Origin of the sequence: Kitasatospora sp. NPDC051914 (assembly GCF_040680995.1) — a bacterium.
GTDB lineage: Bacteria > Actinomycetota > Actinomycetes > Streptomycetales > Streptomycetaceae > Kitasatospora.
Window position 1 is genome coordinate 1 of the sequence record NZ_JBFAXX010000055.1, and the last position, 57,003, is coordinate 57,003.

The window sequence follows — 57,003 nt, forward strand, 5'->3', positions numbered from 1 at the left end:
ACCCGCGAGACGATCCGCTCGATGTTCTCGGCCTCGTTGTAGGTCGGGATGATCACCAGCACCTCGCCCAGATCGGCGAAGGTGGTCTCCTCAGCGGCAGTCACGGCACAGCCTTTCGCATCGGCGTCGGGCCGCTCTGGCCCGACGCGGCCACCGCCGGCACCTCGCGGCGCCCCGGCGGCAGCACGGTCGGCCCGGGGACACACCGGGCCTCGGCCGGGACGAACGCCGCCGCAGGGCCCGGGCCGGCGGCCGGGAGCCCCTCGTACGGATCGTCGCCCGTGCCGATGGTAACGACCTGGACGCGCCTCCCGTCACCGCCGCAGCTCCTGCCGCAGGCACACCCCTTCCCCGCAGCACCGCGCTCCGCGAGCCGGCACCGCTTCCCGTACACGATCGCCCGGCGCCGGATCCGCTAGTCTGTCTGCCGTCGGCCGAACACCGCCCGCCACCGCGCAGGCACTTCGGCAGGCCCCCGCCTCAGTAGCTCAGGGGATAGAGCACGGCTCTCCTAAAGCCGGTGTCGCAGGTTCGAATCCTGCCTGGGGCACGCTCTGCTGCAGGGCCGGCTCACGAGGACGAACCTCGGGTGCCGGCCCTTCGTGCTGTCCGTGGCACGGCCGTGCCGGATCGGGCGGTGCGCGAGGGACCGAGCAGGAGGAGCGGCCGGCGGTGCTTCGTCGGCGGAGGGGCCGTGCGGGGAGCGGATGGTGTGTGCGATACCTCGTGGCGGGGCGTCAGGGGGGTGTGGCATGATCCGCACGCGGTCCGTTCGAGCAGCTGTTCCAGCGCTCCGGGCTTGCCCCCACTCTCTCTTGAGCCCATGGGGGGCATCATCAGAACTCGACTCGGCGTCCTGACGGGCGCCGCCATCATCGGCGCGGCCGGACTCCCGGCAATCGGCGTCACGGGTGCCGCGGCCGCTGCCGGCATCCTCTACGTCAACAACGCGTCCGACGCGCACTGCTCGAACGCGGGCCAGGGCACCGCCGCCCAGCCCTTCTGCACCGTCGCCGCGGCCGCCGCGAAGGTCCAGCCGGGCCAGACCGTGAGCATCGCCAAGGGCCAGTACCCGGAGCACGTCACGCTGACGCGGTCGGGTACGGCCGAGGCTCCCATCACCTTCGTCGGGGCCGGGGGCGTGGGCGCGTACTACGACCAGCGGACGAGGATCGGCGAGTCGTTCGGGCAGCTGCCCCACGCCTTCACGCTCTCCGGCGTCCAGCACATCCGGTTCGAGAACCTGGATCTGTCCGGCAGCGCCGGTGCCGTGCTGGTGAACGGCGGGGGCGACATCGCCGTCTCCGGGAGTTCGTTGAGCGGCAACCCGATCCCGGGCAACCCGGCCGTCCGGATCGCCGGCGCCCCCACCGGGGTTACGCTGGTGCACAACTACGTTCCGGGCCTCAACGGCCTGGTTGCGGTCGAGCCCGGCGCCAAGGGCACCGTGATCTCCACCAACTACGTCCACTCGAGCGCCAATCCGGCCATCACCGTGGACGGCGCCCCCGGCACCGTGATCGTCAACAACACGCTCTCGCCGCGCTGCCAGGACGCTCTCCAACTGCTCGGCGCCTCGACCGGCGCGATCGTCGAGAACAACGTCCTGTCGACGAACGACGTGGACAACCACTCCAACCCGAACTGCGCCGACGCGTCCAAGTACGTCGGCCTGCGGGTGGCAGCCGAGGCCGCCGAGGGGACCAAGGTCGCGTACAACGCCTTCGACTCCCAGGACGGCAGCCCCGCCTACGACTGGAAGGGCACCGTCCACGACGACGTGCAGGCGTTCGCCGCGGCCTCCGGGCAGGGCGACCACGACCTCATCGGCGTGGTGGAGGTGCAGCGCTGGATGGGCGACTCGGGCCAGCTGAAGTCGCCGATCGTCGACTCGGCCGACGAGTCTGCACCGGGCCTGCAGGAGACCGACCTCTGGGGCGCGCGCGCCGCCGACGACCCGTGGGTGTCCGACACCGGCACCGGTTCGGGCCGCCGCGACCGCGGTGCGAGCGAGCTGGTGAACTTCGGCACCCGGTACACCCCGACCGGCCCCGTCCGGCTGCTCGACACCCGCAAGGCGGTCGGTGTCGGCACCACGACGGCCGTCGCGCCCGGCGCCACGGTGGAGCTCCCGGTCACCGGCGTGCACGGCGTCCCGGCGAACGGCGTCACCGCGGTGACCCTGAACGTCACCGTCACCGAGCCGTCCGACCGCGGCTTCCTGACGGTCTACCCGCACGGCGACGAGCGCCCGACTGCCTCCAGCCTCAACTGGACACCAGGCCTGACGGCCGCGAACCTGGTGACCGTTCAGGCCAGGGACGGCAAGGCCGCCTTCTACAACGGCAGCGGCGGCACCGTGCACGTCGTCGCCGACCTGTTCGGCTACTTCTCCACCGTGGGTGCCGGCTTCACCCCGAAGAGCCCGAGCCGCATCCTGGACACCCGCTACGCGACGGGTGCCCCGAAGGCGCCGCTGGCGGCCAACCAGACGCTGGACCTGGCCGTTCCCGGCCTTCCCGCCGACGTCCGCGCGGTGACGCTCAACGTCACCGTCACCAAGCCCACCGACCGCGGTTACCTCACGGTCTACCCGCACGGTGATGAGCGCCCGACCGCCTCCAGCCTCAACCGGACGGCGGGCCAGACCGTTCCCAACCTGGTCACCGTGCCGGTGAAGGACGGGAAGGTCTCGCTGTTCAGTGGCGGCGGCGGTGGCACGGCCGAGGTGATCGCCGACCTGGCCGGCTACTACACGGCCTCCGGCGGCGACATGTTCCACGCGCTGGCGCCCAGCCGGGTGATCGACACCCGCAAGCCCTGGTTCGCCTCCGGCGTGGGCGAGTGGCAGCCGGCCGCTCCCATCGGCGGCAACCAGACGCTGCACCTGCGGGCGATCGAGCACGGCACCGCGGTCTCGATGAACCTCACCGTCACCAACACGGTGGCGGCGGGCTTCCTGACCGCCTACCCCAACGGCACCGCGCGGCCCGTGGTCTCCAACCTGAACTGGGTCAAGGACCAGACCGTCCCGAACGCCGCGGTGGTGGCGACCGACGACGCCGGCCAGGTGGAGTTCTTCAACGGCAGCTGGGCGAACGTGGACGTGATCGTCGACGTGAACGGCTACTACGACCACTGACCGGGCAGATCGAAAGGCCGTGGCCCGGCCCCCTGCTGTGGGGGCCGGGCCACGGCCTTCGTGCTGTCCGGTCCGCCGCGTCAGCCGGTGTAGTAGCCGGTGATGTCGGCGACCAGGTCGACGTTGCCGTACCGGTTGTAGAACGACACCTTGCCGTCCTTCACCGGGACGACGACCAGGTTGGGGATCACCTGGCCCGCGGTGAAGTTGAGGTTGGAGACGCCGGGGCGCTCGGTGCCCGCCGGGAAGACGGTCACGAAGCCGCCCGCCGTCGGCTGTACGGCGGTGACGTTCAGGACGACCGCGGTCACCCCGGTGGTCGGCAGGCCGGCGCGGCCGGAGACCGTGAGGGTCAGCGTGCCGTCGGGGCCCAGGCGGGTGGGCTTGCCGGTGGGGGTGCCCGTCCCGTAGCGGGTGTCCAGCAGGCGGCTCGGGCCGGCGCTGGTGAACTTCGCGGTGCCGGCCGGCGAGTAGTAGCCGGTGATGTCGGCGATCAGGTCGACGCTGCCCGCCTTGTTGTACAGGTCCACCTTGCCGTCGGATATCGGCACGATGACCTGGTTCGGGATCGTCTGCCCGGCCCGGAAGTTCAGGTTGGACACCACGGGCAGCGTGCTGCCGTGCGGGTACACGGTGACGAAGCTGTCGGCGGTGGGGCCGGTCGCCGTCACGTTGAGCACCACACCGGTGGCGTCCGCCGGGACGCCGGCCAGGTCCAGGGTGAGCGTGCCCGCCGGGCCGACCTTGCCCTGTGGGGCGCCGGTGCCGTACCGGGTGTCGAGCAGGCGGGTCGGCGTCATCGTGGTGAGCTTCGCGCTGCCGTCCGGAGCGTAGTAACCGGCCACGTCGGCCAGCAGGTCGACGCTGCCGTACTGGTTGTACAGGTTCACCCGGCCGTTGACGACCGGCACCACCACGAGGTTGGGGATCGTCTGCCCGGCGGTGAAGTTGAGGTTGGACGCGACCGGCCGCGGCTGGCCGTCCGGGTACACCGTGACGAAGCTGCCGGCGCTCGGCGCGACCGCCGTCACGTTGAGGATCACCGCGGTGGCGTTCGCCGGGACGCCGGTGGCGCCGCCGGTGACCTGGAGCCCGACGGTGCCGCCCGGGCCGACCTTCGCCTTGGGGGCGCCGGTGCCGTACCGGGTGTCGAGCAGGCGGGTCGGCGTCACCGGGGCGTAGCCGCTCGGCGCGGGGGTGGCCGCGGTGACCGCGTCCACGTCGGTCGACTTCAGGAACGCGAGCCGGTGGTTGTACCGGATCGGGTAGTAGGTGTCGTTGCCGACGACCAGGGTGCGGTCGTTCGGTGCGTCACCGTTGATGTTCTGCGCGTAGTAGTAGTCGCCGTACACCGGCTGGTCGCCGCCCGCGACGTACGCCTGCCCGGCCGGGATCGTCGCCGTGTAGGCGGCCGGCGCGAGGTTGGCCGAGTCGTAGATCGCGTCGATGGCCGGGTACGGCTGGTAGGCGGCGCGCTCGGGGTAGGAACGCCCGTACACCGGGATGGAGGCCCGGCCGGCCTTGGGGACGAGCACGGTCTGGCCGGTGCGGTTGTCGGCGGCGGCGCTCTGGCCGTTCGGGTTGTAGAACCAGCCCTTCACGCTGCCGTACCAGATGGCCGTCCAGTCGCCCTGCTGGTCCGCGACCACGTAGCTCGTCCCGGCGACCGCCTTGGCCTTCCAGTTGGCGGCCTGGGTGGTGCCGCCGCTGATCAGCGAGGCGCTCGCGCTCGGGGAGGTGCGCAGGTAGACGAAGTTCTCCGGGCGGGCGGCCGTGTTGTCCACCGGAGGCATGTTGGTGGAGTCGAAGGCAGGGGCGATGGTGACCTTGCCGCCGACCAGGATCGGACCGCCGGTGCTGGCCCGGACCGGGGCGCCGACCAGGTCCATGTAGTGGTTCCAGTCCCAGAACGTGCCCGGGTCCCAGTGCATGCCGGCGATGTCCTGCTGGCGCGGGCCGGGGACGTCGTCGTGGCCGATGATGTGCTGGCGGTCCAGCGGGACGCCGAAGCGGTCGGCCAGGTAGCGGGTCAGCGAGGCGGAGGACTGGTACAGCTGCTCCGAGTACCAGGTCGCGTTGTTCGCCGGGAAGGCGTAGCCCTCGTGCTCGATGCCGATGCTGTGCATGTTGACGGTCTTGTTGCCGGCCTGCCACGCGACGTTCTTGGTGTTCACCAGCTGGGAGACGTGGCCGTCGGAGGACCGCACGATGTAGTGCGCGCTGGCCTGGGCGGCCGGGTTCTGGAACAGCCGGACGGAGCTGTCGAAGCCGCCCTCGGTGTCGTGGATGACGATGTAGTCGATCCGCTGGCCGTCGGCCGGCCGGTTCGCGATCGTGTAGTTGCCGTAGTCGTCCGGACCGGAGGTCGCGGTCCTCGGCGCGTACGCGGCGGCCCTGAAGTCGCAGCCGAGGCCGGTGGGGCACTCGACCGGGCCGGGAGCGTCGGCGGTCAGCGCGCCGGTGGCCGGCACGCCCGAGGTCTGCACGCCGCTGTACGACGCCTGCAGGGCGGTGCGCGCACCCGTGGTGGCGGCGCGGGACGCGGTGCCCGACGTGCCGGCCCCGGTCTTGGTGCCCTTCGTGGTGGTCTTGCCCGGCTTGGCCGGCTTGCCCGAGGGGCGCTTCGGCACCGGGGGAGCGACCGGGACGGAGGTCTGCTTGTCGGCGGAGCTCAGCCGCAGCGCCGCCGAGTCGCCCGCGGTGACGGCCGGGGCCGCGGCGAGCGTCACCAGCTGGCCGTCGGCGGTCACGCGGCTCGCACCGGCGCGGACGGTGCCGAGCACGCGGTCGGCGAAGTCGTCGCCGCCCTCCCCGGCCGGGGACTCGCTGAACCGGGACACCGCGGTGAACCAGGCGGCCGGGTCGTTCGACAGCGGCTTGCCGGCCTCCTTCTGGTACTTCACCAGCAGGGCAGCGGCACCGCGGATGCTCTGCGCCGGGTCGGTCTTCAGCTTGTCCGCCGGCTTGTCGATCAGCTTGGCGGCCTTGTCCAGCGTGTGCAGCTCCGGGCCGTCCTCGACCTGCACCGGAGGCGCGTCCTTGCGGACGGGGGCGTCGTCGCCGCGGCCGTCCACCTCGGGGCCGGGACCGGCGTCGATGGCCTTGGCGACCGCCGCCGGGTCGACCTGGGTCAGACCCATCACGTTGTAGTTGCCGGTGGTGCTCGGCTCGCCGTGGTGCGACTCCCAGCGGCTCTGCTGGTAGGAGAGCGCCAGCAGGATGCTCTCCGGCACCTTGAACTCGGACGCGGCGGCGGCGAACTGGCGCTGCAGTGCGTCCGCACCGGGAGTCGCTGCGGCGGGCGTCGTGTCGGCCCCTGCGAAGAGCGCGAAACCGGTGGCGGAGGCGGCGACCGCCGCGGTGATCGCCAGCGGTATTCGCAGCTTGTGCTTGCGGCGGTGCGCGGCCCCGGCGGGGCCGCGCTCGGCTCTGTGTTCTGCAGTCAACGGAGTCTGCGGACCTTCCGTACCCGACCGGCCGTGGGGGCCGGACCCATGTGGAGCCCGCCGCGGGGGCACTCGGCCGGGGTGCGGCCGGTGCGCCTGTCGCACGGAGGGCGACGCGAACGTAGCACTCGGTCGGACGCCCACCATCCACCGGGGTCCGCGCTGCCCGAGCGGCCCCGTGGGCGCACTGAAGTACCGCAGGCCGGAGGGGAGTTGCGGTCGGCCTGCGCCCGGAGCCGTTGGCGATTCCTAGCGGCGGTGCTTGCCGTTGCCCGTGGCGGGGGCCGGCTCCGGGTAGGGGATGCGGAGCTTGCGGGCGAGCGGGGCCACTGCGGCGCCTGCACCGAACGGGCGGGCCAGGGCGAACAGCGAGAGCAGGACGGCCAGCGAGCCCGCTGCCAGGCCCACCGTGTTGCCGACCAGGCCGCCACCGACGGCGTCGGTGATCCGGCCCGCGATCCACACCGCGGCCGCCGCGCCCGGCAGGCAGGCCGCCGTGATGGCCAGGTGCAGGGCGATGACCGAACCGCCGTCGAGCCCGCTGCGCTGCTTGCCGCGGCGCAGGCCGAGCACCATGGTCGCGTCCGGCCCGGCCGGAGCCGCCGGCGCCGCGGCCTGCGGCACGGGCTTGCGCAGCCGTCGGCTGAGGGCCCAGCCGGTGATGCCGACGCCGACCAGGCAGGCGATGCTCTGGGCGAGGGCCATGCCGATGATGATCCAGCGCGGGTCCAGCAGCCAGTAGGCGACGGCGGACAGCCCGGAGTTGACCGTCGTGGAGACGACGGTCAGCCAGAACGGCGTCTTGGCGTCGCCCATCGCGTAGAAGCCGCGGGCCAGGGCGTACTGGGCGCAGAAGGCGGGCAGGCCGATCGCGAAGGCGATCAGCGCCTGGGCGATGACCCAGGAGCTGGCCGGGGTGACCTTGCCGTGCTCGTAGGCGATCGCGGCGATCTGCGGGGCCAGCGCGATGAACAGCACCGTGGCGGTGACGATCATCGCGGCGGAGGAGCGCAGCATGCCGGCCAGGTCGGAGCCGATCTTGGTCAGATCGCCGCGGGTGGCGGCGCGGGACATGCCGGGCAGCAGCGCGGTCACCAGCGAGATGGTGATGACGCCCTGCGGGACGACGAAGAGCTGGTAGGCGTTGGTGTACGCGAAGTTGCCGAGGCCCATCGTCAGCCCGGCGTCCTCGGCGCGGACGCCGGCACCGGTGCTCAGCCGGCTGATCACGGCGAACGAGAGCTGGGTGACCACGACGAGCAGCAGCGCCCACGTCGCGGCGCGGATCGGCTTGGTGAGGCCGGCGCCGCGCCAGTCGAACCGCGGCGTCCAGCGGAAACCGGAGGAGCGCAGCGAGGGCAGCAGGCCGACGGCCTGGACGACGATGCCGAGCGTGCTGCCGAGGCCGAGCAGCATGGTCTGGCCGGCGGTCATCTGTTCGGCCTTCTCCGCGCCGTTGCCGACCAGGATGTAGATGCCGAAGACCGCGATCGCCACGACGTTGTTCAGCACCGGCGTCCACATCATCGCGCCGAACCTGTCGCGCGAGTTGAGCACCTGGCCGAGCAGGGTGAAGACGCCGTAGAAGAAGATCTGGGGCAGGCAGTACCGGGCGAAGGCGATGGTCAGGTCGCGCTGTGCGCCGTCGAAGTTCGAGTAGATGTCGACGATGGTCGGCGCGAGGATCCAGGCGCCGACGGTCAGCACGACCAGGATGACGCCGCACAGGGTCAGCAGCCGGTCGGTGTAGGCGACGCCGCCGTCCTCGTGGGTCTGCGCGGCGTGCACCAGTTCGGGGACGAAGACCGAGGCCAGCACGCCGCCCATGAGCATCATGTAGACGACGTTGGGCAGCGAGTTGGCGACGTTGAAGGAGTCGCCGAGTCCGGCGGCGCCGAGCGCGGCGACGATCATGGCGCTGCGGACGAAGCCGAGGGCGCGCGAGGAGAGCGTGCCGATCGCCATGATCAGCCCGCTGCGGCCGGCCGAGGGCGCCGGAGCGGCCGGGGCCTCGCCCTGGCGCTGCGACGGCACGGTGGCGGGTGCCTGCGGGGGCTGGGCCGGCTGCTGCGGCACGCCCGGGTGGACCGGGGCGCCGGGCTGGGCGGGGACGGAGGGCTGGGGCGGGACGCCGGGCTGCGCGGCGGCGCCGGCGTGGCCGGCCTCCGGCTGCTGCGGCGGGATCGGACGCAGCGCCATGGTCGGCGGGTCCGGGTACGCGTACGAGTCGGGGGACTCACCCGTGGTGTGCATGGTCATCGGACCCCCGTCACTCGGTGCCTGGGCGGTGGGGCTGTGGGGCTTCCGCACAGGTGCACCCAGCCGGAGCAGTCTGCCAAACCGCGGCACTCCCTGGGGAGTCCGGTGCCCCGGGCGGCAGCCCTGCGTCCACGGAGGATATCGGGGCTCCGGAGGTGGCGATGGCGCGAAGGGTGGTGGATTGCGACGCTATGTCCGGTTATGTCGCTACAGGTGGCGGGCCGTTCGGGGTGATCGGTTGTCATCCGTGTCCCTCCACCGCCGGGCCGCCGCCCGATCGTGTGACCTTTCTCACTGCATGTCAGCTGTGGCGGTGGTGGACACGGGACACGTCCACCGCGCCGGGCCCCGGAGCCGTCCGGGTCCGGTCGGCCCGGCCGGCCCGCGGGCTCCCGTCGCCGTCCACGTCGGAGCCCCTGTCCGGGTCACTGCCGGAGCCCCCGCCGGAGTCGTCGGCCTCCTCCTCGCCCGAGCCGTCCTCGTCGGCGCCCTCCTCGGTGGAGTCCGGCGCCGTGCCGCGGACGAGGACGCGCTGCACGCGCGGCCCGGTGTGCCGGTCCACCCGGCGGAAGTCCCGCGCCAGGGCGCCCGGACGCCAGAGTTCCACCGCGACCGTCACCCAGCCCAGCAGCGCGGCCGCCGCCAGCCATCCGCCGAGGACGTCGCTCGGCCAGTGCACGCCGAGCGCGATCCGGCTCCAGCCGACCGCGAGCACCGTGACCGCCGCCGCGCCGCAGGCCCAGATCCGGCCCGCCCGCCCGGTCAGCGGCCAGGCCAGCGCCACCAGCGCTGCGCAGGTGAGCGCCGAGGCGGTGGCGTGCCCGGAGGGGAAGGCCGGGCCCTCGGCGTGCGACACCGCGTCCGCGAAGTGCGGGCGGGCCCGGCCGATTGCCGCCTGGAGGCCCACCGCCGCGGCCCAGCCGAGCAGCGCCTGCGCCGCGGCCCAGGCGGCGAGGACGCGCGCCCTGATGGCCCACAGCCAGACCGCCGCACCGAGCAGCACCACGCGCATGGTCGCCGTGCCGGCGATGTCGCTGAGCGTCTGCATCGAGGCCGTCCACGCGGTGTGCCGACGGGCGTAGCCCTGCAGTGCCGCGACCCAGTGCTGGTCCAGTCGTGCCAGCGGGGCCCAGCCGCTCGCCACCAGCCCCAGCAGCAGGCCGAACAGCAGCGTGCCACCGAGCGCCCACAGGGCGTGTCGGGCGACGGGCCGGTGAACGGCGGGAAGCGCGGACGGGTGCATGGCTGTCACCTTCCCAGCGCCGGTGTGCGGAGCGGACCCGACGGGATAGCGATTCGGCATCTTTTGTGCGGAGAAGGTGCGATCGGGCGGTGTCGTTCGTTGGAAGAGTCGGCACACCTGCCGACGTTGGACCTGATGCCGCCGGGTCGTTGCGGGGAGCGCCGGGGCGGAGGCCGGGCGATTGCGCCGGGTGCGCGTGCGGTGACGGAGCGTCAACAATCGGGGTGAAATTCGACAGGATACTGCATGAGGCGCGAAAATCTGAGTGAGTTGGGAATGTTGTCCCATTTCTGTGCGTTGGATCGTTACGTGTGAGCCTCCAGGAGGCCCGCACTTGTATGAGCAGCGCAGCCCCGCGCGGGCGTCGCCGCCAGACCCGGCAATCCAGCAAGGGAGCAAGCATGGCCACTCGTGCCGTCGTTCGCGACAGGGCCGACCGGACTCGCTCGGCCCGGCCGACCAACCTTGAGGCCGACCGCGACCTCGTCGGCATGTACCTCGACGAGATCGCCAGGACGCCGCTGCTCGACGCCGCCGAGGAGGTCCAGCTCTCCCTGCGCATCGAGGCCGGTGTGTACGCCCAGCACCTGCTGGACGAGGGCGCCCTGCCCGAGGGTGTGACGCGCGAGGAGCTGGAGGCGATAGCCGAGGACGCGGAGCGCGCCAAGGACGTGTTCATCAGGTCCAACCTCCGGTTGGTGGTCGCGGTGGCCCGCCGGTACCCGCGCAGCGGCCTGCCCCTGCTGGACCTCATCCAGGAGGGCAATGCGGGCCTCGTCCGGGCGGTCGAGAAGTTCGACTACGCCAAGGGCTTCAAGTTCTCCACGTACGCGACGTGGTGGATCAGGCAGGCGATCACTCGGTCGATCGCCGACCAGTCGCGCACCATCCGGCTGCCCGTCCACCTGGTGGAGGAGCTCGGGCGCATCCGGCGGGTGCAGCGCGAGAAGTCCAAGGAGCTGGGCCGTGAGGCCGACCCGGCCGAGATCGCGGCCGAGCTGGACACCACGGAGGAGCGGATCAAGGACGTGCTGGACTGGGCGCGCGACCCGGTCAGCCTCAACATGTCGGTCGACGACGAGGGCGAGACGCAGTTCGGCGACCTGGTGGAGGACACCGGCGCGGTCTCCCCGGAGGACGCCGTCATGGTGATGCTCCGCCGCGAGGAGCTCGACGACCTGATCGGGCGGCTCGACGACCGCACGGCCTCGATCATCCGCTCCCGCTACGGCATGGAGGACGGCCGCGAGCGGACGCTCACCGAGGTCGGCAAGCAGCACGGGCTGACCCGCGAGCGCATCCGCCAGATCGAGAAGCACGCACTGGCCGAGCTGAAGAAGATCGCCGACCACGCCGGGTTCGAAGCGGCCTGACCGGTCGGCACCGGGGGCGCCGACTCCTCGGGCCCCGGTCCGGGCACTGCCCGGGACCGGGGCCGTGCGGTGTCCGGCCCGCCGTGGGACACGCCCTAGGCTGGTGGGCGAGAGAGCTGGAGGCGGGACGATGGGCGAGCAGGACGGCGGCGGCGACGAGCGGGGCACCGACCGGGACAGGCGTCCCGGCAAGGACGCGGTCACCGGCGGGAGCGCGGCGGCCCGGCCCGCGAAGCCGGCCCCGAAGCTGGTGTTCGGCGACCCGCTGGACCGGCAGAGCAGCGACGACACCGACCGCGGCTGGGGTGAGCGCCCCGGCGAGGGCGGCGCGTCCCGCGGGCTCGACTGGTACCTGAGCCAGCGGCCGCCGCACCACGGCGAGTAGCGGTCGGCTGCGCCGCGGCCCGGAGCACCACTGCCCGGGCGGGGCCCGCCCGCCGGACCCGTGGGCCGGTCAGCTGCGCTGCACCAGGGTGTCGCGGATCTCGGTCAGCAGGACGACCTCCTTCGCCTCCGCCTCCAGGACCTCCTCCTCCCTGGTCTTCCGCTTCGCCATGAGGTGCAGCATCGGCAGGATGAAGACGAAGTAGACCACCGCGGCGGTGATCACGAACTGCACGACGGCGCTGAGCACCTCGCCCCACAGGATGAAGATGCCGGACGAGACCGTGCCGTCGGGCGCCAGTCGGCAGGGGCCCTTGAGGCAGGACCGGTAGGACGCGAGGTCCTTGGTGCCGAACAGGCCGACGATCGGATTGATGCCGCCCTTCACGAACGCATTGATGATGTTCGTGAATGCCGCGCCGATCACGACGGCGACCGCGAGATCGACGACGTTTCAGCGGAACAGGAATTCCCTGAAGCCCTTCGTTCCGCAACGACACCACAGCGTGCGGGCGGCGTCGGAATTCGGCACGCCGGTGGGCCCGGGGCGCCGTCGGTTCAGTCCACCGGAGGGGCGGTGCCGGTACAGCGGGGCGCGGAGGCCGGCTCGGCGGCGGTCGTCGCTGCGGCGGCCGGGGCGTGCGGGCCGGGCCGCAGCGGCCCGGCGGCGAGCGCGGTGGCCGCGGCGAGCAGCCCGGCCGCGAGCACGCTCGGGCGGTGCCGCACGGCCTGCTGCAGCCGGTGGCGCCCGCCGGAGCCGCGCCGGATGGGCGGGAAGTCCGGCACCTCCCGGCGGGGCGGTACGGCGAAGGGGAGCGGGAGCGGGGAAGCCGGGTGGGTGGTCACAGCGGTCATCCGCCTTCGGTCGGTCCTGTACGGACCCGGCCGGGCCCGCGGGAACCAGAATGCGGCGGGCACAACGGCCCCGGAATTCCCCAGCCCATTCCTGTGGAAAACCCGGGCCTGTGGAAAACTCCGCCACCCGGACGGCGGAATGTCCCACCCGACGGAACAGCGACGGAACAGCGGCGGGACGGACTGCACCGGACAGCGGCAGGACGGGCCGCACCCGGGCCCGGACATGCGGAGAGCCCGGTGCCGCCTGCCCCGAGGGGCGGTGGTACCGGGCTCTGCCGTGCGCCGTGGCCGAAGGCTCAGCTCGCGGCCGGAGCCGACGCCGTCGACCCGGAGGACGCGGCGGCCGGCGCGGAGGACGTCGAGGAGCCGGACGAGGCCGAGGACGACCCCGAGCCCACCGAGCTGCTGGAGGAGGAGCGGCTGTCGGTGCGGTAGAAGCCCGAGCCCTTGAACACGACGCCCACGGCCGAGAAGACCTTGCGGAGCTTCCCCTGGCAGTCGGGGCACGTGGTCAGCGCCTCGTCGGTGAACTTCTGCACCGCCTCCAGGCCGTTGCCGCACTCGGTGCACTGGTACTGGTACGTGGGCACTTGCTTCCTCCTGGCACTCTCGCCTGATGAGTGCTAACGATCGTCCATGATGCGGCATTCCGCTGGAACAGTCCAGCGATGCCGGGTGTGAGATGGACCGGGCCGCCCGGCCGCGCCGCCGCCGGCCTGCCGTCAGGCCCGCCCGGCGCCGACCAGTTCCCGCGTGCCCGCACCGCCGGCACCGCCCGCCGCGGCCGGTTCGAAGGCGGCGGCGACCGCGGACCGCGGCTCCCCGCCGACGGCCTCCGCGGGTGCGACCAGCAGCCCGCGCAGCGCGACCAGGGCGATCAGGCCGAGGCCCGCGCCGACCACCGGCACCAGGAAGCCCGTGGAGGGCCCGCCCGCGTCGATCAGCAGTCCGGCGACGGTCGAGCCGGCCGCGAGGCCGAGCCCGATGGCGCCGGTGAGCCAGGTGAACGCCTCGGTCTTGGCGCCGTCCGCGACGAGCGTCTCGACCAGGGTGTAGCCGGTGATCAGGGTGGGCGCGATGGCGAGGCCGCAGAAGAGGCCGGCCACGGCCAGCGCGGTCAGGTTGGGCATGGCCCACAGCGTCGAGCAGCCGAGGACCAGCAGGGCGTAGCAGCCGAGCATCCGCTGCCGGGCGGGCCGGCGCCAGGCGACCAGGCCGTACAGCACGCCGGCGAGCATCGAGCCGCCGGCGAAGATGCCGTACACGGTGCCGTTGGCGCCGCCGCGGCCGACCGACTCGGCGAAGGCGGTCACCGAGACCTGCATGGCGCCGAAGACGCTGCCGACCCCGAGGAACGAGGCGGCCAGCAGCCGGACACCGGGGGAGGACAGCGCGGACGGGCCGCGGCCGCCGGCGGTGCGCGGGTGGCGGGCCGGGGCGGTGCCGCGCTGGGCGGCGAAGGCCAGGCCGCCGGCGACGGTCAGCGCCGCCTCGGCGATCAGCGCGGCGGACGGGGTGACGGTGGTGGCGATGGCGGTGGCCAGCACCGGGCCGACCACGAAGGTGAACTCGTCGGTGACCGACTCGAAGGCGAAGGCCGTGTTCAGGGTGGCCGGGGAGTCCGACAGCCGGGCGACCCAGCGGGCCCGGACCATGGCGCCGATCTGCGGCACCGAGGCACCGGCCGGGGCGGCGGCCGCGAACAGCGCCCACGCCGGGGCGTGGCCGAGGGCCAGGGCGATCAGTGCGCCCACCGACAGGGCGTGCACCGCGACGCTGGGCAGCAGCACGGCGGCCTGGCCGTAGCGGTCGGCGAGCCGGCCGGTCTGCGGGCCGATCACGGCCTGGGCGACGGCGGAGACGGCCGCCACGGCACCGGCCGTGCCGTACGAGCCGTGGGTGTCCAGGACGAGCAGCACGATGCCCAGGCTGAGCATGGCGTACGGCAGTCGGGCGGCGAAGGCGGGGGCCAGGAAAGTCCAGGCGCCGGGGGTGCGGAGCAGTGCCGCGTATCCGACCCGGGCGGGCGCGGCGGGCGCGGGCGTGCCGGGGGACAGGGGGTCTTCGACCGTTCGGCGGGCCGTCACGGTCGGTCCTTCCTGCTGCCTGGTAGCGCGCCGGGGAACGGGTGGGCCCCGACGGCGCCGAGAGTCGTCCTCTCGCGCGTCGACCGGGGTAGATACCGGGTCCGGCCGGCTGCGGGGTGTGCGCTCGCCGACGTCAGGCTGTGTGCTGCGGACCGCGGCCGCCGAGCGGTCGCGCCAACTCTGCATCAGGCAGATGTTGCGGGTTTTCTAGGTGTAGATCTTCCGTATCGATCGATTATATGGCAGCGGGGCCTGTGCAGGCTTGCGATGCAAGGCATCTCACACCCCGCGCGCCGGTGGTGAGCCCCGGGCTCACCGTCCGCGCAGCCAGCCCGCGAGTTTGCCGCCCTGGTCCACCGCGCGCAGCCGGCGCTCGGCGGCCTCGCCGACCTCCTCGGTGGTGACCACCAGCAGCTCGTCGCCGGCCCGCAGGATGGTGGTGCGCTCGGGCACGAAGCTGCTGCCCTCCCGGACGACCAGGGTGACCGCCGCGCCCTTGGGCAGCCGCAGCTCGCCGATCTCGACGCCGGACATCTTCGACTCGGGCGAGAGCGAGACCGACAGCAGGTGTCCGTGCAGCTTCTCCAGCGGCGCGGACTCGATGCCGAGGTCCTGGCCGAGGTCGCCCTCGCCGATCCTCAGCCCGCGGGCCACCATCGGCAGGGTCGGCCCCTGGACCAGGGTGAACACCACGACCAGCACGAAGACGATGTTGAAGACCTCCTGCGCCCGGGGCGCGGCCGCCACCATCGGGATGGTGGCGAGCACGATGGGCACCGCGCCGCGCAGGCCGGCCCAGCTGAGCAGCGCCTGCTCCCGCCAGGGCAGCCGGAAGGGCGTGAGCGAGAGCAGGACGGAGGCCGGGCGGGCGAGGAAGACCAGGACCGCACCGCTGACCAGGGCCGGGGCGAGCGCCGAGCCCATCTCGCTGGGGGTCACCAGCAGGCCGAGCAGGACGAACATGCCGATCTGCCCGATCCATGCGAGACCGTCCGCGAAACCGCGGACGGCTGGGCCGTGCGGGAGCTTGGAGTTCCCGAGGATCACCGCTGCGGTGTAGACGGCGAGGAAGCCGGAGCCGTGCAGCAGCGAGCCCCCCGCGTAGGCCAGCACGGTCAGTGCCATCACGGCGATGGGGTAGAGGCCCGAGGACGGCAGGGCGACGTGCTTGATGCCGAAGGCGCCGAGCCGGCCGACCGCGTAGCCGACCGCGGCGCCGACGGCGAGCTCGCCGATGATGGTGCCGACCAGCACGTACCAGGGGTCGGCCGGGCCTGCGGTGGCGAAGGCGACGACCAGGATGACCACCGGCGCGTCGTTCAGACCGGACTCCGCCTCCAGCAGGCCGGTGAGCCGGCGCGGCAGCGGCACCATCCGCAGCACCGAGAAGACCGCGGCGGCGTCGGTGGAGGAGACGATCGCGCCGAGCAGCAGGGCGGTGCGCCAGTCCAGGCCGATCAGCCAGTGGGCGCCGGCGGCGGTCACGAAGACGCTGACGGCCACGCCGAACGTGGCCAGGACGGTGGCGGCGGGCATCACCGGTCTGATCGCCCGCCAGCTGGTCTTCAGGCCGCCCTCCGCCAGGATGACCACCAGCGCCGCGTAGCCCAGGACCTGGGCGAGGGCGACGTTGTCGAAGACCAGGCCGAGGCCGTTGTGGCCGAGGGCGACGCCGATGCCCAGGTAGATCAGCAGGCTGGGCAGCCCGGAGCGGGTGGAGATGCGCACGGCGACCACCGCGACCAGGAGGATCGCGGAGAACTCGAGCAGGAACGCGTTCAGGCGGTCGACGGTCACGCAGGGGCACCTCGGTGGGCAGGAGGGGCTGATGAGTCGTTACTCAGTCTAACATTTTACTTGATCTTTGAATGAGGCCCCTCGGCCTTCCCTCCCGGTCGCCCGGCCGGGGTATCGTCCCCTCTGTTCCAACCGTGGGCGTCCCCGGTGCACGTCCGCCACCTGAGCCGACCTAATGTGGTGAGCTGTCACCGCCGCCACGACCCCAGTCAAGGACCCAGATGCCCCGCTCGAAGAAGTTCCGGCGCGCCCGTCTGATCGTGATCGTGCTGGCCGTGGTGCTGATCGCCGGGCTGGGCGGGGGCGGATACTGGGCGGTCCACACCGTGCGGGCGTCCTTCCCGGAGCTGACCGGCACCGTCCGGGTCTCCGGCATGGCCGCCCCGGTCGACGTGAAGCGCGACGACAAGGGCGTGCCGCAGCTCTACGCGGACACCTCCGAGGACCTCTTCCGCGCCCAGGGCTACGTGCAGGCCCAGGACCGCTTCTGGGAGATGGACGTCCGACGGCACATCACCGCCGGCCGGCTGTCCGAAATGTTCGGTTCCGGCCAGGTCGAGAAGGACGCCTTCCTGCGCACCATGGGCTGGCGCCAGGTCGCGCAGCAGGAGTACGACACCGTCCTGTCCGCCGAGACCAAGAAGTACCTGCAGGCCTACGCGGACGGCGTGAACGCCTGGCTCGCCGAGCACCCCGGCGGGGCCGGCGCCTCCCTCGAGTACGCCTTGCTCGGCGCGGTGACCAGCGGCTACAAGCCGGAGAAGTGGACCCCGGTCGACTCGGTGGCCTGGCTGAAGGCGATGGCCTGGAACCTCTCCGGCAACCTCACCGAGGAGGTCGACCGCTCGCTGCTGGCGCAGAACTTCCAGCAGGAGGAGATCGAGCAGCTCTACCCGGCGTACCCGTTCGACCGCAACGGCACCATCGTCAAGGCCGGCAGCCTCGCCGCCGACGGCACCTACCGTCCGGCCGGCGACACCGCCTCCGCGGGCGCCACCACGACGGGCACCACCGGCACCGCCGGAAGCGGCGGCAACAGCACCGCCGGCACCACCCAGAGCCGCACCGCCACCCAGGCCGCGCTCAAGGGCATCGCCGACAAGAGCGCCTCCCTGCCGCTGCTGCTCGGCCCGGACGGCCAGGGCATCGGCTCCAACTCCTGGGTCGTCTCCGGCAGCCACACCACCACCGGCAAGCCGCTGCTCGCCAACGACCCGCACCTCGGCCCGGGCATGCCGTCCGTCTGGTACCAGATGGGCCTGCACTGCCGCACCGTCGGCCCCAAGTGCGGCTTCGACGTCGCCGGCTTCACCTTCGCCGGCACCCCCGGCGTGGTCATCGGCCACAACAAGGACATCGCCTGGGGCTTCACCAACCTCGGCGCCGACGTCACCGACCTCTACCTGGAGAAGGTCACCGGCCCGGACACCTACCTGCGCGACGGCAAGGAGGTGAAGTTCCAGACCCGCAAGGAGACCATCAAGGTCGCCGGCGGCGAGGACCGCACCATCACCGTCCGCACCACGGTCAACGGCCCGCTGATCTCCGACCAGTCCTCCGAGCAGCAGAAGGTCGGCACCTACGCCCCGGCCGGCAACGCCGCCCCGGACCGCGCCAGCGGCTACGGCGTCGCCCTCCAGTGGACGGCCCTCACCCCGGGCAGGACCATGGACGCCGTCTTCGAGCTCGACCGCGCCGCCGACTGGAAGGACTTCCAGAAGGCCGCCGCCGACTTCGCCGTCCCCGCCCAGAACCTGATCTACGCCGACACCAAGGGCAACATCGGCTACCAGACCCCGGGCGTCATCCCCGTCCGCGGCAAGGGCGACGGCCGCTACCCCGCCCCGGGCTGGGACTCGGCCTACGACTGGAAGAAGGAGCCGATCCCCTTCAAGTCGCTGCCCTACAGCCTCAACCCGGCCGCCGGCTACATCGTCACCGCCAACCAGGCCGTGGCCGGCAGCGGCTACCCGTACACCCTCACCACCGACTGGGAGTACGGCACCCGCGCCAAGGAGGTCACCGACCAGATCGAGGGCAAGCTCAAGAACGGCGGCAAGATCTCCCCGGACGACATGCAGGCCATGCAGCTGGACAACACCAGCGTGATGGCCAGGACCCTCGTCCCGCTGCTGCTCAAGGTGAAGATCAGCGACCCGTACGTCCGCGAGGCCCAGGACCTGCTCAAGGACTGGAACTACCACCAGGACGCCGACTCGGCGGCCGCCGCCTACTACAACGGCGTCTGGCGGGCCCTGCTCACCCTCGCCTTCGGCCAGAAGCTCCCGGCCTCGCTGCGCGCCGAGGGCGACTGCCTGCTGGTCCGTCAGAAGTCCAACTCGACGCTGCCCGACGACGCGGTCAACGGCGAGGTGAAGCCCGTCACCGAGTGCGGCACCCGCAAGCCCGACCAGGCCCAGCCGGACGGCGGCGACCGCTGGACGGAGGTCGTGCGGACCCAGCTCGCGCAGCCCGACAGCAAGTGGTGGAACTACATCGACTCCGACCACCTGCCGCAGCACGGCCTGAACAACCTGCTCGCCCAGGCGATGAAGAACGCCCGCCAGGACCTCACCGCCTACCTCGGCAAGTCCATCTCCACCTGGAGCTGGGGCCGCCTGCACACCCTGACGCTCAAGGAGAACACGCTCGGCAGCGACGACTCCTCGATCGCCTCCGGCTTCGTGCACCGGCTGCTCAACCGCGGCCCCTACCGCCTCTCCGGCGGCAGCGCCGCGGTGAACGCCGCCGGCTGGAACGCCGCCGCCGGGTACCAGGTCGACTGGATCCCCTCGATGCGGATGGTCGTGGACCTCAGCGACTTCGACGCCTCCCGCTGGATCAACGTCGGCGGCGCCTCCGGCCACGCCTTCCACAGCAACTACAACGACCAGACCGAGCTGTGGGCCAAGGGTGAACTGCTGCCCTGGGCCTACTCCGCGGACGCCGTCACCAAGGCCACCGAGCACACCATGACGCTCACCAGCGGCTGACCCACCGCGGGGGCGCCGCTCAGCCGGCGCCCCCGCGGAAGCGGTGCACGCCGGACGGCGTCACCACCGCGTCCACCGGCAGGTCGTGCTCCTCGCCCGGCACCTGCTCCAGCAGCTCCTCCTCGTACAGCAGCGTCGCCAGCAGCGGCCGCGCCCCGGCCGCCGCCAGCCGGGCCAGCACCCGGTCGTAGCTGCCGCCGCCCCGGCCCAGCCGCACGCCCCGGCGGTCCACCGCCAGACCGGGCAGCAGCACCAGCCGCGCCCCGCACACCGCGTCCGGCCCCAGCCGCGGGCCGGTCGGCTCCAGCAGCCCCCGGGAGGCCGGGGCCAGCGCCCGGCGCCCCTCGTACCGCGCCCAGTCCAGGTCGTTGTCGGGCAGCAGCACCGGCAGCAGCACCTGCACCCCCCGGGCCGCCAGCGCGTCCAGCAGCGGCCCGGTGCCCGGCTCGCCGCCGACCGACACGTACGCCGCCACCGTCCACCCCGGCTCGGCCAGCCCGGCCGCCCGCGCGGCCAGCCCTTCCGCCGCCGATGCCCGCCGAGTGGGTGACAGCTCACGACGTCCTGCCAGCAGGCGTGACCTCAGAGCGGCCTTGTCGTTGTGCAATGGATTGGCAGTCAAGGGTTCCCCACAGCTCGGCACCGATCGGTGCCCAGAGCCTGACATGCGGAAGGCCCCACATGTCCACTCCGCTCCTGGTCCAGGCCCTCGCCGGGCTGAGCGCCCCCGCCCTGGCCGGGGCCGGCCTGCTCGGCCTGCGCCTGCGCCGCAGCGCCGCCGCGGCCGCCGAGCGCGAGGCCGCCCTGCAGGGCCGGGTCGCCGAGCTCCGCAGGGAGCGGGACGAACTCCAGCGCACCGCCTCCTGCGACCCGCTCACCGGCGTGTGGAACTACCGCCACCTGCAGATCACCCTGGACAAGGAGATCGAGCGCGCCCGCCGGGCCGAGGCCGCCGACGAACGCCGCCCGCTCGCCCTGCTGATGCTGGAGATCGCGGGCTTCGACGCGGTCGTCGCCGAGCACGGCCGCAGCCGGGCCGGTGCCGTGCTGCGCGACCTCGCCCAGCGGCTCGCCGTCGAGATCCGCCGCTCCGACACCCTCGGCCGCTACGGCGGCGAGGAGTTCCTGGTGCTGCTGCCCGACACCGGCGCCGAGGGGGCCGTCCAGGTCGCCGAGCGGCTCTGCTGGACGGTCCGCCGGCACCGGCTGCTGGACTGGTCCGCGAACGGCTCCGCCCGCGGGGCCGGCGCCCGGTCGGAAGATCCGGCCACGGCAACCGCGACCGCCCGCGGGAACGGCCTCACCGCCTCCGTCGGCATCGCCGTCCTGCCCCGCGACGGCTCGCACGCCGCCCTGCTGCTGCGCGCCGCCGACCGGGCCCTGGGCGAGGCCCGGCGGGCCGGCGGCGACTGCTGGCGCGGCGCCCCGGTCGAGAGCGTGCCGGCGGTGCCCGCGGCCCCGGCCGCCGCCGCGTGGTCCAGGAGGAGGGCGGAGGGACTCGCAGGGGCCGCGGAAATCCCGGGTAGTGTGTCCGCTTGTGCCGGCGAGGAGGCCACCTTCACCTCCGTCGGCCAGGCCCGCACCGCTGCGGCCGCTGCCGCCACGGCCGCTGCTCGGGACGGGGTTTAAGACCCGACTCACCTCGCTCTCAGAGGGCACCGAAACGCCTCAGTAAGGTCGACGCATGACGAAGACGCACGCCCGCACCCCAGTCACCAAGGCCGTCGTGCCCGCTGCCGGCCTGGGGACCCGCTTCCTGCCCGCGACCAAGGCGACACCCAAGGAGATGCTGCCGGTCGTCGACAAGCCGGCGATCCAGTACGTCGTCGAGGAGGCCGCGGCAGCCGGCCTGTCCGACATACTGATGGTGACGGGCCGCAACAAGCGGGCCCTGGAGGACCACTTCGACCGCGCCTACGAGCTCGAGGAGCTGCTCGCCCGCAAGGGCGACCACGACCGGCTCCGCCGCGTCCAGGAGTCCGTCCAGCTCGCCAACATGCACTACGTCCGCCAGGGCGACCCCAAGGGCCTCGGCCACGCCGTCCTCGTCGCCGAGCAGCACGTCGCCGGCCAGCCCTTCGCCGTCCTCCTCGGCGACGACCTGATCGACCCGCGCGACCCGCTGCTCTCCCGCATGATCGAGGTCCAGCAGGAGCTCGGCGGCTCCGTCGTCGCCCTCATGGAGGTCGACCCCTCGCAGATCCACCTCTACGGCTGCGCCGCCGTCAAGCCGAACGGCCTCGGCGACGACGTCTTCCGGATCACCGACCTGGTCGAGAAGCCCGACACCGCGGACGCCCCGTCCAACTACGCGGTGATCGGCCGCTACATCCTCGACCCCACGGTCTTCGAGGTGCTCAGCAAGACCCCGCCCGGCCGCGGCGGCGAGATCCAGCTGACCGACGCGCTGCGCGAGCTGGCCGGCCGCGGCGAGGCCGACGGCGGCCCCGTCCACGGCGTGCTCTTCAAGGGCCGCCGCTACGACACCGGCGACCGCGCCGACTACCTTCGCGCTATCGTCCGACTGGCGTGCGAGCGCGAGGACCTCGGCCCCGAGTTCCGGGACTTCCTCCGGCAGTTCGTCGCCACCGAGATGAACGGCTGACCCACCAGGAAGCGAGTGAGGCGATGACCGCGGGCCCCGCGCACGGCAGCAACGACCCCTGCTGCGAGGACGCCGGGGCCCCGGCACCGCCCAGGACGTGGAGCGTCGACGAGCACCTCGCCGACGTCCTCACCGGGATCGCACCCCTGCCGCCCGTCGAGCTCGACCTGCTCGACGCCCAGGGCTGCCGGCTCGCCGCCGACGTCACCGCCGCCGTCGACCTGCCGCCCTTCGACAACAGCTCGATGGACGGCTACGCCGTGCGCGCCTCCGACGGCGCCCCGGCCGTGCTCGCCGTGGTCGGCGACATCGCGGCCGGCGCCGGCGAGCTCCCCGAGGTCGGCCCGGGCCGGGCGGCCCGCATCATGACCGGTGCGCCCGTGCCGCCCGGGGCCGACGCGGTCGCCCCGGTCGAGTGGACCGACGGCGGCACCGGCACCGGCACCCCGGCCGACGCCATGACCGCGCCCGTCGCCGACGAGCGGGTCGAACTGCTCCGCCCGGTCGCCCCCGGCGCCCACATCCGGCGCCGCGGCAGCGACATCTCCGCCGGTACCACCGTGCTCACCGCCGGCACCCTGCTCGGCCCCACCCAGGTCGGCCTGCTCGCCGCGATCGGCCGCGGCACCGCCGCCGTCCACCCCCGCCCGCGCGTCGCCGTGCTCTCCACCGGCAGCGAACTCGTCCAGCCCGGCGAGTCGATCGGCCCCGGCCGGATCTCCGACTCCAACAGCTTCACCCTCACCGCGGCCGCCCGCGCCGCCGGTGCCGAGGTGACCCGGATCGGCGGCGTCCCCGACGACCCGGCCGTGCTCCGCCGGGTGCTCCAGGAGCAGTTCGGCCGCGCCGACCTGATCGTCACCAGCGGCGGCGTCAGCGTCGGCGCGTACGACGTGGTCAAGGAGGCCCTGCAGCCGCTGCACGGCGGGGAGGACCTCGGCGGCGTCGACTTCCGGCGGCTGCGCATGCAGCCCGGCAAGCCGCAGGGCTTCGGCCGGATCGGCAAGGACGGCGTCCCGCTGCTCGCCCTGCCCGGTAACCCGGTCAGCGCCTACATCTCCTTCGAGCTGTTCGTCCGGCCGCTGATCCGCACCATGCTCGGCGCCCCCGACGTGCACCGCACCGTCGTCCGGGCGGTCTGCACCGCGGACCTCGCGTCACCCGCCGGGCGGCGGCAGTTCCTGCGCGGCCGGTACGGCGCGGACGGCACCGTCACCCCGGTCGGCGGCGCGGGATCGCACCTGGTCGGCGCCCTCGCGCTGGCCGACTGCCTGATCACCGTCCCCGAGGACACCACCGTCCTGCCGGCCGGCAGCGGCGTGGACGTGGTCCTTCTCACGGACTGACGCCGCAGGGGTTGTACGGTAGCGCGGTATTCGACCCGCGCCACTGGAGCACCCCGTGACCGAGACACCACCCGGCGACCGCCTCACGCACGTCGACGACACCGGCGCCGCCCGCATGGTCGACGTCTCCGAGAAGGCCACCACCGTCCGCACCGCGGTCGCCGCCGGACGGGTCACCGTCGCCCCCAAGGTGGTCGAACTGCTCCGCGGCGAGGGCGTGCCCAAGGGGGACGCCCTCGCCGTCGCCCGGATCGCCGGGATCATGGGCGCCAAGAAGACCCCGGAGCTGATCCCGCTCTGCCACCCGATCGCCATCTCCGGCGTCACGGTGGACCTGGCCGTCACCGACGACGCCGTCGAGATCACCGCCACGGTGCGGACCGCCGACCGCACCGGCGTCGAGATGGAGGCGCTCACCGCCGTCGCCGTCGCCGGACTGACCGTCATCGACATGGTCAAGGCGGTCGACAAGGCCGCCGCGATCCAGGACGTCCGGGTGCTCACCAAGACCGGCGGCAAGAGCGGCGACTGGGCCCGCGAGGACGCCCGGTGACCGCCCCCGCCGGGCGCGCGCTCGCCGTCACCGTCTCCAACCGCGCCTCGGCCGGCGTGTACGAGGACAAGGGCGGCCCGCTGCTCGTCGAGGGGCTGCGCCGGATGGGCTTCACCGCCGACGGCCCGCGCGTGGTGCCGGACGGCGACCCCGTCGAGGCGGCGCTCCGCGAGGCCGTCGCGGCCGGCTACGACGTCGTCCTCACCACCGGCGGCACCGGCATCTCCCCGATGGACCTCACCCCGGAGGCGACCGCCCGGGTGATCGACCGGCAGATCCCCGGCATCGCCGAGGCGATCCGCGCCCGGGGCCGGGACAAGGTGCCCACCGCGGCGCTCTCCCGCGGCCTCGCCGGCCTCGCCGGACGGACCCTGATCGTCAACCTCCCGGGCTCCACCGGCGGCGTCAGGGACGGCCTGGCCGTCCTGGAGCCGCTCCTCGCGCACGCCGTCGACCAGCTCCGCGGCGGCGACCACCCGCGGCCCGACGCCACCGCGCGGAGCGAGAGCTGAGCGCCGGCTGGCCGGTCGAGCTGACCGAGGGCGACGTGGTGCTGCGCCCGATCCGGGCCCGCGACCAGCGGGCCTGGCAGGAGGTCAGCCGCCGCAACCGGGACTGGCTGCGGCGCTGGGAGGCGACCGTGCCCCCGCCACCGGCCGGCCGCGGCGGGGTCGCCCGGCCGAGCTACCGGCAGATGGTCCGCTACCTGCGGGGCGAGGCCTCGGCGGGGCGGATGCTGCCCTTTGTGGTGCTGTTCCGGGGCCGACTGGTCGGCCAGCTCACCGTCGGCGGCATCACCTGGGGCTCGATGTGCTCCGCCAACGTCGGCTACTGGATCGACGAGGAGGTCGCCGGCCACGGCATCATGCCGACCGCCGTCGCCCTCGCCGTCGACCACTGTTTCCGCACGCTCGGACTGCACCGCATCGAGGTGTGCATTCGGCCGGAGAACCGGCCGAGCCGCCGGGTCGTCGAGAAACTCGGCTTCCGCGAGGAGGGAATGCGCCCCCGCTATCTCCACATCGACGGCGACTGGCGCGACCACCTGGTGTACGCGCTGACCGCGGAGGAGGTGCCGGAGGGCATGCTGGCGCGCTGGCGTTCCGTCAGGAGTGCACCTCCGAGAACTAATTGAATATTTGTTCGAAATAGATATCGATATGGCATCGGGCCGCGGGTCGAGTGGTGGCAAACACCGGCAAAATAGTCGGAGAATCAGCTTGATCACACGACACGCCGCGCCAAATTGCTGCCAGGCCTCAGCATGCCCCCGTACCGTGTGAATCGTGAGCAGTAGCGGCCTTATCTACGCGGTCATCGTGGGAGCCTGGGCCGCCTATCTGGTGCCGATGTGGCTCCGCAGGCAGGACGAGCTCAACGAGTCGCGTCCGACGGAACGCTTCAGTACCGCGATCCGCCTGCTGGCCGGCCGGTCGGCGCTGGAGCGGCGTGCATCGAGGTCCCTCTCCGACGACTCCGCCGACGGCGGGACCGGCGCGGACGGCACCACCGGTGCCGACGACGCGCCGGCCTCCGGCATGTCCGAACCGTCCGGGGTGCCGGAGGCGTCCGACGGGCCGTCGGACGGTCCCACCGCCTCCCGTCCGGTGGAGCCGCAGGCCGCCGACGGTCCGCGCCCGCCGGAGGTGCAGGTCACGGGCGTCGAGGCGCACGCCGACCGCCCCGTGCACCGCCACGCCCCGGAGCGCCGCGCCCAGCTGCTCGCCCGCCGCCGCCGCATGGTCACCGCGCTCTTCCTGGCCTTCGCCCTGGGCGCAGTGGTCGCGGCCGTCGCCGGCATCGCCTTCATCTGGGTGCCCGCACTGCCCGCCGTCCTGCTCACCCTCTACATCGGCCACCTCCGCCGCCTGGAGCGCCAGCGCTACGAGGTGAAGCTGGACCGCGTCCGCGCCGCCCAGGCCGCCGAACGGCTGCGCGCCCGCGAGCGGGAGCGCGAGCCGGAGCCCGTTGCCGAGCCGGAGCCGGCCCGCCCGGCCGCGGTGCACGAGGCGGCGCACGCCGCCGACGGGCCCGGCCGCCCGCACCTGCGGCTGGCCGGCGACGCCCCGGTGCACGGCACGCCCGCCGCCTCGCCGGCCACCGCCGTCGCCGAGGCCACCGACCACGAGGAGTGGGTCGACGGCATGCGGGAGCGCGGCCCGGCCGGCGCCGACTCCTGGAAGCCGGTGCCCGTCCCGCTGCCGACCTACGTCACCGCGCCGGTCGCCCCCCGGGTCACCCGCGGCCTCGACCTCGCCGCACCCGGGGTCCGCGACTCCGGCCGCCCGGCCGAGGCCCGGCGCACCCCGCTGTTCGACCAGTACGCCGAGGCGGCCGCACCCCCGCCGGAGGCGGACTGCGCTCCGAGGGCCCGAGCCGCCAACGAATGACCCCGGCGCCCCGCCTCCGCCCCTGCGGACGGCGGGGCGCCGCGCCTCGCGGCGCTGGTCACGAGCCGGTCCGCAGAGGTGATAGAGTTCTTTCTCGTTGGGGCTGTGGCGCAGTCCGGTAGCGCACCTCGTTCGCATCGAGGGGGTCAGGGGTTCGAATCCCCTCAGCTCCACCCAATGTCAAAGGCCCTTCCGGGATTGCCCGGAAGGGCCTTTGAGCGTTCGTACGGCAGGGAAGCACGGCAACTGCCCCGGGAGCGCTGGCGCTTCGGCGGCGATGTGCCGGCCGGGCTTCCCCGGGGGCGGCGGGGCGGTCAGTGGGCGTCGTCGAGCCGGGCCCGCTGGTCGGCTGTCAGGGTGAGGTCGACGGCGGCCAGGCTCTCGTCCAGCTGGGCCACCGAGGAGGCGCCGACCAGCGGGACGACCGGGATCTCGCCGCCGATCAGCCAGGCCAGCACCACCTGGTTGGCGGCGGCTCCGGTCTCGGCCGCCACCTCGGTCAGCACGGCCCGCCGGGCGCGGGTGCCCGCGTGGTCGAAGGCCGGGCCGAGCGGCTTGTCCGCCCGGACGTAGCCGCCGCCGAGCAGCGGCGAGTACGCCACCAGCGCGAGCGAGGGGTTCTCCCGGACGTAGCCGAGCAGGTCGCCCGCGACCGCGCCCGGGTCGCCGTCGGTGGTGAGCGCGCCCGGCAGGTCGGCCCGGCGGCGGAAGTAGCTGTGGCTGTACTGGAGCACTTCGTACCCGGGCACTCCGGCCGCCGCCGCGAGGTTGCGGGCCCGTTCGACCCGCCAGGTCCAGTGGTTGCTGACGCCCAGCAGGCCCACGGCCCCCTCGTTCACCAGTGCGCCGAAGGCCCCGACCGTCTCGGCCAACGGCACCCCGGCGTCCTCGACGTGCGCGTACAGCAGGTCGAGCTTCTCGACGCCTAGCCGCTGCCGACTCCGCTCGGACTGCTCCCGGATCGTCCCGGCCGACAGGCCCTCGCCGTTCTCCACGTAACCGGTGCCGGGGGCGAGCGGCCGGGCGCCGAGCTTGGTGGCGATCACCACCTCGTCGGTGATGCCCCGGCTGCGGCGCCAGCGGCCGATGAGTTCCTCGCTCGTGCCGCCCTGACTGTCGTCGATCCAGTAGGCGTAGTTGTTGGCGGTGTCGATGAAGGTGCCGCCGGCCTTGACGTAGCGGTCCAGTACGGCGAACGAGGTGGCCTCGTCGGTCAGCGTTCCCATCAGCATGGCCCCGAGGCTGAGCACACTGACCTCGCGGTTGGTCCTCGGGTCGGTGCCGATCGTGCGGTACTGCATGCCGTCTCCTTCCGCGGGCCGCCAACTGCGTTCCGCGGGCAGCAGTTTGGACGCTGGAGTGCACTCGAAGTCAACTGGTCCAGACCGCTGGCCCGGTGTCACCGGACGCCGGCTGCCGAACGGTCCTCGGCGGGCGAGCCCCGGCAGTGTTGCCGAGGGGACCGAACATCCGGCCGCGCACGCCTCAGGGGTGCCGCCGTCGAACGGCGGCACCCCTGAGGGAGGGTCAGGCGAGCCGGGCCTCGGCCGCGGCCGAGACGGCGAAGCCGTGGTCCTGCCCGGGTGCGCCGCCGCCGATGCCTAGCGCACCGACCAGTCGGCCGTCGCGGTGCAGCGGGATGCCGCCGGCGATGAACAGCAGCGGCCGGTCGAGGGCGGTCGGCAGGGTGTGGAAGGGGGCGCCCGGCTTGACGGCGTCGACCAGGTCGGCCGTGGGCGTGTCCAGCTGCAGTGCCGTGTAGGCCTTGCGGGTGCTGGTCTCGCCGGCGATCAGGACGGCCCGGTCGTCGCGGCGGAAGGCCAGCAGGTGGCCTCCGGCGTCCAGGACGGTCGCGGAGATCCGGACGCCCTGCGTTTCGGCGGCACGGTGGGCGGCGGAGATCAGGAGGTCGGCGTCGGCGGTGGTGAGGGGGCTCATGAGGTGCTCCGGTGATGCTGGTCGGTTGTGCGGGTGGTCGGTGCGGGCGGGTCGGTCAGTGGCTGACGGGGACGCGCTGCTGGGCAGAGGCGGGGGCGGAGGCCGGGGTGGGGACGGCGGCAGCGGTTCCACGGGCCGGTCGGCGCTCCAGCGCGGCCGAGAGGAGGGCCAGGGCGAGGGCGGCGGCGGCCATCAGGGCGCCGACCCAGTTGGGGGCGGTGGCACCGAGGCCGGCCGTCAGGACGGCGCCGCCGAGCCAGGCGGCGAGGGCGTTGCCGAGGTTGAAGGCGCCGATGTTCACGGCGGAGGCGAGGGTCGGGGCGTCGCCGGTCTGGTCGAGGACGCGCTTCTGCAGCGGCGGGACGGTGGCGAAGCCGAGCGCCCCGATCAGCGGCACGGTGACGGCGGCCAGCACCTTGTCGTGGGCGGTGAAGGAGAACAGCGCCAGGACGACGGCGAGTGCGCCGAGCGTGGTGAACAGCATCGGCATCAGCCGCCGGTCCGCGTACCGGCCGCCGACCAGGTTGCCGGCCACCATCCCGAGCCCGAAGAGGACGAGCAGCCAGGTGACGGAGGACTCCGCGTAGCCGGCGGCCTCGGTCATCATCGGCGCGATGTAGGTGATCGCGGCGAAGACACCGCCGAAGCCGAGCACGGTCATCAGCATGGCCAGTACGACCTGGACGTTGCGGAAGGCGGCCAGCTCGCGCCGCAGCCCGCCGCCGCTGCCCGAGCCGGAGCCGGAGCGGTGGTCGGCCGGGACGAGCGCGGCGATGCCGGCCAGTCCGGCCACGCCGAGCGCGGCGACCAGCAGGAAGGTGACCCGCCAGCCGATCTGCTGGCCGACCAGGGTGCCGAGCGGGACGCCGATCACGTTGGCCACCGTCAGGCCGGTGAACATCATGGCGATCGCGCCGGCCTTGCGCTGCGGCGCCACCAGGTCGGCCGCGACGATCGAACCGATGCCGAAGAACGCGCCGTGGGCGAGCGAGGCGGTGATCCGCCCGGCGAGGACCAGGCCGAACGCGGGGGCGAGGGCGGTCAGCAGGTTGCCGGCGATGAACAGCCCCATCAGCAGCATCAGCATCCGCTTGCGGGTGATCCGGGTGCCGAGGACGGCGAGCAGCGGGGCGCCGACCACGACGCCGAGGGCGTAGCCGGTGGTGAGCAGGCCGGCGGTGGGGACGGAGACGCCGAAGTCCCCGGCCACCTGCGGCAGCAGCCCCATGATCACGAATTCCGTGGTGCCGATGCCGAAGGCGCCGATGGCCAGCGCCAGGAGTGCGAGAGGCATGGAGGGCCTTCCGATGGTTGCGTGCAGGGCTTACGGGCTCCGACATTAATTGCAGGCGCCGATAGTTGCAAACGCGGGATATTGCGGAACCGGTCTATCCTGGAGGGACACCGCAGCGAAGGGAACAGTGGTCCCCATGACGCGACCCGAACCGGGCCTGGCCCACGGCTGGTGCGCGCTCTCCGCCCTGCACGGCCGGATCGAGGCGCACATCGAGCGCGCCCTCCAGGCGGAGCACGGCCTGAGCGTGCGCGAGTTCTCCGTCCTCGACGTGCTCAGCGCGCAGCACGACGGCGACGGCGGGCACTTCCGGATGGCCCAGCTCGCGGACGCCGTCGTCCTCAGCCAGAGCGCCACCACCCGGCTGGTCACCCGCCTGGAGGACCGCGGCCTGCTGGCCCGGTACCTCTGCCCGACCGACCGCCGCGGCATCTACACCAACGTCACCGGGGCCGGCCTCGATCTGCTGGAGCAGGCCCGGCCCACCAACGACCACGCCCTGCGCGAGGCGCTGGACGCGGCCGGCCGCCGCCCGGAACTCGCCCCGCTGGTCGCCGCCGTCCGCACGCTCGGCCCGTCCGCGCCCGCCCCGGCGGCCGAGCCGGAGCCCGCCCCGGACGCCGGGCCCGTGCCCGCCGCGGTCGGCTGACCCGGCGGACGCCGGCCCCGGGACGATCCGGGGCCGCCCAACACGAAAGGGCCCGGCCGGAGCGACGGAACGTCGCCCCGGCCGGGCCCTTCGGGCAGCCGTGCCGGACGGCTCAGCTGCGGTACTGCGGCTGCTGCGGTGCCGGTGCCTGCGGAGGCACCGGGGCCGGCCCGGCCGGCCGGCGGCCGCGCGGGTGGCGGGTCAGGGTGTAGCCCCACACGCCGGCCAGTGCGGCCAGCGCGCCGCCGGCGACGGTCCAGTACCAGCGGGTGTTCCAGCCGGAGAACAGACCGCTGTACCAGTGCTCCTCGGCTTCGGCCGGGGCGGCCACCTTGGCGGTGCCCGGCGCGGCCGAGGCCGGGGCGGACGCCGAGGCCGCCGCGCTCGGCGTGGCGGCCGCACCCGGCGCCGCGGTCGAGCCGGCGTTGACCGGAGGCACCAGCGGCGCCTTCAGCTCGCCGCCCTCCGGCTGGGCGTCGTTCGCCCCGCCCTTGGCGGTGACGTTCAGTTGCACCTGGGCGGCGAGGCCGAGGTCCTGCTGCGGGACGTCCGCGACCGACAGCCGCACGTAGTACGTGCCGGGCAGCGGGTCGCCGGACCACGGCTCGGCCCAGGAACGGACCTGCCGCAGGGTGCAGCTCATCGCGACCGACTGGGTGCCGGTGTCCGCAGTGGCGTTCTGCGGCCCGGCCGTGCAGGACTGGCGGCGGCGCAGGCCGTCGAACAGCTCCACCGACCAGGTCTGCTTCCCGTGCCGGTCCGCCGACGGCGGCAGCGCCACCGTGACGTGCACGGTGTTCGTCTGGCCCTCGGTCGCGGCGAACGCCCAGTACAGGTAGTCACCGGTCGAGGCGGACACCGAGGCCGCCCGCCCGGCGGGCAGCGGGGTCGCGGTGAGGAAGGTCGTACCGGCCGTGGTCACCGGGGCGCTGCCCGCGGAGCCCGACGGCGACGGCGACGGAGAGGCCGCCGCGCCGGAGGGGGCGGCCGCCAGCAGGGCGGCGAGGCCCAGCGGCAGCGCGGCCGCGGTACGGACGAGCGCGGAACGCACCGTCAGGGAACGCATCGTCGAAGCACGCATCGTCAGTTCTCCCGCCAGACAGCGATCCGCCAGCGCGCCAGCCAGCCGAAGACCAGGCCGGCGAGCAGGCCCGCCAGGGTCAGCACCAGCAGCAGGATCCAGCCGCGGCCGAGGCCCATGGCCGGGCCGTCCGGTGCCGGGGAGGCCTTGGCGACGTCCACGGTCAGCTCCAGCGGCAGACCGGGCTCGGCCTGCACGCCCGCCTGCGCGGCGAAGGAGTTGCTGACGACCAGGCAGACCACGTGCTCCGCGGCCCCCTTGCCGGAGGGCAAGGAGGAGGGCTTCTCGTCCTCGTCCTGGGCGGGCGCCGACCAGCGGACACCCGTCGAGGCGACATCGGTGCGGCCGCTGCCCGCGTCGGTGCCGCGGACGAGCTCCTGGCCGCCGGTGTCGGTGGCGAGCAGCAGCACCCCGTAGTCGCGGGCGACCGCGCGGTCCGGGGTGACGCTCACCGAGGCGCGCAGCTCCTCGCCCGGCTTCACCGGCACCCGGTAGACCCGGTGCTCGGAGAACTTCTCCCGGTCGCTGTAGACGCCGGGGCGCAGCAGCGGGGCGTCGGGGCAGGCGTCGGCGCCGGCCACCTTGGTGGGCGCCACCCGATAGGTCTCGCCCGCGCGGTTGACCAGCTGCTTCACCTTCTCGGTGAGCTGCTCCTTCGTCCGCACGTCGGTGTAGGTGCCGCCGGTCGCGTTGGCGATGCACAGCAGCTGCTGGCGGGTCTTGTCGTCGTGGGCCAGGCCGAGCGTGTCGACGACCAGGTTGATGCCCCGGGAGGCCAGTTCGCGGGCCACCTCGCACGGGTCCGGCGGGGCGCAGGAGTCCTCGCCGTCGGTGATCAGCACCACCCGGCGGGTGGTCGGGCCGTCGCCGAGGTCCTGGGCGGCGCCGCGCAGCGCCAGGCCGATCGGGGTCCAGCCGGTCGGACGCAGGGTGGCGACCGCCGTCTTGGCCTCCACCTTGTTCGTCTTCCCGACCGGGTAGAGCTGCTTGGTGTCCTTGCAGCCCTCGGCCTTGTCGTTGCCGGGGTAGGTCGCGCCGAGGGTGCGGATGCCGAACTCGGTCTCCGCGGGCAGCGCGTCGATGACCTCGCTGATGGACTGCTGGGCGACCGACATTCGGCTCTTGCCCTGGATGTCGGTGGCGCGCATGGAGCCGCTGACGTCGAGGACGAGGTCGACCTTGGGCGCCTCGGTGCTGGCGGCTGCGGAGCCGCTGGGTTCGTCGGCGTGTGCCGGGAGGGTGCCGAGCAGCATGCCGGCGGATATCGCCAGTGCTGACAGCAGCCCCGCCGCGCGGGTCGCCGTTCGTCGTCTGATGGTCGTCACGCGCGCATCCTATGGATCATCAGTTCGCTTCACCCAATGTGCAGGGCCTGTGCGAACCAAGGGGATTGTGCGGATCGGGGCGCCCTGTCCCGCCCCGTCCGGCACGTTTAGGCTTTCGCGTGAGAGGGGGGCGCATGCGACTCGACGGGGTGGGCCGGAGGTACGGGCGGCGCGGGCCGTGGATCCTGCGCGGGGTGGCGCTCGCCGTCGGGCCGGGTGAGCTGGTGCGGATCGGCGGCCCGAACGGCAGCGGCAAGTCCACGCTGCTGCGGATCGCCGCCGGGGTCGAGCAGCCCACCGAAGGTGCGGCCGTCCTGCCGCCGTCCCGGGCGTACGTCCCCGAACGCTTCCCACCCGCACTGCCTTTCGACGCCCGCGACTACCTGCGGCACGCCGGACGCATCCGCGGTGTCGACGCCGCCGAGGCCGCCCGCCGGGCCGAGCACTGGCTGGACGTCTTCGGGATCGCCGACCGTGCCCGCACCCCGCTCGCCGAACTGTCCAAGGGCACCTGCCAGAAGGTCGCCGTCGCCCAGGCCCTGCTCGCCGACGCCGACCTGCTGGTCCTCGACGAGGCCTGGACGGGCCTCGACCCGGCCGCCCGTGCCCTGCTCGACGACGCCGCGGCCGACCGCGCCGCCCGCGGCGGCCGGGTGCTCTTCGTCGACCACGACCCCGGCCGGCTGGCCGGACTCACCACCGCCGCGTACGAGGTGGCCGGTGCCGGGCTGCTCCCGGTGGCGGACGCCGGGGCCGGCGGGCCGGCCGTGCGGATCGAGGTGGAGAGCCCGCTGCCGCTGCCCGGGCACCTGCCCGGGTCGCCGCGCCGCACCGCGCTCGCCGACGGCGGGACGCGGCTGGAGGTGTCCGCCGCCCACTCCGACGCGCTGCTGCGCGCCCTGCTGGCCGGCGGCCGCGGGCTGCACGTGCGCAGCCTCGCCGCCGTCGAGGGGGCCGTCCGGGAGGCCGGGAGCGGGGCCGCGGGGACGGCGGAGGAGAAGGCCGCGGAGCACGTGCCGCCCGTCCCGGAGGAGGCCCGGTGACCGCCCTGGTCCGCTACCACCTGGAGCTGCTGCTGCGCTCGCACCGCTGGGTGCCGCCGGCGCTCGGCTACGGGCTGCTGATGGTCCTCGGCCTGTCCGGGGGAGACGAGCCGCTCGCCGGACACGCCTGGAGCGCGGGAATGCTGCTGCCGGTCACCGCGTGGCTGGTGCGCTGCGCGGTGACCGCGGAACCGTCGGCCTCCCGGGCCTGCCTGGTCGCCGCGGCCGGCGCCCGGCGGGTGCACCGGGCCGCGCTGCTGGCGGCGCTCGCGGTCGGCGCCGTTCTGGGTGCGGCCGGGACGGCGGCCGTCCTGGCCACCGGCGGGCAGTCGAAGGCGGGTGCCGGCCCGGCGCTGGCCGCGGGTCTCGCCGCCACGGCGGTGTGCCTGCTGCTGGGGCTGGCGGTGGGCGCCCTGTGCAACCGTCCGGTGCTGCCGACCGGGCCGTACGGGATCGTCGCCGCGGTGGGGGCGGTGGTGCTGGTGCTGCTGGCGCCCTGGGCGCCGGCCCATGTGGTGGTCCGGGAGCTCGTCCGCGGGGCCGAGCACGGGGAGGTCGACCTGTCGGCGACCGTGCTTCCGGCGCTCGCCGCCGCCGCGGTGCTGGCGGTGGCCGCGGTGGCCGGGGCCTCGGCACTGGCGGCCCGCCGGGCGGACTGACCGGGGCCGGCCGATCCGCGGCCGAATATCGGACACACCGCCACGATCCCATATAAATATGGCAAATCCTCGTTAGGCTGCGGACCACCAGCAGCGGTGCGGCACCGGGTCCGCACGCTCGACGACTCGGAAGGAACCCCGCGCGTGAGCAATCTCTTCGCGATCGCCTACCCCGACGTGGCCACCGCGCAGCAGGTCCGCGACACCGCCATCGGTCTGCAGAAGCAGAAGCTGATCGACCTGGAGGACATCGTCGTCGTCGAGCACCGCGCGGACGGCAAGGTCAAGCTGCACCAGGCGGTGAACACCACCGGCATCGGCGCGGCCTCCGGCGCCCTGTGGGGCGGCGTCATCGGCCTGCTCTTCTTCATGCCGTTCCTCGGCGCGGCGGTCGGCGGTGCCACCGGCGCGGCCGTCGGCGCCGCCACCGACACCGGCGTGGACGACAAGTTCATGCGCCAGGTCGGGCAGAAGATGGAGCCCGGCTCCGCCGCCGTCTTCATGCTCGTCCGCTCCGCCACCGCCGACAAGGTGGTGCCCGCGCTCGGCCAGTACGGCGGCGAGATCCTGCAGACCTCGCTCAGCGCGGAGCAGGAGGAGCACCTCCTCGAGGCCCTCAAGGCGGCCAAGACGCACACCGGCGAGTGACCCCCCGCGGCCGCCCGCCCCGGGCGGCCGCCGACCCGCCCGCCTGCGAGGACGGCCGTGGCCACACCCACCACCCCGGCGGCCGCACCGCCCACCGCGGCCCCGATGCCCCCGACCCGGCGCACCACCGAGCTGCTGCTGGTCGTCGGGGCGGTGCTGATCGCGGTGTTCGGCTACGTCGAGGTCGGTGTGAACATCGACGGCCGGCCGCCGCCCGACGCCGCGACCTACGGCGCGGCGCTCGGCGGGCTGGCGCTGGTCGCGCACGCCGCCGTCCGCTGGCGCGCCCCGTACGCGGACCCGCTGCTGCTGCCCATCGCGGTGCTGCTGAACGGCATCGGACTGGTCGTCATCTACCGCCTGGACCGCGCGACACCGGGCTCCTCCACGGCCCTCTCCCAACTGCTGTGGTCGGCGATCGGGGTGGCGCTCTTCCTGACGGCGGTGGTGGTGCTGCGCGACCACCGGGTGCTCCAGCGGTACGCCTACATCTGCGCGCTGGCCGCCCTGGTGCTGCTGGTGCTGCCGGTGTTCTTCCCGCCGGTCTACGGCTCGCGGATCTGGATCACCGTCGGCGCCTTCTCCATCCAGCCGGGCGAGTTCGCGAAGATCCTGCTCGCGGTGTTCTTCGCCGCCTACCTCGCCGGCCACCGGGACGCGCTCGCGCTGACCGGCCGCCGCATCCTGTGGTTCCAGCTCCCGCGCGGCCGGGTGCTCGGCCCGGTGCTGGTGGTCTGGGCGGCGTTCGTCGGCGTCCTGGTGCTGGAGACCGACCTCGGCACCTCGCTGCTGTTCTTCGGCCTGTTCGTGGTGATGCTCTACGTGGCGACCGCACGCAGCGGCTGGATCGCGATCGGGCTGTTCCTCGCCGCCGTCGGCGCCTTCGGCGTGGGACGGCTGTTGCCGCACGTGCACGGCAGGGTCACCGACTGGCTGGACCCGCTCGGCTCGATCGCCGCCGGGCAGGGCCCCAACCAGATCGCCCAGTCGCTGTTCGCCTTCGCCTGGGGCGGGCTGCTCGGTGCGGGCCTCGGCCTCGGCCACTCCATCCTGATCGGCTTCGCCGCCAAGTCCGACTTCATCCTCGCCACCGTGGGGGAGGAGCTCGGCCTGACCGGGCTGACCGCCGTGCTGCTGCTCTACGCGCTGCTGGTCTCGCGCGGCTTCGCCACCGGCCTGGCCCTGCGGGACCCGTTCGGGCGGCTGCTGGCGATCGGCCTGGCCGCCATCGTCGGCCTGCAGGTCTTCGTGGTGGCAGGCGGCGTGCTCGCACTGATCCCGCTGACCGGGATGACCCTGCCCTTCGTCGCCCAGGGCGGCTCCTCGGTGGTCACCAACTGGATCATCGTGGCGCTGCTGGTGCGGATGAGCGACACCGCCCGCCGCCCCCGCCCGGGGAGCCGGACGTGAACCGGCGCGGCGACAACGGGCAGACCCGCCCCGGCATCTCCACCACCGGCCGCCGGGCCGGCACCTTCTGTCTGCTGCTGATCGTCGCCCTGGCCGCCCAGGCCACCCGGGTGCAGATCTTCCAGGCCGACGCGCTCAACCACAACAAGGCCAACCAGCGCCTCACCGTCGAACGCTACGACCAGCCGCGCGGCAACGTCCTGGTGGCGGGCGAGCCGGTCACCGGCTCCACCCCGACCGGCGGCCGCTACGACTACAAGCGCACCTACACCGACGGCCCCGCTTTCGCCGCCGTCACCGGCTACGCCTCCCAGGTCTACGGCAACAGCCAGCTGGAGGGCATCTACGACGACCTGCTGTCCGGGGCCGACGAGCGGCTGTCCAGCTGGGCGGTGTGGGACGCCGTCGCCCGCCGGCAGAACCCCGGCGGCGACGTCCACACCACCATCGACCCGGCCGCGCAGCAGGCCGCCCTGCGCGGCCTCGGCCGCCAGCAGGGCGCCGTCGCCGCGATCGAACCGGCCACCGGCCGCATCCTCGCCCTCGCCAGCACCCCCTCCTACGACCCGGGGAGCTTCGCCGGGTCCTCCGCCGCCGACCGCGAGGCCTGGACGAGGCTGCGCGCCGACACCGATCAGCCGATGCTCAACCGGGCGCTGCGGCAGATCTACCCGCCCGGCTCCACCTTCAAGGTGGTCACCGCCACGGCCGCCCTCTCCGCCGGCGCCGTCCGCGACATCCACGCCCCGACCGGCGCGCCCTACCCGTACGTGATGCCCGGCACCACCACCGAGCTGGTCAACGACAGCCGCGCCTGCGACGAGGCCGGCCTCTCGCTGGACGAGGCGATGGTGAACTCCTGCAACAGCACCATGGGCTGGCTCGGCGTCCAGGTCGGGCTGGAGCGGATGGCGTCCACCGCCGCGTCCTTCGGCTTCAACGACGCCTCGCTGGACGTCCCGGTGCGCGCCGCCCGGTCGAACTTCGACACCCGGATGAACGCCTCGCAGGTCGCGCTCTCCTCCATCGGCCAGTACGACACCGCCGCCACCCCGCTGGTCATGGCGATGGTGGCCGCCGGGGTCGCCAACAACGGCACCGTCATGCATCCACAGCTCGTGGACAAGCTGACCCGCAGCGACGGCACCGCCGTCCAGGTCATGCACCCGGAGCTCTACCGGCAGGCGATGAGCCCGGGCGTCGCCGCCCAGGTCCAGCAGCTGATGGTCGACGTGGTCGAGGAGGGCACCGGCCGCAGAGCCCGCATCCCCGGCGCGACCGTCGGCGGCAAGACCGGCACCGCCCAGCACGGCACCGGCAACGGCGACACCCCCTACGCCTGGTTCATCGGCTGGGCCCGCCCGGACACCGGCGGGGTGCCCCCGGTCGCGGTCGCCGTGGTGATCGCCGACAGCAAGGCCACCGACGTCACCGGCGGCTCCCTGGCCGCGCCCATCGCCCGTTCGGTCCTGCAGGCGGTGCTCGCCGGAGGCTGACCCCCGGACACCCCGGACAACCGCCCGGCCGCCCCCGCCGGAGCCCGGACCTGCCCGCACCGCCGCAGCGGCACCGGGTGCCACCCGCTCCGTTGTGGCAGGACGCACACCATCAACCGTCGGGGCACCGGGACACCGACCCACTCAGCCCATACCCTCTCTGCCATGGTGAGCCCCCGGATGTCCGACCGGCCACGGCCCGCGCGCCGTGCGCTCCGGCGCCGTGCCGAGCCCGGCGCCGGCCGGGCACCCGTTCCCCGGGTGCCCGGACCACGGTCGGACGAGCGCCCGGCGGCCCGCCGGCTGGTCGCCCACCGCGGCGTCCAACTGCTCGGCTGCGCCGTCGCAGCCGGCTGGGCCGCGGCCTTCCCGCTCGTCTCCGACCTGTCGAACCAGATCTTCTGGGGCACCCTGGCGGCCCCCGCCTACGGACTCGCCGGGCTGCTCTGCCTGGTGCTGCCGCGCCGGTACGGGCCGCGCGCGGCCGCCTCGGTGGCGCTGGTCGGCGCGGTACTGCTGCCGCTCGTCCTGCTCGCCGTGCACGGGCGCCACCAGTCCGAGGTGATGGTGGTCGAACGCTCCGCCCACCTGCTGCTGAACTCCGGCGACCCGTACCTCGCCGACCCGGTGCGGCCGGCCGACTACAACCCGTACCTGCCGACGATGACGCTGTTCGGCATGCCGCGGGCGGTCCTCGGCAGCGCAGGACCGGTGACCCAGCTCCTCGGCGACGCCCGGATCTGGTTCGCGCTGACCTTCCTCGGGTGCATGCTCGGCAGCTGGTGGCTGCTGCGGCCCGCGCAGGACCGCGCCCCGCTGCTGCCGCTCGCCGCGCTCACCGCCTCGCCGCTGATCGGCCTCGCCCTCGCCGTCGGCGGCGTCGACCTGCCGCTGATCGGCGTCTGCTGCCTGGCCATGGCGCTCGCCGCCCGCGGCCGGACGGTCGGCGCCGGTGTGGTGCTGGCCCTCGCCTGCACCCTCAAATGGACGGCCTGGCCGGCGCTGCCGGTCGCCGCCCTGCTGATCTGGCGGCTGTACGGGCGGCGCCCGGCCGCCGGCGCCGCGGGCATCGCGGTGGGCGCCGCCACCCTGGTGGTGCTGCCGTTCGCGGTGGCCGACGGCGCCGAGATGCGCGAGCAGGTCGTCCGCTTCCCGCTGGGCCTGGCGGCGGTGCAGACCCCGGCCGGCAGCCCGCTGCCCGGCAAGATCCTCGCCGGGTTCGGCCCGGTCGGGCACACCATCTCGCTCAGCCTGCTCTGCCTCGGCGGCCTGGCCGTCGCGCTCTGGCTGCTGGCCTACCCGCCGACCTCGGCGATCGCCGCCTGCGACCTGCTCGCGGCCGGCCTGGCCATAGCGTTCGTGCTCGCCCCGGCCGGCCGGTTCGGCTACCTGGCGCTGCCCGCGGTGCTGGTGATCTGGCCCCGGCTGGCCTCCCGCACCCTGACCTGGAAACCACCGGAGGCGGCCGCGCTGCCCCCGCGCAGCGGACTCGTCCAGGTCTGACCCCGCCGTCCGGCGCGCCCCGCGCCGTACGCCACGATGATCCACAAAACTCGTGGCGGCGGAACCACGGGCGGACGACGGAGGGCGACGGATGGCGCAGAGCGACGGCCCGGCGGGCACGGCCCGGCGGCGCTTCCTGGGGCTGGCGGCGGGCGCTGCGGCGGTCGGGGCCGCCACCGCGGGCCCGGCCGGCTGCGCCCCCTCGCCCGCCTCCTCGGACGGGCGCACCGCACCGCCCCCGCAGTCGTCGGCGGCCCGTCCCGCGCCGTCCTCGACCGCCGCCGAGAACGCCCTGCCCGGGGACGCCGACTGGCGCATCGACAAGCCCGGCGCGCCCGAGGCGATCGAGGGCTTCGCCGACCGGGTGAGCGTCCTGCCCGGCGAGCCCTTCGGGCTGTACGTGTCGACCACCGCCCCGGCGTTCCGCGTCCGCGCCTACCGGATGGGCTGGTACGGCGGCGCCCGCGCCCGGCTCGTCTGGCACTCCGACCCGCTGCCGGGCACCCGCCAGGCCGCCCCCACCGTCGACGCCGGCACCCGCATGGTCCGCGCCGGCTGGCGGCGCAGCGCCACCGTGCAGACCCGCGGCTGGCCCGAGGGCAGCTACCTGCTGCGGCTGGACGCCGAGGACGGCTCCGGCAGCCGGTTCGTCCCGGTCACCGTCCGCTCCCGCGCCACCGCCGGCCGGACGGTGGTGGTCAACGCGGTCACCACCTGGCAGGCCTACAACGAGTGGGGCGGCCACAACCTGTACAACGGCCCCACCGGCGGCCTGGCCACCCGCTCCCTGCAGGTCACCTTCGACCGCCCGTACCGCTACGCCGACGGCGCCGGGCTGTTCCTGGTGTACGAGGCGCCGCTGATCGCGCTGGCCGAGCGGCTCGGCCTGCCGCTGGCGTACACCACCACCGTCGACCTGGCCCGCGACCCGCAGTTGCTGCGCGGCGCCACGGCGGTGCTCTCGCTCGGCCACGACGAGTACTGGTCGCCGGAGCAGCGCGCGCACGTCGCCGCGGCCCGGGACGCCGGCACCAACCTGGCGGTGCTCGGCGCGAACTGCTGCTTCCGCCGGGTCCGCCACGAGCCCTCCGAGCTCGGCCCGGACCGGATCGTGGTCTGCTACAAGGGCGCCTGGAAGGACGACCCGGGCCGCCGTGCCGGCCGACCCGCCACCAACGACTTCCGGGACGCCCCCGACGCCGACCCGGAGAGCTCCCTGCTGGGGGTGATCTACGACGGCTACCCGGTGGACGCCCCGTACGTGGTCACCGCCCCCGGCCACTGGGTGTTCGAGGGCACCGGGGCGAAGGCGGGCGACTCCTTCCCGCACCTGGTCGGCGTCGAGTACGACCGGGTGAACACCGGCTTCCCCACCCCGCGCCCGATCGAGATCGTCGCCCACTCGCCGGTGGTCTGCGACGGCCGCCGGTCCTTCGCCGACACCGCCTACTGGACGGCGCCGAGCGGGGCCGGGGTGTTCGCCAGCGGCACCATGCGCTGGGTGGAGGCGCTCGACGCCCAGGGCCCCGGCGGCCGGGGCAACCACGGCATGGACGCCCGGACCGGCGACCTGGTGCGCCGGGTCACCGAGAACGTCCTGAAGGCCTTCGCCGCGGGCCCGGCCGGCCGCACCCGCCCGGCCGTCGACAACGTCACCGCCGTCTACGGCCGGGGCTGAGCGGCCGGGAGGTCGCCCGGCCGCCGGGTGCTCCCGTCAGTTGTTGCCGATGCGCAGCAGCTTGGCCGCGGCCGGGGCGGCCGCCTGGGAGCCGTGGCCGCCGCCCTCGACCTCGGCGGCGACCGCCAGGTTCCCGCGGTAGGCGGTGAACCAGCTGTTGGTGTCCTTGCCGTCGATCTCCGCGGTGCCGGTCTTGGCGTAGACGTTGGGGATCCCGGCCACGGCGTCCTTGGCGGTGCCCTCGGTCACCACGGCGCGCATCAGCGACCGCAGGTCGCTCAGCACCGAGGAGCTGAGCTGCCGGGAGGCCGTGGCGATGTCCTTCTTGCCGGCGATCAGGACGGGCTGGTGGAACGTCCCGCTCTGCACGGTGGCCGAGACGGAGGCCATCGCCAGCGGGTTGGTGCGGATCGCACCCTGGCCGATGAACTCCGGCAGCGCGCCGTTGATGTTGGACGGCACCGGGATGTCGGTGTCGAAGTTCTCCAGACCGGTGTGCCAGACCAGACCCAGCCCGAAGACCTCCTTGGCGATCTTCGGCAGGGAGTCGGCCTTGAGCCGCTTGTTGCCCTCGTTGATGAAGGCGGTGTTGCAGGACTGCGCGAAGTCGTCCTTGAACGTGTAGGAGGGGTGCTCGCCGTCGAAGTCGTTCTTGACCGGCTGGCCGCCGGCCGTGGTGGACGACGGGCAGGCCACCGTGCTCTGCGGGGTGACGCCGGCTTCCAGCAGCGCGGCCCCGGTGACCACCTTCATGGTGGAGCCGGGCGCGGTGCCGCCGGCGAAGGCGCGGTTCTGGCCGCCGAGCGGGGCGTTGGCGAACGCCAGGATGTTGCCGGTGCTCGGCTCGATCGCGACCAGCGAGGCCTTGTGGGCGCCGCCCTTGGACTGCTCCTTGACCGCCTCCTCGGCGGCCTGCTGCAGCTTGGCGTCCAGGGTCAGCTTCACCGAGGGCACCGGCTTGGGCTCGGTGATCACGAAGAGCTGCTCGGGCTTGGGCGCGCCAGTGATCACCACCGCGCTGCCGGCGCCCGCCGGGTCGCCGTCCGTCCCCTTCTTGAAACCCTCCAGCAGACCGTTCAGCGACGGGAAGGCCGTCAGGGGCTTTCCGTTGCGGTCGGTGACCTCGGAGGCCTGCGCGAAGACCGGCTTCACGTCGATCGTCCGGCCGGTGGCCATGTGCGGGTGGACGACCGCGGGGCTCCACTGCACGGCGGCCTTGCCGTCGCTCATCTTCACCAGCGGCAGCACGCCCTCGTACGTCCAGGCCTTGCCGCTGCCCGCGAACTCGACCTTGGCGGAGAAGCCCCGCATCACCGGCTTGGCCGCGTTGGCCGAGTCCTGGACGGGTGCGCCCGCCGGGGCGGCGGCCGGGCCGCCCGCGGTGAGGGTGATCGCGGTCGGTTTCAGCTTGTCCCGGAAGGCGGCGAGCTCCGCATTGGCGGTGTCGGGCCGGTCGGTCTGCTCGCCGGCCGCCTCCAGGTCCCCCTTGGCCCAGGCCGCGAGGAACGCCTTGGCGGCGTTCGCGGCCTGCTCGTCGCTCGGCGACCCGGCGACCACCGTCCGCGGGCCCTTGGGCTTGTCGTTCCCGGTCAGCGCGTCGGCGATGTTGTACACGCCGTACCCGCCGACGGCGACCATCGCCGCGACGACGGTGCCGATTCCGATCTTCACGCCCCTGTGCACGGTTCCCCCCAGTGTTCAGCCGATGGCAGACCGCACCACGGTAGAACACGGAACATGCGTGCACCTACGACACTTCGGTCACAGATGGCACATCCGTGCCCGCGATCGGTCAGATCCAGCTGGTGAACCACATCCGGGAACGCCAGTCGTCCATCGGGATCGTCTCACCCGTATACAGGGGGTAGAAGTACAAAAAGTTCCACATGACGGCGAACACGAGCAGGCCGGCCGCCGCGCCGCCGATCAGCCGCCGGTCCCGGCCCGCCCCGGCCGGGCCCAGCAGGGCGCCGATCATCATGGTCACCGCGAGCACCAGGAACGGCACGAACGCGACCGCGTAGAACAGGAAGATCGTCCGCTGCTGGTAGCCGAACCACGGCAGGTAGCCGGCCGCCACGCCGCACAGCACCGCCCCGGCCCGCCAGTCCCGCCGCAGCGCCCACCGGTACAGGCAGTACGCCAGCGCGGCGATGCCCGCCCACCACAGCACCGGGGTGCCGATGCCCAGCACCTCGCGGGCGCACTCGGCGGCCGTGCAGCCCGCCTGGCCCGCCTTCGGGGACTCGTAGAAGAAGGACACCGGCCGGCCGAGCAGCAGCCAGCTCCACGGGTTCGACTGGTAGGTGTGCGGGCTGGTCAGGTGGACGTGGAAGTCGTACATGGTGGCGTGGTAGTGCCACAGGCCGCGCAGCCCGGCCGGCACCCAGCTCATGTCGAACTGCGGCAGCGGCAGCCCCATCACCGCGTCCGGCGACAGCCCGGCGCGGTGCACCGCCCAGTCCCGGCCGTAGCCGCCCTTGCCGGGCTCGGTGCTGCTCATGAACCAGCCCGTCCAGGAGGCCACGTACACGCCGACGGTGACCACGAACAGCAGCGGGAGCGCCACCAGCGCGTCGAACAGGCCCCACAGCAGCCACTGCCGGTTGCCGGCCGCCCTGCGGGCGGAGGCGTCCCACACCACGCCGAGCACGGCGAACGCCAGCAGCGCGTACAGGCCGCTCCACTTGGTCGCGGTCATCAGGCCCAGCGAGACGCCCGCCGCCAGCCGGTACGGCCGCCAGCCGAGGAACAGCCAGTCCCCGCCGGGCCGGGTCTCCAGTCTGCGGGCGACGATCCCCCGGGTGCGGTCGCGGTCCAGCAGCAGGAAGCCGAACGCCGCCAGGAACCAGAACATCACCACCAGGTCGAGCAGGGCCGCCCGGCTCATCACGAAGTGCAGGCCGTCGACCGCCAGCAGCAGGCCCGCCACGCAGCCCAGCAAGGTCGAGCGGAACAGCCGCCGGCCGATCCGGGCGATCATCAGGATCGACAGGGTGCCCAGCACGGCCGTCATGAACCGCCAGCCCACCGGGTTCATGCCGTAGATCTGCTCGCCCAGGCCGATGATCCACTTGCCGACCGGCGGATGCACGATGTACGCCGGGTCCACCCGGTAGGGGACGGTCGGGTGCGCCGAGGTGATCAGGTTGTTGGCGTCGTCCGCCCAGCTGGTCTCGTAGCCGCCCCTCCAGAGCGAGTACGCGTCCTTGGCGTAGTACGTCTCGTCGAAGATCAGCGCCTTCGGCGCGCCCAGGTGCCAGAACCGCAGCAGGCCGCCGAAGACCGCCACCGCCAGCGGGCCGATCCAGCCCGCCCAGCGACACAGCCAGGACCACAGCCCCGCGGGCACCTCGAGCCCCAGCTGCAGCAGCACGGGGGAGGGCGGCACCCGGTCGGGTGTCACCCCGGGACCGTCCGGCATCGGCGGCACCAGCCGCTCCGCCACCGGCACCGGCTCCGGGGCGCGGTAGCCGTACCGGTCGAGCCGGCGCTGCCAGAAGGACCGCCCGGGCTCCGGCTCGCGGGGGCCCGGCAGGGCCGGTGCCTCCGGTGCGCCGCCGGGCGCCGCCGCGGCCGCGCTCAGCAGCGCCACGCCGCCCTGGTCGGTGTGGTCCGCGCCCGCAGGCGCCTCGGATGACGTGTCGCCGCTCACGCGCCACATCGTAGGGGCGCGTTCCCGGCGGCAGGAGGCCCCCTCCGGTCCTCCCCGCGAACCTGCCCGGTTCGTCACCGTTCGCCCGGCTGCCCCGGTGGCCCGCCCGCCCTGGGAGGATGGTGCCCGTGACAGGAGTACTCGTTCTCGCAGGCACCCCCATCGGCGACGTCACCGACGCCCCGCCCCGGCTGCTCACCGAACTGGCCGGCGCCGACGTCATCGCCGCCGAGGACACCCGGCGGCTGCGCCGGCTCACCCAGGCCCTCGGAGTGACCCCCGCCGGCCGGGTGGTCTCCTACTTCGAGGGCAACGAGGTCGCCCGCACCCCCGAACTGGTCGAGGCGCTGCGCGGCGGCGCCCGGGTACTGCTGGTCACCGACGCCGGCATGCCTTCGGTCTCCGACCCCGGCTACCGCCTGGTCGACGCCGCCGTCGCGGCCGGCATCAGGGTCACCGCCGTCCCCGGCCCCTCCGCGGTGCTCACCGCACTCGCCCTCTCCGGCCTGCCGGTCGACCGCTTCACCTTCGAGGGCTTCCTGCCCCGCAAGGCCGGCGACCGGGCCCGCCAGCTCGCGACGATCGCCGCCGAGCCGCGCACCATGGTCTTCTTCGAGGCCCCGCACCGGATCGCCGAGACCCTCGCCGCCATGGCCGAGGCCTTCGGCGCCGACCGCCCCGGCGCGGTCTGCCGCGAGCTCACCAAGACCTACGAGGAGGTCCGCCGCGGCCCGCTGGCCGAGCTGGCCGCCTGGGCCGCCGACGGCGTCAAGGGCGAGATCACCGTCGTCGTGGCCGGTGCCCCGCCGGCCGCCCCGGAGGAGGTCGGCCCCGCCGAGCTGGCCCGCCGGGTCGCCGTCCGCGAGGAGGCCGGCGAGCGGCGCAAGGAGGCGATCGCCGCCGTCGCCGCCGAGCTGGGCCTGCCCAAGCGCGAGGTCTTCGACGCCGTGGTGGCCGCGAAGAACGCGGGCTGACCAGGAGTGCTCCCGGGGGGTCCCGCGCGTACCGTGGAGGGAAGCACCCCGGGAGTGCCCCGCGCGCACCGGCTTCGTACAGGTCTTCCCAACGCACGTCCAAGACTTGACAAGTCGGGTGGGAAACCCGTCAGCGCGGGCAAGGTCCGGGATGGAAGACCCGAGCCGGACGCCCGTCCGGCGGGCACCTGGGAGACGGCTATGAGCGAGACGATCGGTAGCCCTCTGACTGGCGAAACGCCCAGCGGCGTCGGACTGACCACCCGACGGCCCCCCACGGTCGAGACCGTCCGGGAGGCGTACTCCTTCGCGTGCCTGAGCTGCGGCTACGGCTGGGAGCAGGCGTACGACATCGAGCACCACGTGGACCGGGAGGGCCGCATCGTCTTCGAGTACAAGGCGAACGGCGTCCGCGTCCCCTCGCCGCTGCGCGAGCCCACCTGCCCGGGCTGCGGCGGCCACAAGGTCCGGATCATGCGGGAGGGGCGGGTCGCCGGCGCCGAGGGCCAGGTGCACCACGCCCCCGGCTACCAGAGCCACCCCGAACCCGAGGAGCCGGAGCAGGCGGTGCCGGCCGGGCCGCGGCGGCGCTGGTTCGGTTTCTTCACCCACCGCGCCGACTGAGCCGGGCCCGCCCCGGCCGCGGCGGAGGGCCGCCCCGGGCCGGTAATCGGTCGAGGGTGGTTCCTTCGCGCGACTAAGATTCCGTGGCATGGCGGCCACTGAAGACCACAGCACCACCGACGCCCCGCGCTCGGCGTACTACGTCACGACCCCGATCTACTACGTGAACGACCGCCCGCACCTGGGCCACGCGTACACCACGGTCGCGGGCGACGTCCTCACCCGCTGGCACCGCCAGCGCGGCGAGAACGTCTGGTACCTCACGGGTACCGACGAGCACGGCCAGAAGATCATGCGGACCGCCGACGCCAACGGCGTCACCCCGCAGGAGTGGTGCGACAAGCTGGTCGAAGAGGCCTGGAAGCCGCTCTGGCAGCACCTGAACATCGCCAACGACGACTTCATCCGCACCACCCAGAAGCGGCACACCGACCGCGTCCAGGAGTTCGTCCAGGACCTCTTCGACAAGGGCGAGATCTACAAGGGCGGCTACTCCGGCCCGTACTGCGTCGGCTGCGAGGAGTACAAGCTCCCCGGCGAACTGCTCCCCGGCGCCACCGAGGACGAGAAGCTCTGCCCGATCCACAAGCGCCCGGTCGAGTGGCTGGAGGAGGAGAACTACTTCTTCCGCCTCTCCGCGTACGGCCCGAAGCTGCTGGAGTTCTACGCGGCCAACCCGGACTTCATCGCCCCCGCCTCGGCCCGCAACGAGGTGCTGCGCTTCGTCGAGCAGGGCCTGCAGGACCTCTCGATCTCCCGCTCCACCTTCAACTGGGGCGTGCCGCTGCCCTGGGACGAGAAGCACGTCCTCTACGTGTGGGTCGACGCCCTGCAGAACTACATCACCGCCGCCGGGTACGGCACCGACAACGCCCGCTTCGAGGAGCTCTGGCCGGCCTCCGTCCACCTGGTCGGCAAGGACATCCTCCGCTTCCACGCGGTGATCTGGCCGGCCATGCTGATGGCCGCGGGCCTGCCGCTGCCCAAGCGGGTCGTCGCCAACGGCTGGCTGATGGTCGGCGGCGAGAAGATGTCCAAGTCCAACCTGACCGGCATCGCGCCCACCGACCTCACCTCGCACTTCGGCGTGGACGCCTACCGCTACTACTTCCTGCGGGCGATCCCGTTCGGCACCGACGGCTCGTTCTCCTGGGAGGACTTCACCGCCCGGTACACCTCCGAGCTCGCCAACGACTTCGGCAACCTCGCCTCCCGCGTGGCCGCCATGGTCGGCAAGTACTACGAGGGCGCGCTGCCCGCGGCCACCGCTGCCGGCGAGGCCGAGCAGGCGGTCGTCGACGGCCTGGCGAAGGCCGCGGCCGCGGCCGACCTGAAGATCGGCGAGGAGCTGGACTTCGCCGGCGGCATCGCCGCGATCTTCGAGTTCGTGAAGCTGGTCAACGGCTACCTCACCGAGCAGGAGCCGTGGAAGGTCGCCAAGGACACCTCCGAGGAGGGCCGGGCCCGCCTCGCGACCATCCTCTACACCGCGGCCGAGGCGCTGCGCGCCACCGCCGTCCTGCTCAACCCGCTGATGCCGACCGCCGCCGCCAAGCTGTGGGAGTCGCTCGGCGCCGAGGAGTCCCTCGGCACCCTCGCCTCGCAGACCATCGCGACCGTGGCCGACTGGGGCCGGCTGCCCGCCGGTGCCACCGTCACCAAGGGCGACATCCTGTTCCCCCGCCTGGAAGAGAAGCCCGCCTCCTGATGGCCAAGAAGGACGACGACCGGTCGACCCCGCCGCCGCTGCCGGAACCCCTGGCCGTGGCGGTGGCCGACTCGCACACCCACCTGGACATGCAGAACGGCACCCCCGCCGAGGGCCTCGCCAAGGCCGCTTCGGTCGGGGTGACCACCGTCGTCCAGGTCGGCTGCGACGTGCGCGGCTCGCGCTGGGCGGCGGACCTCGCCGCCGAGTTCGAGGCCGTGCACGCGGCCGTCGCCCTGCACCCCAACGAGGCACCGCGGATCTTCCTCGGCGACCCCGACGGCTGGTCCGGGCAGCACCGGGCCCCCGGCGGGGCCGCCGCCCTCGACGAGGCGCTCGCCGAGATCGACGCCCTCGCCGCCCTGCCCCAGGTCAAGGCGGTCGGCGAGACCGGCCTCGACTACTTCCGCACCGGCCCCGAGGGCGTGGACATCCAGAAGGAGTCCTTCCGCCGCCACGTCGAGATCGCCAAGCGGCGCGGCAAGGCCCTGGTCATCCACGACCGGGACGCCCACGAGGACGTCATCGCCCTCCTGCTGGAGGAGGGCGCGCCCGAGCGCACCGTCTTCCACTGCTACTCCGGCGACGCCGAGATGGCCAAGGTCTGCGCCGAGCACGGCTGGTACCTCTCCTTCGCCGGCCCGGTCACCTACAAGTCCAACCACGCCCTGCGCGAGGCCCTGGCGGTGACCCCGCTCGACCGCGTCCTGATCGAGACGGACGCCCCCTTCCTCACCCCGCACCCCTTCCGCGGCCGCCCCAACGCCCCCTACCTGATCCCGGTCACCCTCCGCGCCATGGCCGCCCACCGCGGCATCGCCGAGGACGAGATGGCCACCGCGATCGCCGAGAACACCGCCCGCGCCTTCGGGTACTGACCCGTCACCCGCTCGAACGAAAGTCGCAATCCGGCGGAACGCTTCTGCACCCTCGCGCCACCCCCATGCTGGTTAGCATGAGTGCAGTGAGGGAGGTGGCGATGACCGCCGAGCCGATCGACTGGAACCACCCGATGTCCCAGGAGTGGACGTACGAGCAGGCGAAGCACCTCGATCTGCCGTTCGAATGGGATCTGGTGGACGGAATCATCATGGTGCGGGGGCAGACGAATCTCTGGCATGACCTGGTGCGCTCCGGCATCGAGCGGGCGCTCTTCGCCGGGCGGACAGCGCCGTACAGCGTGCTGCCCGAGCGATGTGTGCTACTCGACCCGGACAACACCACGAAGCCGGACGTCGTGGTCTTCGACAAGACCGGCGTCGACGTCTTCGAGCTGGAATGCCTTCCGCCGGAGGTCGTGGTGCTGATGGTGGAGGTCGTGTCGCACGGCACCCGGACGAACGACCGCTTCCGCAAGCCGGGTCAGTACGCCGAGAAGAAGATCCCCTCCTACTGGCGCGTCGAGCGGGGCGACGACGACCTCCCGGTCGTCCACGAGTTCCGGCTGGACGGGGAGCGGGGCGTCTACCTGCCGGTCGCCGTCCACGAAGGACTGCTGGTCACGGCGGTGCCGTTCCCGGTGGAGATCGACCTCAAGCAGGTCGTCGAACTCTGAGGCGCCCCGGCGCCCGTATCCTTGCGGGGTGAGCAGCACCGATCCCGCACCCGCCGCCGACCACCACCTGCTCGGCGCGGCCGACATCCGCGAGCTGGCCGCCGCCTTCGGCGTGAAGCCGACCAAGCAGCGCGGGCAGAACTTCGTCATCGACGGCAACACCGTGCGGCGGATCGTCCGCGCGGGCGGGGTGACCGCCGAGGACAGCGTGGTCGAGGTCGGCCCCGGGCTCGGCTCGCTGACGCTGGCGCTGCTGGAGGTCGCCGCGCACGTCACCGCGGTGGAGATCGACCCGCTGCTCGCCCGGCACCTGCCGGACACCGTCGCCTCCCGGATGCCGGAGAAGGCGAAGGACTTCGACCTGGTGCTCTCCGACGCCATGGACGTCACCGAGCTGCCCGGCCCGGCGCCGACCGCGCTGGTCGCCAACCTGCCCTACAACGTCGCGGTGCCGGTGCTGCTGCACATGCTGCAGACCTTCCCGAGCATCGAGCGCACCCTCGTCATGGTGCAGAGCGAGGTCGCCGACCGGCTCGCCGCCAAGCCGGGCAACAAGGTGTACGGCGTGCCCTCGGTGAAGGCCAACTGGTACGCCGAGGTGAAGCGGGCCGGGGCGATCGGCCGCAACGTCTTCTGGCCCGCGCCGAACGTCGACTCCGGCCTGGTCTCGCTCGTCCGCCGGGACCCGCCGAAGACCGCCGCCTCCCGCGAGGAGGTCTTCGCCGTGGTGGACGCCGCGTTCGCACAGCGCCGCAAGACCCTGCGGGCCGCGCTGGCCGGCTGGGCCGGCTCCCCGGCCGCCGCCGAGGAGGCGCTGCACGCCGCCGGGATCGACCACAAGCTGCGCGGCGAGATGCTGACGGTCGAACAGTTCGCCGCCATCGCCGAGCACAAGCCCGAGGCCCAGAAATGATCACGGTTCGCGTCCCCGCCAAGGTCAACGTCCAGCTGGGGGTCGGCGGCCTGCGTGCCGACGGCTTCCACGACCTGGCCAACGTCTTCTTCGCCGTCGGCCTGTTCGACGAGGTGACCGCCACCCCGGCCGAGGGCGTCATGCTCTCCTGCACCGGGCCGGACGCGGCCGCCGTCCCGCTGGACGACAGCAACCTCGCCGCCCGCGCGGCCCGGCTGCTCGCCGCGCACCACGGCCTCGCCGAGCCGGGCGTCCACCTGCACATCGCCAAGGCCATCCCGGTGGCCGGCGGCATGGCCGGCGGCAGTGCGGACGGCGCCGCCGCGCTGGTCGCCTGCGACGCGCTGTGGGGCCTGGCCACCCCGTTCGAGACCCTGCTGGAGCTCGCCGCCGAACTCGGCTCCGACGTGCCGTTCGCCCTGCTCGGCGGGGTCGCGCTGGGCCGCGGCCGGGGCGAGATCCTGGACGCGCTGCCGGTGGCCGGCACCTTCCACTGGGTGTTCGCGGTCGCCGACGGCGGGCTCTCCACCCCGGCGGTCTTCCGCGAGTGCGACCGGCTCCGCGAGGAGGCCGGCACCGGCTCCTCGGAGGCCGACGTCCCCACCCCGGACGCCGACCCGGCCCTGCTCGCCGCCCTCGCCTCCGGCGACCCGGTGGCGCTGGCCGCCGCACTCACCAACGACCTGCAGGCACCCGCCCTCTCGCTGCGGCCCTCGCTCGCCGACACCCTGCGGGCCGGCACCGAGGCCGGCGCGATCGGCGCCCTGGTCTCCGGATCGGGCCCGACCTGCGCCTTCCTCGCCAAGGACGCCGAGTCGGCCGCCGCCGTCGCCGCCGCCCTGCGGGCCTCCGGCACCTGCCGCACCGCCCACGCCACCCACGGCCCCGTCCCGGGGGCGGAGGTCAGCGCACCCAGGCCTTGAACGGCTCGGTGTCCAGGCTGATCCCGACCGGGTCGGGCAGCACGACGGTCTTGCCGAACGGCCGCCGCACCAGGCTCACGTACTGCCCGTCCTCGGGCTCGCTGTGGACCAGCACCTCGCAGCTGTCCCGGTCGACCAGCAGGTAGACCGGGATGCCGGTCTCCGCGTAGGCCCGCGGCTTCTCGTCCCGGTCGCGGCGGTCGGTGTCGGTGTCGTACGAGGTCACCTCGACCACCATCACGGCCCGGTCGGCATCGGCCCACTCGCCCTGGCCGGCGAAGCTGCCCTTCGGGGACAGGACTCCGTCCGGCTTGGCGTGGCCCTTGCGGTAGGTCTCCACCCGCAGTCCGCGTTCGGGATACAGCCAGAGGTCGGGGCGCTGCTGCATGCACTGCTCCATCACCCAGCGGATGATCTCGTCGTGGTCGCCGTCCGGCACTGCCTTGACCCCCAGCCGCCCGTGGATGAATTCCATCCGCACACCCTCGCGCTCGGCCGCCAGGGCGATGCGCTCGAACTCCTCGGCCAGCATCTGCGGCCGGTCCTCCACCGCGGTCACCGCACACCTCCCGCTCTCCGGTTCGCTGCTGCGACCCTCGCACGGTACCGCGCCGGAGCACCGGGCCGGGACGTTCCCGCCTCCCACTAGGCTGGGTGGCCGGAGACACCTCCCGACCCCTCCCAGGAGCGCAGCAGCAGTGGCCGTCAACCTCGCCACCATCGAGTCCGTCAGCAAGGTGTACGGCACCCGTGCCCTGCTGGACGGGGTGAGCCTCGGCGTCAGCGAGGGGGACCGGATCGGCGTCGTCGGACGCAACGGCGACGGCAAGACCACCCTGATCCGGATGCTCGCCAAGCTGGAGGAGCCGGACAGCGGGCGGATCACCCACTCCGGCGGCCTGCAGCTGGCCGTCCTCACCCAGCACGACTCCCTCGACCCGGCGGCCACCATCCGGCACGAGGTGATCGCCGACCGGGCCGACCACGAGTGGCTCGGCGACGCCCGGATCCGCGACATCATCGAGGGCCTGTTCGGCGGCCTCGACCTGCCGGGCTTCGCCAACGGCCTGGACACCGTGATCGGCCCGCTCTCCGGCGGCGAGCGCCGCCGCATCGCGCTGGCGAAGCTGCTGCTCGGCGAGCCCGACCTGATCGTCCTGGACGAGCCCACCAACCACCTCGACGTGGAGGGCATCGCCTGGCTCGCCCGCCACCTGCAGGCCCGCCGCTCGGCGCTGGTCTGCGTCACCCACGACCGCTGGTTCCTCGACCAGGTCTGCACCCGGATGTGGGACGTCCAGCGCGGCGAGGTCCGCGAGTACGAGGGCGGTTACTCCGACTACGTCTTCGCCCGCGCCGAGCGCTCCCGGATCGAGGCGACCGAGGAGCAGAAGCGGCAGAACCTGGCCCGCAAGGAGCTGGCCTGGCTGCGCCGCGGCGCACCCGCCCGCACCTCCAAGCCGCGCTACCGGATCGAGGCGGCCAACGCGCTGATCGCCGACGTGCCGGAGCCGCGGGACAAGTCCGAGCTGATGAAGTTCGCCAACGCCCGCCTCGGCCGCACCGTCTTCGACCTCGAGGGCGTGAGCATCAAGGCCGGTCCCAAGCACCTGCTGGACCACCTGACCTGGCAGCTCGGCCCCGGCGACCGGATCGGCCTGCTCGGCGTCAACGGCGCCGGCAAGACCTCGCTGCTGCGGGCCATGCAGGCCGCCCACGCGACCGAGGGCGACGTGCAGCCGGCCGGCGGCGTGATCAAGGTCGGCAAGACCGTGCGGCTCGCGTACCTCTCGCAGGAGGTCGCCGAGCTGGACCCGCAGACCCGGGTACTGCAGGCCGTCGAGCAGGTCCGCGGCCGCGTCGACCTCGGCAAGGGCCGGGAGATGAGTGCCGGTCAGCTCTGCGAGCAGTTCGGCTTCGGCAAGGACAAGCAGTGGACGCCGGTCGGCGACCTGTCCGGCGGTGAGCGCCGCCGCCTCCAGCTGCTGCGCCTGCTGATGGACGAGCCCAACGTGCTCTTCCTCGACGAGCCCACCAACGACCTCGACATCGAGACCCTCAACCAGCTGGAGGACCTCCTCGACGGCTGGCCCGGCTCGATGATCGTGATCAGCCACGACCGCTTCTTCATCGAGCGCACCACCGACACCGTCTACGCGCTGCTCGGCGACCGGCGGATGCGGATGCTGCCGAACGGCGTCGACGAGTACCTGGAGCGCCGGGCCCGGATGGCCGAGTCGGCCGCGCCTGCCGCCGCTGCGGCCCCGGCCGCACCGGCGAAGCTCGCCGCGGACACCCGGGCGGCGAAGAAGGAGATGCAGAAGCTGGAGCGGCAGATCGCCAAGCTGGACGACCAGGAGTCCAAGCTGCACTCCCAGCTCGCGGAGCACGCCGCCGACTTCTCCAAGGTCGCGGAACTGGACGCGCAGCTGCGCAAGGTCCGCGACGAGAAGGAGGAGCTGGAGATGGCCTGGCTGGAGCTCGCCGAGCAGGTCTGAGTCGCCGAGCCGGCCCGGGGGCGCCCCTGAAAGGGGCGCCCTTTTCAGCGCCTGGGCCGGAACCGGCGGGCGGTCTGGTAGCCGGTGCCGAGGAGCAGCGCCGCGGCGAAGAGCGCCCAGGCGGCAGAACCGCCGTGGCGGTACTGCGAGACGCCGAGGTCGAGCAGCAGCAGGTTGAGGGCGAGGCACAGCGCGGCAAAGAGCTTGTCGAACACGCCGTTCTCGTCGAACACGTCTCTCACGTGCGCCCTTTCGAATCCGGGAGCGGCCACCATACCGCCGCGGCCCGCCCGGCGCACCACCCCGGCTCCCGCCGGACCGTGCGCTTCCGAATCACCCGTGCCGCTGCTGTCCTTGCAGGTCAGCGCCTTGCCAGGGTGGGCGTCATGACGAGTGACACCCCATCGGCATCCGACCCGGCCGTTCTGCGCAGGGTGGCCGCCGCGGCCCTCCTCGGAACCGCCATCGAGTTCTACGATTTCTTCATCTACGGCACCGCCGCCGCCCTGGTCTTCGGCCGGGTGTTCTTCCCCGGGCTGGGCTCGGCGGGTGCGCTGCTCGCGGCCTTCTCCGTCTACGCGGTGGCCTTCGTGGCCCGCCCGCTGGGCGCCGTGCTCTTCGGGCACTTCGGCGACCGGCTCGGCCGCCGGGCCGTGCTGGTGGTGTCGCTGCTGCTGATGGGCCTGTCCACGGCTGCGGTCGGCCTGCTGCCCGACCACGGCCGGTGGGGCGTGTGGGCGCCGGTGCTGCTCACCGTGCTGCGCTTCTGCCAGGGGCTGGGCCTGGGCGGCGAGTGGGGCGGTGCGGCACTGCTGCTCGCCGAGCACGCCCCGCCGGGCCGCCGCGGCCGGTACGGCGGCCTGCTGCAACTCGGCCCCTGTGCCGGGTTCTTCCTGGCGACCGGGGTCTTCCTGCTGCTCGACGGGGTGCTGGACGAGGCGGCGTTCCTCGCCTGGGGCTGGCGGGTGCCGTTCCTGGCCTCGCTGGCCCTGGTGGCGGTCGGGCTGTTCGTCCGGCTCCGGGTGGCGGAGAGCCCGGTCTTCCGGGTGGAGCGGGTGCGGCCCCGGGTGCCGGTGGCGGAGGTGCTGCGCCGGCACGCCCGTCCGGTGCTGTTCGGCGCGGGCGCGGTGATGTCCGGGTACGCGCTGTTCTACCTGACGACGACGTACGCGCTGGCGCACGCCACCGCGGACCTCGGGGTGCCCCGGTCGCCGGTGCTCGGCCTGCTGATGGCCGGTTCGGTGCTGAAGGGCGCCACGGTGGTGCTGAGCGCCCGGGCCAGCGACCGCTTCGGGCGCCGCCGGACCCTGCTGGCCGCGACGGCGGGGGCGGCCGGCTGGTCGGTGCTGCTCTTCCCGCTGCTGGAGACCGGTCGGACGGGGTGGATCGCGCTCGCCCTGCTGGGGGCGATGGCGCTGCTCGGGGCCATGCTGGGGCCGGTGGCGGCCTGCCTGCCGGAGCTGTTCCCGACCCGGGTGCGCTACACGGGGACGGCCCTCACGTACAACCTGGCCGGGGTGGTCGGCGGGGCGACCGCACCGCTGGTGGCGACCCGGCTGACCGCCGCGTACGGAACGGCGGTGCCGGTCGGCTGGTACCTGGCGGGGCTCGGCGCGGTGTCCCTGCTGTGCCTGCTGGGCCTGCCGGAGACGCGCGGCACGGAGCTGGACGCGCACGGCCGCCGCACCCCGGCACCGGACGGGGGTGCGGCGGCCGCGCGGTGACGGACCGCCGGTGCGGCGCCGCGTCAGGCGGCCAGCGCGGCGCGGCCGGCGAGGGTGATCGCGGTCTGCCGGGCGACCCGGTCGCCGAGGTGCTCGGCGGTGGCGATGTCGGCCTTGTGGACGCCCTCCGGGCCCTGGTCGTTGTTGGTCTGGGCGCCGGCGCCGAGGAACAGGCCCAGGCGGTTGAGGTCGTTCTCGGAGGCGGTGGTGGAGTTCCAGCCCGGGTGCAGGCCGAGGTTCACCCACTGCATGCCGTGCTGGGCGGCCAGCACGGTGAAGAACTGCAGGGTGTGCAGCTTGTCGCCGCTCTTCGAGGCGGAGTTGGTGAAGCCGGCGGCCAGCTTGTCCTTCCAGTCCTGGCCGAACCAGCGCTTGGAGGTGGCCTCGGCGAAGGTGTGGAAGGCGCCGGAGGCGGTGCCCATGTAGGTCGGCGAACCGAAGACGATCGCGTCGGCGGCGTCCAGCTGCGCCCACTGCTCCTCGGTGATGGTGTCCACGGCGATCTGCACCGTGTCGGCACCGGCTGCGGCGGCACCGCGGGCCACGGCCTCGGCCAGCACGGCGGTGTGGCCGTAGCCGGAGTGGAAGGCGATGGCGACGGTGGGGCGGATGGCGGTCGTCATGGCGGGATGACTCCTCGAAGAGGGCAGACGGGGGCCCGGCCGTTCGGAAGGCCCGGCCGGGCTTGACGGTCTCCAATGTAGACCAGGTCTCCAATGGTTACCAACTCCCGATTGGAGACCGCCGGCGTTACCCTGTGCGGTATGGCCACCCCGCAGACCCCCGCCCCGACCGCCGAACCCGCGGCCTCCTGTGCCGCGGCCGGCGAGGAGTTCGACATCTTCGCCGCCGTCTGCCCCAGCCGGGACGTCTTCGCGGAGCTCGCCGACAAGTGGTCCCTGCTGCTCGTGCTGAGCCTGCACAGCTGCGGTGAGCAGCGCTTCTCCGAGCTGCAGCGTTCGGTCGGCGGGGTCAGCCGCAAGATGCTCACCCAGTCCCTGCGCGCCCTGGAGCGGGACGGCCTGGTGCTGCGCACCGTCCACCCGGAGACCCCGCCGCGGGTGGTGTACGGGCTGCTGCCGCTCGGCCGCACGCTGGCCGAACGGATCGCCCCGCTCGGCGACTGGGTCGAGTCCTACGCCGGCGCGGTGGTGGCGGCACGCGAGCGGTTCGACGCCGCGCACTGCGCAGGTGGCACCCCGGGGCCCTGAAGAAGATGCGCTTCTGGA

The 57,003-nt window shown here is 73.6% G+C and carries 47 protein-coding genes, 2 tRNA genes and 1 pseudogene; 31 read left to right on the plus strand and 19 right to left on the minus strand.

Annotation, left to right across the window (positions count from 1 at the left end):
• Positions 1 to 477: 477 nt before the first annotated feature.
• Together AB0M03_RS29765 and AB0M03_RS29770 are read left to right on the plus strand one after the other, a co-directional pair.
• Positions 478 to 550, plus strand: a tRNA-Arg gene (locus AB0M03_RS29765).
• Between the two features lie 273 nt (positions 551 to 823).
• Entirely contained in the window at positions 824 to 3,142 is a 2,319-nt protein-coding gene (locus AB0M03_RS29770) for a right-handed parallel beta-helix repeat-containing protein (RefSeq protein ID WP_363496776.1), read from the plus strand.
• A gap of 80 nt (positions 3,143 to 3,222) precedes the next feature.
• Here the strand turns inward: AB0M03_RS29770 and AB0M03_RS29775 are convergent, their stop codons facing one another.
• The 3 genes from AB0M03_RS29775 to AB0M03_RS29785 form a co-directional block, all read right to left on the minus strand.
• Entirely contained in the window at positions 3,223 to 6,588 is a 3,366-nt protein-coding gene (locus tag AB0M03_RS29775; protein WP_363496778.1) for an N-acetylmuramoyl-L-alanine amidase, read from the minus strand.
• A 249-nt stretch (positions 6,589 to 6,837) separates the two neighbouring features.
• Positions 6,838 to 8,847 (minus strand): murein biosynthesis integral membrane protein MurJ, encoded by a 2,010-nt coding sequence (gene murJ, locus AB0M03_RS29780; RefSeq protein ID WP_363496781.1) that lies wholly within the window; start codon positions 8,845 to 8,847, stop codon positions 6,838 to 6,840.
• Positions 8,848 to 9,148: 301 nt separating this feature from the next.
• Complete coding sequence (locus AB0M03_RS29785; protein ID WP_363496783.1) at positions 9,149 to 10,090, minus strand: phosphatase PAP2 family protein; 942 nt, start codon at positions 10,088 to 10,090, stop codon at positions 9,149 to 9,151.
• 491 nt (positions 10,091 to 10,581) lie between these two features.
• Here AB0M03_RS29785 and AB0M03_RS29790 point away from each other — a divergent pair, with 491 nt between their 5' ends.
• Both AB0M03_RS29790 and AB0M03_RS29795 read left to right on the plus strand, forming a co-directional pair.
• Positions 10,582 to 11,463 (plus strand): sigma-70 family RNA polymerase sigma factor, encoded by an 882-nt coding sequence (locus AB0M03_RS29790; RefSeq protein WP_363496888.1) that lies wholly within the window; start codon positions 10,582 to 10,584, stop codon positions 11,461 to 11,463.
• 130 nt (positions 11,464 to 11,593) lie between these two features.
• On the plus strand, positions 11,594 to 11,848 hold the full coding sequence (locus tag AB0M03_RS29795) for a hypothetical protein (RefSeq protein ID WP_363496786.1): 255 nt from the start codon (positions 11,594 to 11,596) through the stop codon (positions 11,846 to 11,848).
• A 69-nt stretch (positions 11,849 to 11,917) separates the two neighbouring features.
• On the opposite strand, the pseudogene AB0M03_RS29800 reads toward AB0M03_RS29795, so the two are convergent.
• From AB0M03_RS29800 to AB0M03_RS29820, 5 genes and pseudogenes are all read right to left on the minus strand, one after another.
• Positions 11,918 to 12,289 (minus strand): annotated as a pseudogene (locus tag AB0M03_RS29800) (MscL family protein); the annotation flags it as partial.
• A gap of 116 nt (positions 12,290 to 12,405) precedes the next feature.
• Positions 12,406 to 12,702, minus strand: coding sequence for a hypothetical protein (locus AB0M03_RS29805; protein ID WP_363496789.1), 297 nt, complete (start codon positions 12,700 to 12,702; stop codon positions 12,406 to 12,408).
• Between the two features lie 299 nt (positions 12,703 to 13,001).
• Positions 13,002 to 13,295, minus strand: a complete 294-nt coding sequence (locus tag AB0M03_RS29810; RefSeq protein WP_363496791.1) for an FmdB family zinc ribbon protein — start codon at positions 13,293 to 13,295, stop codon at positions 13,002 to 13,004.
• 132 nt (positions 13,296 to 13,427) lie between these two features.
• Positions 13,428 to 14,762, minus strand: a complete 1,335-nt coding sequence (locus AB0M03_RS29815; RefSeq protein WP_363496891.1) for an MFS transporter — start codon at positions 14,760 to 14,762, stop codon at positions 13,428 to 13,430.
• A 342-nt stretch (positions 14,763 to 15,104) separates the two neighbouring features.
• On the minus strand, positions 15,105 to 16,589 hold the full coding sequence (locus AB0M03_RS29820; protein ID WP_363496794.1) for a potassium/proton antiporter: 1,485 nt from the start codon (positions 16,587 to 16,589) through the stop codon (positions 15,105 to 15,107).
• 221 nt (positions 16,590 to 16,810) lie between these two features.
• Between AB0M03_RS29820 and AB0M03_RS29825 the strand changes: the two genes are divergently transcribed.
• On the plus strand, positions 16,811 to 19,582 hold the full coding sequence (locus tag AB0M03_RS29825) for a penicillin acylase family protein (protein ID WP_363496796.1): 2,772 nt from the start codon (positions 16,811 to 16,813) through the stop codon (positions 19,580 to 19,582).
• 19 nt (positions 19,583 to 19,601) lie between these two features.
• Here the strand turns inward: AB0M03_RS29825 and AB0M03_RS29830 are convergent, their stop codons facing one another.
• Positions 19,602 to 20,189: a 5-formyltetrahydrofolate cyclo-ligase gene (locus AB0M03_RS29830; RefSeq protein ID WP_363496894.1), complete on the minus strand. Its 588-nt coding sequence runs from the start codon at positions 20,187 to 20,189 to the stop codon at positions 19,602 to 19,604.
• A 74-nt stretch (positions 20,190 to 20,263) separates the two neighbouring features.
• On the opposite strand from AB0M03_RS29830, the gene AB0M03_RS29835 reads away from it, so the two are divergent.
• From AB0M03_RS29835 to AB0M03_RS29870, 8 genes are all read left to right on the plus strand, one after another.
• Positions 20,264 to 21,211: a GGDEF domain-containing protein gene (locus AB0M03_RS29835; RefSeq protein ID WP_363496799.1), complete on the plus strand. Its 948-nt coding sequence runs from the start codon at positions 20,264 to 20,266 to the stop codon at positions 21,209 to 21,211.
• Positions 21,212 to 21,266: 55 nt separating this feature from the next.
• Complete coding sequence (gene galU / locus AB0M03_RS29840; protein ID WP_363496802.1) at positions 21,267 to 22,187, plus strand: UTP--glucose-1-phosphate uridylyltransferase GalU; 921 nt, start codon at positions 21,267 to 21,269, stop codon at positions 22,185 to 22,187.
• 23 nt (positions 22,188 to 22,210) lie between these two features.
• Positions 22,211 to 23,533 carry a gephyrin-like molybdotransferase Glp gene (gene glp, locus AB0M03_RS29845; protein WP_363496805.1) on the plus strand — a complete coding sequence of 441 codons (1,323 nt, stop codon included), beginning with the start codon at positions 22,211 to 22,213 and terminating at the stop codon, positions 23,531 to 23,533.
• A 115-nt stretch (positions 23,534 to 23,648) separates the two neighbouring features.
• Positions 23,649 to 24,086, plus strand: a complete 438-nt coding sequence (moaC, locus tag AB0M03_RS29850; RefSeq protein ID WP_363496896.1) for a cyclic pyranopterin monophosphate synthase MoaC — start codon at positions 23,649 to 23,651, stop codon at positions 24,084 to 24,086.
• Entirely contained in the window at positions 24,083 to 24,598 is a 516-nt protein-coding gene (locus AB0M03_RS29855; RefSeq protein ID WP_363496808.1) for a MogA/MoaB family molybdenum cofactor biosynthesis protein, read from the plus strand. The genes moaC and AB0M03_RS29855 overlap by 4 nt, the downstream gene beginning before the upstream one ends.
• Positions 24,595 to 25,221, plus strand: coding sequence for a GNAT family protein (locus AB0M03_RS29860; RefSeq protein ID WP_363496899.1), 627 nt, complete (start codon positions 24,595 to 24,597; stop codon positions 25,219 to 25,221). The genes AB0M03_RS29855 and AB0M03_RS29860 overlap by 4 nt, the downstream gene beginning before the upstream one ends.
• A gap of 151 nt (positions 25,222 to 25,372) precedes the next feature.
• On the plus strand, positions 25,373 to 26,476 hold the full coding sequence (glpR, locus tag AB0M03_RS29865; protein ID WP_363496811.1) for a gephyrin-like molybdotransferase receptor GlpR: 1,104 nt from the start codon (positions 25,373 to 25,375) through the stop codon (positions 26,474 to 26,476).
• Between the two features lie 99 nt (positions 26,477 to 26,575).
• Positions 26,576 to 26,649: transfer RNA gene (locus AB0M03_RS29870), tRNA-Ala, on the plus strand.
• Between the two features lie 141 nt (positions 26,650 to 26,790).
• Here the strand turns inward: AB0M03_RS29870 and AB0M03_RS29875 are convergent.
• The 3 genes from AB0M03_RS29875 to AB0M03_RS29885 all read right to left on the minus strand — a co-directional run bounded on the left by AB0M03_RS29875 (position 26,791) and on the right by AB0M03_RS29885 (position 29,708).
• Positions 26,791 to 27,777 (minus strand): aldo/keto reductase, encoded by a 987-nt coding sequence (locus tag AB0M03_RS29875; RefSeq protein ID WP_363496814.1) that lies wholly within the window; start codon positions 27,775 to 27,777, stop codon positions 26,791 to 26,793.
• A gap of 226 nt (positions 27,778 to 28,003) precedes the next feature.
• Positions 28,004 to 28,414 (minus strand): heme-binding protein, encoded by a 411-nt coding sequence (locus AB0M03_RS29880; protein WP_363496817.1) that lies wholly within the window; start codon positions 28,412 to 28,414, stop codon positions 28,004 to 28,006.
• Between the two features lie 55 nt (positions 28,415 to 28,469).
• A complete protein-coding gene (locus AB0M03_RS29885; protein ID WP_363496820.1) occupies positions 28,470 to 29,708 on the minus strand; it encodes an MFS transporter in 1,239 nt (412 codons plus the stop codon).
• A 136-nt stretch (positions 29,709 to 29,844) separates the two neighbouring features.
• On the opposite strand from AB0M03_RS29885, the gene AB0M03_RS29890 reads away from it, so the two are divergent.
• The gene (locus AB0M03_RS29890; protein ID WP_363496823.1) at positions 29,845 to 30,357 is read left to right on the plus strand and encodes a MarR family transcriptional regulator; all 513 of its coding nucleotides are present in this window, start codon (positions 29,845 to 29,847) and stop codon (positions 30,355 to 30,357) included.
• 112 nt (positions 30,358 to 30,469) lie between these two features.
• Here AB0M03_RS29890 and AB0M03_RS29895 read toward each other — a convergent pair whose 3' ends face one another.
• Both AB0M03_RS29895 and AB0M03_RS29900 read right to left on the minus strand, forming a co-directional pair.
• Positions 30,470 to 31,423: a peptidase gene (locus AB0M03_RS29895; protein ID WP_363496826.1), complete on the minus strand. Its 954-nt coding sequence runs from the start codon at positions 31,421 to 31,423 to the stop codon at positions 30,470 to 30,472.
• A 17-nt stretch (positions 31,424 to 31,440) separates the two neighbouring features.
• The gene (locus AB0M03_RS29900) at positions 31,441 to 32,763 is read right to left on the minus strand and encodes a VWA domain-containing protein (protein WP_363496828.1); all 1,323 of its coding nucleotides are present in this window, start codon (positions 32,761 to 32,763) and stop codon (positions 31,441 to 31,443) included.
• 134 nt (positions 32,764 to 32,897) lie between these two features.
• Between AB0M03_RS29900 and AB0M03_RS29905 the strand changes: the two genes are divergently transcribed.
• The 7 genes from AB0M03_RS29905 to AB0M03_RS29935 all read left to right on the plus strand — a co-directional run bounded on the left by AB0M03_RS29905 (position 32,898) and on the right by AB0M03_RS29935 (position 41,200).
• Positions 32,898 to 33,806, plus strand: a complete 909-nt coding sequence (locus AB0M03_RS29905; RefSeq protein WP_363496831.1) for an ATP-binding cassette domain-containing protein — start codon at positions 32,898 to 32,900, stop codon at positions 33,804 to 33,806.
• Complete coding sequence (locus AB0M03_RS29910; protein ID WP_363496834.1) at positions 33,803 to 34,465, plus strand: ABC transporter; 663 nt, start codon at positions 33,803 to 33,805, stop codon at positions 34,463 to 34,465. Before AB0M03_RS29905 ends, AB0M03_RS29910 begins: the two co-directional genes overlap by 4 nt.
• 144 nt (positions 34,466 to 34,609) lie before the next feature.
• Positions 34,610 to 35,113, plus strand: a complete 504-nt coding sequence (locus tag AB0M03_RS29915; RefSeq protein ID WP_363496836.1) for a DUF1269 domain-containing protein — start codon at positions 34,610 to 34,612, stop codon at positions 35,111 to 35,113.
• A gap of 105 nt (positions 35,114 to 35,218) precedes the next feature.
• The gene (locus tag AB0M03_RS29920; RefSeq protein WP_363496902.1) at positions 35,219 to 36,523 is read left to right on the plus strand and encodes an FtsW/RodA/SpoVE family cell cycle protein; all 1,305 of its coding nucleotides are present in this window, start codon (positions 35,219 to 35,221) and stop codon (positions 36,521 to 36,523) included.
• A gap of 35 nt (positions 36,524 to 36,558) precedes the next feature.
• Positions 36,559 to 38,019 (plus strand): penicillin-binding transpeptidase domain-containing protein, encoded by a 1,461-nt coding sequence (locus AB0M03_RS29925; RefSeq protein ID WP_363496905.1) that lies wholly within the window; start codon positions 36,559 to 36,561, stop codon positions 38,017 to 38,019.
• 261 nt (positions 38,020 to 38,280) lie between these two features.
• Positions 38,281 to 39,522 carry a hypothetical protein gene (locus AB0M03_RS29930; RefSeq protein ID WP_363496839.1) on the plus strand — a complete coding sequence of 414 codons (1,242 nt, stop codon included), beginning with the start codon at positions 38,281 to 38,283 and terminating at the stop codon, positions 39,520 to 39,522.
• A gap of 91 nt (positions 39,523 to 39,613) precedes the next feature.
• Positions 39,614 to 41,200: a N,N-dimethylformamidase beta subunit family domain-containing protein gene (locus AB0M03_RS29935; RefSeq protein ID WP_363496841.1), complete on the plus strand. Its 1,587-nt coding sequence runs from the start codon at positions 39,614 to 39,616 to the stop codon at positions 41,198 to 41,200.
• Positions 41,201 to 41,236: 36 nt separating this feature from the next.
• Here AB0M03_RS29935 and AB0M03_RS29940 read toward each other — a convergent pair whose 3' ends face one another.
• Both AB0M03_RS29940 and AB0M03_RS29945 read right to left on the minus strand, forming a co-directional pair.
• Positions 41,237 to 42,871 (minus strand): penicillin-binding transpeptidase domain-containing protein, encoded by a 1,635-nt coding sequence (locus AB0M03_RS29940; protein WP_363496844.1) that lies wholly within the window; start codon positions 42,869 to 42,871, stop codon positions 41,237 to 41,239.
• Between the two features lie 121 nt (positions 42,872 to 42,992).
• The gene (locus AB0M03_RS29945) at positions 42,993 to 44,864 is read right to left on the minus strand and encodes a phospholipid carrier-dependent glycosyltransferase (protein WP_363496847.1); all 1,872 of its coding nucleotides are present in this window, start codon (positions 44,862 to 44,864) and stop codon (positions 42,993 to 42,995) included.
• Between the two features lie 119 nt (positions 44,865 to 44,983).
• Here AB0M03_RS29945 and rsmI point away from each other — a divergent pair, with 119 nt between their 5' ends.
• The 7 genes from rsmI (at position 44,984) to AB0M03_RS29980 (ending at position 51,552) form a co-directional block, all read left to right on the plus strand.
• Positions 44,984 to 45,829 carry a 16S rRNA (cytidine(1402)-2'-O)-methyltransferase gene (rsmI, locus tag AB0M03_RS29950; protein WP_363496850.1) on the plus strand — a complete coding sequence of 282 codons (846 nt, stop codon included), beginning with the start codon at positions 44,984 to 44,986 and terminating at the stop codon, positions 45,827 to 45,829.
• A 201-nt stretch (positions 45,830 to 46,030) separates the two neighbouring features.
• The gene (locus AB0M03_RS29955) at positions 46,031 to 46,453 is read left to right on the plus strand and encodes a hypothetical protein (RefSeq protein WP_363496853.1); all 423 of its coding nucleotides are present in this window, start codon (positions 46,031 to 46,033) and stop codon (positions 46,451 to 46,453) included.
• Between the two features lie 88 nt (positions 46,454 to 46,541).
• Positions 46,542 to 48,161, plus strand: coding sequence for a methionine--tRNA ligase (gene metG, locus AB0M03_RS29960; protein WP_363496856.1), 1,620 nt, complete (start codon positions 46,542 to 46,544; stop codon positions 48,159 to 48,161).
• Positions 48,161 to 49,039 carry a TatD family hydrolase gene (locus AB0M03_RS29965; RefSeq protein WP_363496859.1) on the plus strand — a complete coding sequence of 293 codons (879 nt, stop codon included), beginning with the start codon at positions 48,161 to 48,163 and terminating at the stop codon, positions 49,037 to 49,039. The genes metG and AB0M03_RS29965 overlap by 1 nt, the downstream gene beginning before the upstream one ends.
• Positions 49,040 to 49,116: 77 nt before the next feature.
• Positions 49,117 to 49,716 carry a Uma2 family endonuclease gene (locus AB0M03_RS29970; RefSeq protein WP_363496862.1) on the plus strand — a complete coding sequence of 200 codons (600 nt, stop codon included), beginning with the start codon at positions 49,117 to 49,119 and terminating at the stop codon, positions 49,714 to 49,716.
• A gap of 28 nt (positions 49,717 to 49,744) precedes the next feature.
• Complete coding sequence (gene rsmA / locus AB0M03_RS29975) at positions 49,745 to 50,629, plus strand: 16S rRNA (adenine(1518)-N(6)/adenine(1519)-N(6))-dimethyltransferase RsmA (protein WP_363496865.1); 885 nt, start codon at positions 49,745 to 49,747, stop codon at positions 50,627 to 50,629.
• The gene (locus tag AB0M03_RS29980; protein WP_363496868.1) at positions 50,626 to 51,552 is read left to right on the plus strand and encodes a 4-(cytidine 5'-diphospho)-2-C-methyl-D-erythritol kinase; all 927 of its coding nucleotides are present in this window, start codon (positions 50,626 to 50,628) and stop codon (positions 51,550 to 51,552) included. The genes rsmA and AB0M03_RS29980 overlap by 4 nt, the downstream gene beginning before the upstream one ends.
• On the opposite strand, the gene AB0M03_RS29985 is transcribed toward AB0M03_RS29980, so the two are convergent.
• Positions 51,533 to 52,111 carry a Uma2 family endonuclease gene (locus AB0M03_RS29985; RefSeq protein ID WP_363496871.1) on the minus strand — a complete coding sequence of 193 codons (579 nt, stop codon included), beginning with the start codon at positions 52,109 to 52,111 and terminating at the stop codon, positions 51,533 to 51,535. The two genes, AB0M03_RS29980 and AB0M03_RS29985, sit on opposite strands and share 20 nt — an antisense overlap.
• Before the next feature lie 139 nt (positions 52,112 to 52,250).
• On the opposite strand from AB0M03_RS29985, the gene AB0M03_RS29990 reads away from it, so the two are divergent.
• Positions 52,251 to 54,050: an ABC-F family ATP-binding cassette domain-containing protein gene (locus AB0M03_RS29990; protein ID WP_363496873.1), complete on the plus strand. Its 1,800-nt coding sequence runs from the start codon at positions 52,251 to 52,253 to the stop codon at positions 54,048 to 54,050.
• 44 nt (positions 54,051 to 54,094) lie between these two features.
• On the opposite strand, the gene AB0M03_RS29995 is transcribed toward AB0M03_RS29990, so the two are convergent.
• Entirely contained in the window at positions 54,095 to 54,292 is a 198-nt protein-coding gene (locus AB0M03_RS29995; RefSeq protein ID WP_363496876.1) for a hypothetical protein, read from the minus strand.
• Between the two features lie 144 nt (positions 54,293 to 54,436).
• Here AB0M03_RS29995 and AB0M03_RS30000 point away from each other — a divergent pair, with 144 nt between their 5' ends.
• Positions 54,437 to 55,774: an MFS transporter gene (locus AB0M03_RS30000; RefSeq protein WP_363496879.1), complete on the plus strand. Its 1,338-nt coding sequence runs from the start codon at positions 54,437 to 54,439 to the stop codon at positions 55,772 to 55,774.
• A 23-nt stretch (positions 55,775 to 55,797) separates the two neighbouring features.
• Here the strand turns inward: AB0M03_RS30000 and AB0M03_RS30005 are convergent, their stop codons facing one another.
• On the minus strand, positions 55,798 to 56,397 hold the full coding sequence (locus AB0M03_RS30005) for a flavodoxin family protein (RefSeq protein ID WP_363496882.1): 600 nt from the start codon (positions 56,395 to 56,397) through the stop codon (positions 55,798 to 55,800).
• Positions 56,398 to 56,538: 141 nt separating this feature from the next.
• Here AB0M03_RS30005 and AB0M03_RS30010 point away from each other — a divergent pair, with 141 nt between their 5' ends.
• The gene (locus AB0M03_RS30010) at positions 56,539 to 56,985 is read left to right on the plus strand and encodes a helix-turn-helix domain-containing protein (protein ID WP_363496885.1); all 447 of its coding nucleotides are present in this window, start codon (positions 56,539 to 56,541) and stop codon (positions 56,983 to 56,985) included.
• The last annotated feature ends 18 nt before the right edge of the window (positions 56,986 to 57,003 follow it).

Coding starts and splice junctions, on each gene's coding strand:
- glp (WP_363496805.1), top strand. CDS start 22,211: ATGACCGCGGGCCCCGCGCACGGCAGCAACGACCCCTGCTGCGAGGAC.
- AB0M03_RS29785 (WP_363496783.1), bottom strand. CDS start 10,090: ATGCACCCGTCCGCGCTTCCCGCCGTTCACCGGCCCGTCGCCCGACAC.
- AB0M03_RS29905 (WP_363496831.1), top strand. CDS start 32,898: ATGCGACTCGACGGGGTGGGCCGGAGGTACGGGCGGCGCGGGCCGTGG.
- AB0M03_RS29935 (WP_363496841.1), top strand. CDS start 39,614: ATGGCGCAGAGCGACGGCCCGGCGGGCACGGCCCGGCGGCGCTTCCTG.
- AB0M03_RS29770 (WP_363496776.1), top strand. CDS start 824: ATGGGGGGCATCATCAGAACTCGACTCGGCGTCCTGACGGGCGCCGCC.
- AB0M03_RS29890 (WP_363496823.1), top strand. CDS start 29,845: ATGACGCGACCCGAACCGGGCCTGGCCCACGGCTGGTGCGCGCTCTCC.
- AB0M03_RS29805 (WP_363496789.1), bottom strand. CDS start 12,702: ATGACCGCTGTGACCACCCACCCGGCTTCCCCGCTCCCGCTCCCCTTC.
- murJ (WP_363496781.1), bottom strand. CDS start 8,847: ATGACCATGCACACCACGGGTGAGTCCCCCGACTCGTACGCGTACCCG.
- AB0M03_RS29970 (WP_363496862.1), top strand. CDS start 49,117: ATGAGTGCAGTGAGGGAGGTGGCGATGACCGCCGAGCCGATCGACTGG.
- AB0M03_RS29825 (WP_363496796.1), top strand. CDS start 16,811: ATGCCCCGCTCGAAGAAGTTCCGGCGCGCCCGTCTGATCGTGATCGTG.
- AB0M03_RS29955 (WP_363496853.1), top strand. CDS start 46,031: ATGAGCGAGACGATCGGTAGCCCTCTGACTGGCGAAACGCCCAGCGGC.
- AB0M03_RS29945 (WP_363496847.1), bottom strand. CDS start 44,864: ATGTGGCGCGTGAGCGGCGACACGTCATCCGAGGCGCCTGCGGGCGCG.
- AB0M03_RS30005 (WP_363496882.1), bottom strand. CDS start 56,397: ATGACGACCGCCATCCGCCCCACCGTCGCCATCGCCTTCCACTCCGGC.
- AB0M03_RS30010 (WP_363496885.1), top strand. CDS start 56,539: ATGGCCACCCCGCAGACCCCCGCCCCGACCGCCGAACCCGCGGCCTCC.
- AB0M03_RS29880 (WP_363496817.1), bottom strand. CDS start 28,414: ATGAGCCCCCTCACCACCGCCGACGCCGACCTCCTGATCTCCGCCGCC.
- AB0M03_RS29965 (WP_363496859.1), top strand. CDS start 48,161: ATGGCCAAGAAGGACGACGACCGGTCGACCCCGCCGCCGCTGCCGGAA.
- metG (WP_363496856.1), top strand. CDS start 46,542: ATGGCGGCCACTGAAGACCACAGCACCACCGACGCCCCGCGCTCGGCG.
- AB0M03_RS29875 (WP_363496814.1), bottom strand. CDS start 27,777: ATGCAGTACCGCACGATCGGCACCGACCCGAGGACCAACCGCGAGGTC.
- AB0M03_RS30000 (WP_363496879.1), top strand. CDS start 54,437: ATGACGAGTGACACCCCATCGGCATCCGACCCGGCCGTTCTGCGCAGG.
- AB0M03_RS29835 (WP_363496799.1), top strand. CDS start 20,264: ATGTCCACTCCGCTCCTGGTCCAGGCCCTCGCCGGGCTGAGCGCCCCC.
- AB0M03_RS29895 (WP_363496826.1), bottom strand. CDS start 31,423: ATGCGTTCCCTGACGGTGCGTTCCGCGCTCGTCCGTACCGCGGCCGCG.
- galU (WP_363496802.1), top strand. CDS start 21,267: ATGACGAAGACGCACGCCCGCACCCCAGTCACCAAGGCCGTCGTGCCC.
- AB0M03_RS29885 (WP_363496820.1), bottom strand. CDS start 29,708: ATGCCTCTCGCACTCCTGGCGCTGGCCATCGGCGCCTTCGGCATCGGC.
- moaC (WP_363496896.1), top strand. CDS start 23,649: ATGGTCGACGTCTCCGAGAAGGCCACCACCGTCCGCACCGCGGTCGCC.
- AB0M03_RS29795 (WP_363496786.1), top strand. CDS start 11,594: ATGGGCGAGCAGGACGGCGGCGGCGACGAGCGGGGCACCGACCGGGAC.
- AB0M03_RS29790 (WP_363496888.1), top strand. CDS start 10,582: ATGTACCTCGACGAGATCGCCAGGACGCCGCTGCTCGACGCCGCCGAG.
- AB0M03_RS29920 (WP_363496902.1), top strand. CDS start 35,219: ATGCCCCCGACCCGGCGCACCACCGAGCTGCTGCTGGTCGTCGGGGCG.
- AB0M03_RS29980 (WP_363496868.1), top strand. CDS start 50,626: ATGATCACGGTTCGCGTCCCCGCCAAGGTCAACGTCCAGCTGGGGGTC.